Raw genomic sequence first — 56,299 nt, 5'->3', positions numbered from 1 at the left:
GTGGAGGAATAAGGAATACTGCCGAGTGGACTTTTGCGGCAGACGTAAATAACAGGCAGGCCCCCGGAAGGAATCGGGGGCCTGCCTGTTTGTGTTTGAAGGCGGGCATAGGTAGTGCAGCTGAGGGGGAGTGCCTGTTTGTGCTTATAGGCAGAGCGCAAATAGCGCGGCTGAAGCTGCAGGGGGTGGGGTGCTAGCTGCAGCCCCGACTAAAAGCAGAAGCGCTCGCGGCTGGACGCCTACTGCGTGCGGCCAGCCCTACGCCTCCTGTGCTTCGGTTAGGCGAAGCGGACTCCAGTGCGCTTATTTGGTCATTTGGGGTATCATATTGATCCATTTGTGAGGGATAGCGGAATCTCAGTCCGCAAGTCAACTAAAAACCCCCTTGCCGGAGAGAATAAGGTCCTCTCAGTCCGCAAGGGGGTACATAGTGGTTAGATAATGGCTAGATCGCCGGAACGTCGTTGGTGGAAGCAGCCTTAAGCAGTAAAGGGTGCGTTGGCTGCTGCGACTGTGGACGGTACCGGCTGCAAGCATTGAGACCACAGGCAGCCGCTTTTGCCGGCGCAGCCGTTAGCTTAACCGGCTGCGCCATGCTTCCCACAGCCGCAGCGGCACGAGCCCCGCCTAGCCGCTCGCGTGGCACGGCCCGGCTGCGCCCTGCGCGCCGGCCGCCGCCAGCGGCGAGAGCACGCGCAGTGCCCCCGGCTCGCAGCGCACGGCCAGCGGCGCGGTGCCGAGGGCCTCGCCGTCGCCGATGGCATGGCGCGGCTGCGCGAAGTGGACGGCTACGCTGCGTCCGCGCAGCATGGTGACGTAGGGCAACGCAACGTGCTTGCCCTTCACCACCGTCGGGAACAGCCGCAGCAACTGCCCGCGGCTGATCCCGTGGACAACGCAGACGTCGAGCAGGCCGTCGCCTGACTCCGCCTGCGGGCAGATCAGCAGCCCGCCGCCGTAGCTGGGCAGGTTGCAGACCGAGACCAGCCACGCCCGGTCGAAGGTCTGCTCCCTGCCGTCGCAGGTCACGCTGACCCGGCAGGACTTGAAGGTAATCAGCGTATGCAGAATGCCGATGATATAAGCCAGGCGGCCGGCGCCGATGGCATTGCACAGCCGTTTGTAGCGGCTGTTGTTCACATTGACGGCTACCTGGGCATCGAAGCCGCTGGCTACGGCGGTCAGGGTGAGCCCATCCGCGCCCGAGAGCAGATCAGCTTCGAGGCAGCGGTCCTGCAGCGCGTTATCCAGCGCGGCCTCCGGGGTGAGCGGGATGCCGAATCCCCGCGCGGTGTCGTTGCCGGAGCCCGCGGGGATTACGCCGAGCGGCACCCCTCTGCGCCGCAGTGCGCCTAGCACGCTGTGGATCGTGCCGTCTCCGCCGATAACGATGGCGGCGCGCCAGTCCTCGCGGCGGGCAAGGGCGTGCAGCACCTGATTCTCCGCGCTGTCTGCGCTTTGAGTGAACAGCGCTTCATGCGGAATGGCGCGCACCTTGAGCATGGCTTCAACGGTATGCCAAGTCCGCCGCCCCGCTCCGCCGCCCGAGCGGGAATTTATGATCAATAAATACATGGATGTTCCCCCAGCCTGTAATGTTTCCTGTATGTCCTGATTCCATTGTACGGAGAGGACAGGCAAAAGGGAATCTTTTTTACCGGTTACAGCTGCCGCAGCTGACTCTCGGCGATTGCTCCTGCCCAGGGCAGCCTATACCATCTTCCGCCCAGTGCGTGGTAGATCATCAGCAGCCATACGGCAAAGCCCAGCAGGGAGAGAAGGGCGGCCGCGACAGGACCGAGAAAAGGGATGAAGCCGCTCAGTACATGGGCTACCATCAGCGCTCCGAAGGCAATCAGGGATTGCAGCGAGTGGAACAGGACGAACCGGCTGCGCTTCTCCAGCGCGAGGAACACAATGGCACCAATGAACGGGAAGAAGTAACACAAGGCGGCGGCAATATTATCGGGCAATCCGGTGGAAGATCTGAAAGGGGACAAAGGGCTCACTCTCCTTGGTTTGGAGAAGAAAGGTACGGATAATCAACCTTCTTCCCTTCAAGCCTATGAAGAATCACGTTAAAGTATGAACTGCACTGGGGATATGTCCAATATTTTCTGCAGCATTGGGTAGACTAATATTAGGTTCCCGCTGCTGGCGGTAGACATACAATAAATTTTAGCCAGAGAGAGCGGGAGGCGCGGTTGAGGTCAGGTTAGGAGTAGTGGTTGTAGCGGAAAATGAGGATCTTACTTAACGTGGAAGCTAAAGAAGTATAAAAAATTTCCATTCGCATATTTTACAAGGAAAGGTGGAACTTGGACTGGAATATGATACAATATAACGATAAAGCCCGAAAGGAGTGATTCAGCAAGTGGCTCTTCGGGTAACTAAAGTGTCAAGGTGTCTTTACTCTGAGACATCCTTACTCTCAGCCCAAATCACGACGAACCTGCTTCACCGGCAAGGCGGATTTCCGGAATACCGGAAGGATGGTCAAGGCGGATAATGCAAGCCACGTATGTGTAATGGTTTCTTAACTTGCATTTCAAGGTTACGGCGGACTTTTCATCATGCATTCTCTACAACGGAGCATTCATTTTCAATGTTTTGGGAGGGAACTGATCATGGCAAGTAAAGGTCATAACGAAGTCAAGGAAAGTCTACGGGAAATGACACGCATTTTCCGGCCCAAAGATCCCAAGAAATTTGTGAAGGAGTACGTCCGGAAGTATCGGATCACGGGAGGCTATGAAGAAGAGCTGACCATGGTTGTGGAGCATGAACTGGTAAGAATGAATTCGTCCGTTTCTTAAACAACAGATAGAATTGTTCTGCTTCTGCTTTTTGATGACAACATTTTGCGCTATAACATCCATGAGGATTCTCATAAACCGTGCCCGGGCAGCCTGTTTGCCGCTGGAATCGGTTTTTTTTGTATGCCCGGTTTACCGGATACAGAGCCATATCATTAGTCAAATGAATTAATAGACACAAATACATATGAATGCGCTTTAAAAGTAGTTTAACAGTTTTCGACTTATTTTGAAAGCGCTTTTAAAATCAATAAAGACAAGCTTTTTTCTTTTTCGAAATGATTATGTGAAATTGTTGTGAACGATTGACAAAACAGTGGGGCGAACTTATATTAATAGTGATTGTTATAATTGACAGGAAAATACTCTAATCTACGAATTCGGGAAAAGCGGGGTAGATCAATGATGAAAACGTGGCAGGCTGGAAAGCGGCTTCTTCCCATGACCGCAGCGCTTGGACTCATTCTTGCCGGATGCGGGCGGGAAGACTTGTCGGTACTCAGACCGCAGGGACCCGCAGCAGAAAGCTCGTTTGCACTGATGAAGCTGTCGATCTCAATCATGATCGTGGTGCTTTTGGTCGTCTTCTCTATTGCAGCTTATGTATGGATCCGTTTCCGCCGGAAACCGGATCAGAACGAGATTCCCAAGCAGGTGGAAGGCAGCTTCAAGCTCGAAGTGCTGTGGACGGTCATCCCGCTTATTCTTGTAGTTGTACTGGCGGTTCCTACAGTGAAGGCGGTGTTCGCTGCCGGCAATGATCATTCGGATGATAAGGATGCCATTAAGGTCAAAGTGACCGGCCATCAATACTGGTGGGAGTTTGAATATACGGATTACGGGGTGACAACAGCACAGGATCTGGTGATTCCAGCCGGTAAGGATATCGCTTTTGAGCTAAGCACCAAGGATGTCCTGCACTCCTTCTGGGTACCTTCGCTCTCCGGAAAAATGGACACCAACCCCGACGGAACGGTCAACCGCTTCAGCTTCAGTGCGCCGAATGAAGGCGTTTACCGCGGCAAATGTGCGGAGCTATGCGGGCCTTCCCACGGCTTCATGGAGTTTAAGGTGAAATCAGTCAGTAGTACGGCCTTTGAGGAGTGGTTAGCTTCGATGAAGGCTCCTGATTCTGTGTTGCCGGATGATCCGGCGCTCGCGGAGACCTTCAAATCCCAGTGCCTCACCTGCCATGCGACTGGAAGTATGCAGGATCTTTCCCAGGCTCCCAATCTGACCGGAATTGGCTCCCGCGAATCGGTGGCCGGCATTCTGCTTAATGACGACACGCGCGTGGACGGGGCACCGGTAGAAGAGAATCTGAAGACGTGGCTGCATGATCCCCAGAGCGTGAAGCCGGGCAACAAGATGCCGGATCCCAAGGATCTGGGCTTAAGCGATGAAGAGATCGACGGAATTGCCGAGTTTCTGGCCGGTTACACGCTGGACTGAAGCCGGATAGCCTATAGCCCGAAGCGGAAGCAGCATATTTGAAAAAGGGGGTACGTACCTTGGCCGAAGCAGCGCAATCCTTGCATCCCTCCCAGCCCTTGAAGCATGGCCACAGCGTTAAACGGCATACCGGGCTAATGGACTGGATCACCACCGTCGATCATAAGAAGATCGCGATTCTCTACCTGTGGGCTGGAGGCATCTTCTTCGGCATCGGCGGATTGGAAGCGATTCTGATCCGTATTCAGCTGATTAAGCCGATGAATACCTTTCTCGATGCCCAGACCTTCAACGAACTGATTACCATGCATGGCACAACGATGATCTTTCTTGGCGTTATGCCTGTCATCTTCGCACTGATGAATGCAGTCATACCGCTGCAGATCGGTGCGCGTGACGTAGCCTTTCCTTTTCTCAATGCGCTCGGATTCTGGACCTTCCTGTTCGGCGGTATTCTGCTCAACCTCAGCTGGGTAATGGGCGGTGCGCCTGATGCGGGCTGGACCGCATATACCCCGCTCTCCAGCACGGGCTACAGCCCCACGCACGGGGTGGACTTTTATACCATCGGGCTGCAGATTGCGGGCCTTGGCACACTGATTGGCGGCATTAACTTCCTGGCCACCATCATCACGATGCGCGCACCGGGGATGTCCTTCATGCGGATGCCGATGTTCGCCTGGACTACTTTTATTACTTCAGCTATTATTCTATTCGCTTTCCCTGCTATTACTGTAGGCCTTGTCCTGCTAACTTTCGACCGGATACTGGATGCCAACTTCTTCAATGTGGCCGGAGGCGGCAATCCGGTGCTGTGGCAGCATATCTTCTGGATCTTCGGCCATCCCGAAGTATACATTCTGATTCTTCCGGCCTTCGGCGTCATCTCTGAGGTTATTCCGACCTTCTCGCGCAAGCGGCTGTTCGGGTACAGCTCTATGGTGTTCGCAACGATTCTGATCGCCTTCCTGGGCTTCATGGTCTGGGCGCATCATATGTTCACCACCGGCCTCGGTCCGGTAGCGAATGCGTTGTTCTCAGTCTCCACCATGCTGATCGCCGTTCCGACCGGGATCAAGATCTTCAACTGGCTGTTCACCATGTGGGGCGGACAGGTACGCTTCACCACCCCTAATCTGTTCGCAGCCGGCTTCATCCCGACCTTCACCATGGGCGGGGTAACGGGGGTCATGCTGGCCTCTGCGCCTGCGGACTTCCAGTTCCATGATACTTACTTCGTAGTGGCGCATTTCCACTATGTTATTGTCGGCGGTCTGGTGCTCGGTCTGTTTGCCGGACTTCACTACTGGTGGCCGAAGATGTTCGGGCGGATGCTCAGCGAGACGTTAGGCAAGTGGACCTTCTGGACGTTCATTATCGGCTTCCACCTGACGTTCTTCGTGCAGCATTTCCTGGGACTGATGGGCATGCAGCGCCGTGTATTCACCTATTTGCCGAATCAGCAGTTTGATCTGCTTAACCTGGTCAGTACTATTGGTGCGATGCTGATGGGGGTCGGCATGCTGATCTTCCTCACGAATATCTTCCTGACCTCGAGACGGCCGGCTGATGCAGCCGATGATCCGTGGGAAGACGGGCGGACACTTGAATGGACGATTCCTTCTCCGCCGCCGGAATATAACTTCAAGCAGACGCCGCTGGTGCGGGGCCTGGATGCCTTCTGGAAGGAAAAAATGGCCGGACACAAGGCGATGACCCCGTCCGAACCGGTGGGCTCGATTCATATGCCTTCGGCAACGATTCTGCCGTTCCTGATGTCGGTCGGTATTTTCATAGCGGGACTGGGCTTCATGTTCAGCCGTGATGAGTTCAGCAGCAGTATAATGAGCTTTCTGTTCAATAACTATATCGTTACGGCACTGGGACTGCTTATTACCTTCGGTTCCATGCTGATGCGGTCGCTGTTCGATGATCCGGGCTGGCATATTGAACCCGAAGAGCTGGAAGGAAGGTGAGCGGATATGACTACAGCACATGCTGAAGCAGCCAATGGAACTCTCCCGCATGAACCGGAAAAAGCAACCCTCGAAGGACGCAACAAGGTGCTGGCCTTCTGGCTGTTCCTTGGTGGGGAAGCGGTGCTTTTTGGCACCCTCTTCGCAACCTTCCTGGCGCTGCGCAATCAGACCAATGAAGGCCCGTCTGCGAATGAACTGTTTCATCTTCCGCTGGTCGCGGCAGCAACCTTTCTTCTGTTGGTCAGCAGTCTGACCAGTGTCTTCGCGATCCAGGCGATGCACCGGGGCCGCGTCACTATGCTGCGGAACTGGCTGCTGGTCACGGTCCTGCTCGGACTATGCTTCCTGGTCCTGGAGATTTACGAATTCAGCGTATACATCAGGCATGAGGAATTCGGAATGACCACCAGTGCATTCAGCTCGGCTTTTTATACTCTGGTCGGCTTTCACGGTGCCCATGTGGCCTTCGGTATTCTGTGGATATCAGTACTGATCGGCCAGTTATTGCATAAGGGGCTGACGGTGGTAACCGCACCGAAGATTTATGTGTCGGCGATGTACTGGCATTTCATCGATGTGGTATGGGTCTTTATCTTCACGGTAGTATACCTGCTCGGAAAGGTGGGATGAAGCCATGACGACGAAGCAGCATTCTCCGGAATCTCCGGTGAAGCACCGGCACCGCCCGGAAGGACCGCAGCGGCATATTGTAGTCTTTGTCTTCTCCATTGTACTGACGCTGATCGCCTTTGCCGCAGTGGCTGCCGGAGGGGTGAATGCCACCTTTGCCGTTATTCTGCTGCTGGTGATGGCTGTGCTGCAGGTGATCCTGCAGATGGGCTTCTGGATGCATCTGAAGGACAAAGGGCATATGATGCCGATTATCTTCATGCTGGGCGGATTTTTTATCGCGGGGACTTGCATTATAATGTCGCTCTACTGGGTATGGTGGGATTAATACTGTACGGGGGGAGGGCTTGCGATGATGCCGGGATTACAATACTTCAGCTTTACTGAACTGTGGAGTCCGCTGTTTCTGGCCCTGATGCTCCTGCTGACTGCCGGATATTTTGTGCTGATCGGTCCGCTGGCCTCCCGGTTTGAGGGCAGTACTGCAGTCCCCTTCTGGCGGAGGGGGCTGTTCTTATGCGGAATGCTGGCCCTCTATCTGGCGCAGGGGGGACCTGTCAGTCTGCTGGGGCATATCCTTTTTTCGTTCCATATGGTCAGTATGGCCTTGTCTTATCTTGTCGCAGTCCCGCTGATTATGCTGGGGATTCCTGACTGGTGCTGGCGTGCGCTGCTCCGGGTGAATCCGCTGCGCGGCCTTGCTTTTCTGGCTAAGCCCATCGTTGCCGCACTGCTCTTCAACGGATTATTCTCGCTCTACCATATCCCGGCGATTCATGATTATGTCATGCTGCATTTCGCGGTTCACCGTCTGTACTACGCCGTATTATTCCTGACTTCAGGGCTCATGTGGTGGAATCTGATCAATCCCCTGCCGGAATACCGCGCACTGGGCGGCCTCGGTCAGGTAGGGTTCATCTTTCTGAACATGGTCCTGCTGACACCGGCCTGCGGGCTGATTATTTTTGCCGGTTCTCCCCTGTATGCTACGTATAGTGACCCCAATACCTGGGCGATGGCCATGGGCTACTGTGTACCGCAGAGTCCGGCTGCTTTGCTGCAGGCTTTTGGCGGACCCGGCTTCTTCGGATCTCTGTCCCCCAAGGTAGATCAGCAGGTCGGCGGCATCGTGATGAAGTTCATTCAGGAATTTATTTTTGCCTCGATGCTTGCTTATGTGTTCTATCATTGGTATAAAAAAGAGAACGGACAAGAGGACACGGAGTTGTCCGCGCCTGCCTCTGATCTTGCGGAGGAGGGTCTGAACTATAAGGGCTGGTAAGTGCCGAGGGGGATAATCATGGATATTTTCACATTGTTTCCAACGATCAGTACATCGTTCATCGTCATTAGCGCGGTGCTGGTGGCTATCGGCTGGAGACAAATCATTCAGGGCAAACGCGAAGCGCACAAGAAGACTATGATTGCAGCTGCTGTGGCGGCAATTCTCTTTTTCCTGGTGTACTCGTCAAGAACGATATTCGTGGGGAATACGACCTGGGGCGGACCGGATGATCTGTCGACGCTGTATCATGTCTTCCTGATCTTCCACATTGTGCTGGCTACCGTAGCTGCTGTATTCGGCATCACTACGCTGACGCTGGGCTTCAAGGCCAAGTATGCCAAACACCGCAAGTGGGGAAGAGTGACGGCTATGATCTGGTTTGTCACCGCTATTACGGGTGTTGCCGTTTATGTGCTGCTGTACATCTTCTATCCAGGCGGACATACGCTGCCGGTCTGGAAAGTCATTATGGGCGGTTAGCTGTAATTGAAGACAAGCCTGTACATCTGCTGTTCCGCTTATGCGGGGCGGGTGCACGGGCTTTTTTTTGTTGTACTGAAGCCTGCGAGTGAAGCAGACTGAGAAGACGTTATATCTCCAATAAACCTTATAACGGGGATGAATCGGACTGAGAAGCGCTTATATGGTTCATTTGAGCTCCAAATGACGGATATCCGGACGCTTAACAGAATCTCAGTCCGATTGACCTGCCATTTCATCAGATTTGACCATATAGTATGCGAAAAACTGAACACCGACAATGTGCTGGCGCGAAGTCCATCGTACCAAATGTAAGCGAAAAACCGAATACAATGTGCTGGCGCGAAGTCCATCGTACCAAATGTAAGCGAAAAACCGAATACAATGTGCTGGCGCGAAGGCCACCAGGCCAAATGTAAGCGAAAAACCGAATACAATGTGCTGGCGCGAAGGCCACCGGGCTAAATGTAAGCGAAAAACCGAATACAATGTGCTGGCGCGAAGGCCATCGTGGCAAAAGTAAGCGAAAAACCGAATACAATGTGCTGGCGCGAAGGCCATCGTGGCAAATGTAAGCGAAAACAAACATGTCTTTCAAGGCACAACTCCAGCATGAAAATGAGCAGCGTGGCTAAAAAACAGAACATCGTCTTTTCATTTATTTAACATATTTTAACGGAAAACCGAACACAATTGGACTGGGTAAGCCACGTAAGCCAAATGTAATCGAAAAACCGAACACAATTGGACTGGGTGCACCGCGTAGGCCAAATGTAATCGAAAAACCGAACACAATTGGACTGGGTGCACCGCGTAGGCCAAATGTAATCGAAAAACCGAACACAATTGGACTGGGTGCGCCGCGTAGGCCAAATGTAATCGAAAAACCGAACACAATTGGACTGGGTGCGCCGCGTAGGCCAAATGTAATCGAAAAACCGAACACAATTGGACTGGGTGCGCCGCGTAGGCCGTGCGTTTATCGCAGTGCCAGACGTATTTTCACAGAAAAACTGAACACCGACAATGTGCTGGCGCGAAGTCCATCGTACCCGAACACAATGTGCTGGCGTGAAGACCACCGGGCTAAATGTAAGCGAAAAACCGAACACAATGTGCTGGCGTGAAGGCCACCAGGCCAAATGTAAGCGAAAAACCGAATACAATGTGCTGGCGCGAAGGCCATCGTGGCAAATATATTTTACAAACCTCAAACCGTGATTGATTCAGTGATTCGTTTATTGAACTGACGGAAATAGAAAAGCAAATTTGGGACAATGTGGTAAAATGATTTCGATAACATTTTTGTGCCAATTCTTACGTTCATAGGTATGATCCTTTTCGTATATGGGTTCCCCCAAAAATAGGATGAGATAAACTCATTCAACAGGAAACGATAGCTCACCTAAAGCGAGGTCAGCCTGTCTAGAGGGACGGCTACCTTCGTTGCGCTAAGGGGGCAGGAGAGTTGATATTTAGTGAACAGGGGGGCGATGTTGATGGAAATAAATCATTCAATTAAGAGTCCATCAAAAATCGGAACCATTATAGGGATGATAATTATGATATCGAGTCAATCTATTATTGTATTGAGAATGTGGGATCAGAGAGGTGTATTTTATGCTTCGGTTACAGCGATTCTTATTGGTTTAGTTGTACTGTTATTCGCATTGTATAGAACGTTTTTTAAGAAGCTAACCGAGTTATGCCTATCCGATGACCAAATTGTTCTTAATGGGAGAATAATCAACTCAAGCGATATTAAAGTGATAATGATCAGAGGCTACTTTAAACCTGTTGTCGGGATATTACCTTATAAGAGGAAGATCGTCCCATTGGATATGGCATATAGGTATTCAAAGGATGAAGATAAAGGTATCTCTGATCTAAAGAGTTGGGCAAAAATGAATAATGTAAGGATGGTCAATAAATCGTTTCAAACTTGGATATAAGACGAGGACGAATATAGCTGAGGATGGGTGAAAATGGACAACCACTATAAATACCTTCTGCTTGCCTTCGAAGAGGCGGAAAAAGCAAAAGAAGAAGGGACTTACCCTATTGGGGCAGTCATTATTGATTCTAACGGAACCGTTGTTAGCCGGGGTAGAAATAGAGTTTTTTCCAGCTGTGATACAACATCTCATGCAGAAATTGACGCTATAAGAAAGGCTGGACATAAAATAGTAGATGTTGAAAGCAAGAAATTTGTTGTGAATAACGGCCTTACGTTATATACGACGTGTGAGCCCTGCCGATGTGTACGGGGACTATAGTTCTCTCCAAGACTAAAAAGGTAGTGTGGGCAGCAAATGATGCTGATATCGGAGCATTTAAAAAATTCAAAGAAATGACCAGTCCGTTACCGATTTATAATGATTTATTCAATGACATTGAAATTGTGGCTGCTCCCTACTCTGATTTAGAAATTAGACAAAGACGAATGTTGGCTGAATGGAATAATGAATTGATATGTGACGCGGAGTGTTGATCGAAAATTACTAGAATCATATTAATCGACGCAATATACAGTAAAATGTAAGCAGGTTGTCTTGCAGGAGGGAATCAATATGCTGTATATATTTGGCGGGTTGCCGGGCACCGGCAAGTCTGCGTTATCATCTGCTTTAGCAAGTGAACTTCGGGCACCGTATCTTCGGGTTGATGTCGTAGAACAGGCTATGCGTGTTGCCGGGGTCAAGGTTGACGGACCTGAGGGTTACATCGTTTGTTACGAGATAGCGAGGCAGAATCTTATTTTAGGTCTGGATGTGATCGCAGACACGGTCAATCCCATTCACTATACACGCCAAGCTTGGCGTAATGTAGCAGAGTCTTTAGAAATTCCGTATGTCGAAATCGAAGTGGTCTGCTCAGACGAATGTGTACACAAGCATCGGGTCACTACTCGTACAACAGATATCCCCGGCTTTACTCTCCCCACTTGGGACGAGGTTAAGAACAGACATTACGAAGCTTGGGACCGCGACCACATCGTGATCGATACGGCTCATCAAACCGTGACGGAAAGCTGGATGTTATTACGTGAACAGCTAAGTCTGAAGAAATAATAAACTTGAGCTATGATTGTCGTAGACGATGCCTGCCTTACATTTGGATAGGGGAAGAAGCTAAATAAACAGCGACAGTCAAGGACTTGAATTTCTGTCCACAACTGCCGCTGTTTCACTTTCAAGGTCTGTCTAATGTTGCTGCTTGGAGCAAAGGTGAAGCTACAGGCGGAAGGAGGAGACAGTGCTCTGCAGCTCTTCGGCCAGGCTGGCCAGAGATTGGGCGGAAGAAGCGGTCTCTTCGCTGCTTGCAGCCGACTGCTGAGTGGTGGCGGAGATATTCTCTACAGCGGCCAGTACATTGGTCGATTGGGCCGCTTGTTCTTCACTGGCTGCGGCGATTTCGGAAATTTTCTGTCCGGCATTATTCACCATCGTAACGATTTTATGGAAAGAGACACCGGTTTTCTGTGACAACTCGGCACTTTCCTGAACGGCGCTCACACTGTCGCGCGTGTTCAGCTGCATCCCCTTGATGATCCCAGTTATCTGCTTGGTGGCTTCACCACTGCGTTCGGCAAGCTTTCGTACCTCATCGGCAACGACGGCGAAACCTCGTCCCTGTTCCCCGGCCCTTGCGGCTTCGATTGCGGCGTTCAAAGCGAGCAGATTGGTCTGGTCGGCGATATCTTCAATGACATCGATGATATCACCGACCTTCTGGGAGTCCTCCTCCAGCCGGGACATCTGCCCGCTGACGGCCAGCATGCTCTCCATAGATTCCTGAATGATGCTGTTGCCATTCTCGGCAATCGCCACGGTCTCATCGGAGATGACCGAAGCCTGTTCGGTGTTCTGGGCAACAGAGTGGATGGCGCTGGAGAGCTCTTTGAATAACTCGCTGATCGTCCCGGCATCATTCGCGGTAGAAGTGCTGCCGCTCGCTACCTCCTGTGTGCTGGCGGAAATTTCCTCGGCGGCGGCGGACAGGCTCTGAGAATGCAGCAGGATGGACCCTACGGTCCTGCGGAGATTGCTGACCATCTCATTAACCTTGGACGCCAGTACGCCGATTTCATCCTTAGTGTCGATCTCTACCTGGCTGCGTAAGTCGCCATCGGCCACCTTGGAGAGGATCTGTACCACCTTCGCCAGCGGATTTGAAATGATCCGGGAGATCATATAGCCGAGCAGGATGCACAGCAGCACGGCACCAGCAATGATAGCAAGTGTAATCGTCCGCGAGGAGCTGTACAGGGAAGCTCCGTCCTGTTTGGCATGATCCGCTTCCTTGATATTGATGCTGATCAGACCGTTGATGATTTGCTTGAGCTCATCCGCTTCATTGGCGAGAGCAGGGCTGCGGAGTATGCTCAGCAGTTCGTCGTCCCTCTGGGCAACGGCGGCGCTGATCAGGGAATCATAAGTGTTTACATAGGCGTTCCAGGCGGTTTCGAACGGTGCGATCGCTTGGACGGATTCCTCGCTGAGCTTTGTTTTACGGAAGGCTGCGATGCTGTCCAGTACATTCTGCTTTTCGGTTTCATAGTCTTCCACACGCTGCTTCCGTTCCGCGGCCGTTTCTTTAATATACAGGTCACGGGCAATGCCGCGCATCACGGAGAAGCTGTTCTGCGAACTTTGGAGTGAAGAGACAGGCACCAGATTGTTCGTGTACATATCATCCAGGCTGTTATTGATTGAACCCAGATTGTTTAGACCATAGAGACCCACGAAGGCTAAAATGACAGCGACCACCAAAAAGGATGAGATTAACTTCACGCTTGTTTTTAAATTATAAAACCATTTCATACCTGTTTCCCCCAGTAATCATGAATTTGTTAAACAAAAGCACCTGCTGTGACAAATAGGTTTGCCGTATCGATGATGAGCGCAATTTTGCCGTTCCCCAGAATGGTAGCTCCTGAAATGCTGTCTGTTTTGCCTATGTATGAGCCTAGCGATTTAATCACAATATCCTGGTTGCCGACAAGCGCGTCTACGGCCAGTGCCAGCCTTTTCTCTCCGCGTCCCAGAATGATCAGCGGAACTGAAGCTGAGCCTGCACCTGCTTCCGGTGGTATCCCCAGGCAATCCTGCAGCCAGACCACCGGGACGAGCTGATTGCGTGCGGTAATGACAGGCTGTCCGCGAACAGAGCGGATCTCACCGGGGGCTGTACGGATAATTTCGGCCACGCTGCTCATCGGAATAACGAAGGTGGCTGAGCCGACATGTACGAGTAGTCCGCGGATGATAGCGAGTGTCAAGGGCAGCCGGATAGTAAAGCGTGTGCCTTGCCCTTTGGTGGTCTCAATATCGATCATTCCATTGATCCGTTCAATGTCATTCCGGACGATATCCATTCCTACCCCGCGGCCGGAGATATCGCTGATCTGACTGGCTGTGGAGAAGCCGGGTCTGAAAATAAGGCGCAGGGCCTCATCGTCAGTCATGTTACGGGCCTCTTCAGCGGTAATGATGCCCTTCTTTAAGGCGGATTGGGCAATCGCTTCGGAATCAATACCGGCCCCGTCGTCTTCAATAACCAGAACGACCTGATTATCCTCATGTGAAGCGGCGATCCGTACGGTTCCTGTTTCGCTTTTGCCGGCGATGCGCCGGGCTTCCGGGGTTTCGATACCATGATCGACAGCATTCCGCAAAAGATGGATAAGCGGGTCACCAAGCTCTTCAATCAGTGTCCGGTCCAGCTCGGTCTCCTTGCCTTCAATGACCAGCTCAATCTGCTTGTTCAGGGAGCCGGACAAGTCTCGGACCATGCGCGGGAGACGGTTGAACAGCTGTTCCAGGGGCAGCATTCGTACCTTGATCATGCTCTCCTGCAGCTCACCAGTAATACTTGCCAGATGGTCAGCCAGCTGACCGAGCTCTGCGGTCAATTCATTCGCACCATATTGTTGGTGGAACCTGCGGTTCAGGAGATGAAACCGGGTTTGATCAATGACTAGTTCGCCCGCGAGGTTCATCAGCTTCTCCAGCCGCTCCACCTGAACGCGGATGGTTTGCGGCTTGGCGATCTGGGAGGCAGCCGGCAGTACTTCCGGCTCTTCCAGGAGATCCTGTCTCTCTGGCTCCGGGAGGGGTGGCTTCATGAATTCAGCGGGACGCAGGGAACTGTCTGGCAATTCTTCTATGTAGATACTCTCAACATCCATGATGGAGAGGACCTCCTGCCGGAGCTCATGGATATTGCCTTTGGGGGACAGCATCCAGGATGCCCCGTCAATCCCGTTGTCATGGGCCTGAATCTCCTCCAGCTCCGGCTTCATTCGCAGGACCGTGGAGAGGCTCCGCAGCTTGGCATCGATCAGGTGAAGCCGCGGCAGCTTCATTTCACAACCGGGAGAGAGCCAGACATGAAGCCAGAACGGCTGGAGAGGAATGCCGGCCCTGCTTGGCCGGACAGACGGTTTCTGTTCATGTCTCTGCCGTTCTTCCACTCCAAATGTGCTGAGCTTCTGAATAAGCCCGGATACATCTGTCGTCTCCTGATCATTAGCGGCGATCTCACTTTGCAGTGCGCGCATTCCGTCCAGCGCCTGGAAGAATAGGCGGATCAGCTCATTCGTAACTTGCCGTTCTCCGTTCCTCATCTGGTGAAGCAGATGCTCAAGATGATGTGTGACCTCCTTCAGCCTGTTATAGCCCATGGATGCAGAGGAGCCTTTCAGGGTATGGGCCGCCCGGAAGAATTGCTGTATTCCGGCTTCCGTTTCTCCGCTCTGTTCAAGCCGGAGTACTTCATCTTCGATCAGCTGTAGCTGATCCTCCAGTTCTTCAAGAAAAATCCCGCGGTATTCTGATAAGTCAACCATAATTCACCTTCTCTCCGTGTAGCCGCCGATTACTCACGCAGCAGTATCTCATCCAGCTTGAGGATTCCGACCAGTCCCGAAGATGAGAAGCCTACTCCGTTGAAGAAGGAAGGGCTGATTCCGGAGAAGCTGTCAGGTGGGGGCTGAATATCGTTAAATGTAGTCACTTTATTCACCTTGTCGACTATGATACCAACAGCGTCCTCCAGGTGATGGACGACCAGAATACGTGTATGCTTGGTATAGTCGAGCTCTGCCATATCCAGCAGCACCCTCAGGCTAAGCACAGGCACGATTTTTCCCCTCAAATTGATGATCCCTTTAACGTAATGGCGGCCGTTAGGAATATCCGTAATCTCCTGCATTCTAATAATTTCATGAACATCAGAAATGGGGATGGCGTAATGCTCATGATCCACCCCGAATTCAACATATTGCTTCTGTAAGGCAGACTCCATATTTTACCTCCGGCTTCTCTAATAATTGCTTGTACGCAGCTGCTCCTTGGGTACGGATTCCTACCCCCTTTTCTTCACAATCGATAATCCTGCTGCTCCTGCAGTGCCCGGTATTCAAGATCGCATGTCGTAAAAAGACAAATTACCGGAAAGATGTCGTACAATATCACTTATGCGACATTTTTATACATGGAGGAGCAGTGAAATGACAATAAAACAGGCAGAAATGAGCAGCGCCCAGTTAAGTTTGGTTTACTCGGGTGCGGGCAATATCAGTGATGATCAGATTGTTCAGATGTTTGTGGTAACCTGCTGCGCCAATACCAATACAGAACGTAATTACAGGAGGGCCATTGCTGACTTTCGTAAATATATAACGGGTACGCCCTTACGGGAAGTGACCTGGAGGGAGATAGAGGCGTATAAATTCTTTCTGACCCAGGGAGGCTACAGCTATCCGAAGCAACTGGCTCCGGCAAGTATTGCCGCATTTCTTGCGCCTTTGAAGTCATTTTATAAATGGGGTAGTGATCAGCATATCGGCATCTTTGCAGCCAATCCCACCTTAAGCGTGCGGATTCCCAAAATTTCAATAACAAGCCGGAAGAATTTCCTGACCAAAAGAGAAGTGGGGAATTTGCTGGGGGAGCTTCAGAAGCAGAGCCTGCGCAATTACCTGATCGGGCTAACACTGGTGATGCTGGGACTCCGCGTATCTGAGCTGACAGCGATGAAATGGGGCGATTTCCATACGGATCCTCTGGAGGCCTCTGTCTGGCTGACGGTCGCGAATGCCAAGGGCGGCAAGCGCAGAGAAATCAAAGTGCCGCCAATGCTTTGGCGTCTGTACTCTCAATTACCCGGTGCCCCTGATGTGAAGGGGAGTGCTGATGCGGAGCTTCGGATGTTTCCGTTATCCTCAAGACAGGTTGAGCGGATCATCAAGACAGCCGGAGAGTCAAGCTCCATTGAGAAAAAGGCTACTCCGCACTGGCTGCGCCATACCAGTGCCACACTGGCGTTGCTGCAAGGGGCCTCGCTTCAACAGGTACAGGAATCGCTGGGACATTCCCACATCAATACCACTCAGCGTTATCTCCACACGGTTCAGCAAATTCAAAAGGCCGCCCCGGATTTTGTGGAGGACAGCCTGCGGAATTTTATTCAATAAGACAAGGTTTGACAAAATGTGCAGGAACACGGGCAGGACTGAATTTTGTCCTTGAAGCCGTCCGTCAAAGCATAGAAGGTTTATTCTACGGAGAATTCAAGCGATTTGCAGGTGGAATCAACTTAAAAGCGGATCGGTTGGAGAGAGTTTTATCCGGGAAGTTTCTATACAGAAGTTAAGAAATGGCCTATAATTAACGCATTGCTGCTTCGTTATGCGTAAATGTGAAGGGTTATTCTTATTTTTGGTGAAAAATGTCGCATAAGTGATATTGTACGACACAATTCGTCAAGTCATACATAAATATTTAATGTATAATATGGTTAATAATGTGTATGATGGGTGAAAAAACTAAATTTATTCTACTGCATCCATGAAGCACATCCGTTTGTCCCACAGAATGAACACAGTGAATCTTTTCAAACGCCAACCCCCTATATGGGGGTTATTTGCTTGTGGGGAGCTTTCCTGACCTGGAGATGAAAAGTTCGAATTATCGATGTACTTTGGGTTGACACCGGAAATCACAGGTCATATACTGTGTATATAGATATATACAGTAAGCACAGAGAGAAGCACACTGAACCGTGTGAATCTGCTGCCGCCTGCCGCTGATGAACTCACAAAGCGAGGTTAGAGATTATGACAACATTAAAGAATGCCTGGTTCATCGTGCGCAGCGATTTCCGCGGTGACAGGCTGAAGCTGCTGTGGGCGCTGCTGTTCGCCGTCGTATTCATAGGGTATATGGCCGCACTGGCCGGAATGGTATTCGATGATGCGATTGGCCAGGGTGAAGGGAAGCTGCTAAGTGATGTTTTGCTGGTCACCATTCTTTCCATACTTGGGATCGCCTTCTCACGGAGAAACATGAAATATTTGGCGGATGATACCTATACCCGGATGCTGGCATATATGCGTACACTTCCGGTACCTGCTGAGGTCATTCTCTGCAAAAGAAAGCTGAATATGCTGTTCGCCTTTATCCTGAACAGTACGCTGTACTTCGGTTTAATCTATGTGCTCAGCCCCAATATACGCAGTGAGCTGCCGGTCGCAGCGTACCTCGCCTTTGTCTTCACCTGGATCGGCTTCGGTCTGGTCATTGCCGGGCTGTTCATTTTTATCGAGCTCCTGTTTAGCGGCAAAGCCTACTTCATATTCATGACCATCTTTATGTTTTTGGCCTTAGGTGCTGCCGGACTGGTGAAGCTGGCCGGAGGCAATCTGCTGCTTGCAAGTGTGGCTGTCTCCAAGGAGTGGGGGCTGTTGTCTCCGCTGATGTGGGTTTCACTGCTGCTCGGCATTGTATCGGTGCAGCTGTTCTCCCGGTGGACGATTCACCGGCTGAAGAGCCGTGATCTCGTATGAAACGGGACAAAGCGTTAGTCCGGCATGCCGGAGCTTGGAAGGCAGGTGCGTATGATGTGGATACCCATACAGATAAATGAGAACAGCGCAGAGCCGCTGTATCATCAGATTGAAACCCAGCTGAAATCGTTGATTATCTCTGGCACGATCACGGAGGGAACCCTGCTTCCTTCCATCCGTGAATTTGCAGGTGACTTGAAGTGCAGTGTGATTACCGTCCGGCGGGTCTATCAGGATCTGGAGAATGAAGGGCTGCTGCGTACAAGACAGGGAACGGGCACCTTCGTCTCCCATGTAGGCGACGGAACCATGGCAGGCTATAAGCAGGACGCCATCCGCAAAGCGCTGGAGAGTGCAGTGGATGTGGGGCTGTCCGTACATTGCAGTGAAGATGAGCTGGCACAGCTGTTCAAGGAAATTGTGCAGGACAAATACAGGAAACAGGAATGAAGGACGGGGATCTCATGGTACAGCAAGCCATAGAACTACGGAATGTGTGCAAGAAGCGGAGGGGCAAGACGGTAGGGCCGCTTAATGTTAATCTGCCGCAGGGATACATTACTGCGCTGGTGGGCCAGAATGGCTCCGGCAAAAGCACGCTGCTGCACATGATGCTGCAGCTGACTTTTCCAGAGGAAGGCGAGCTCCGCTGGTTTGAGGAAGCCTACCGTGACGGGCTGCCGCTGCAGCTCCGCCAGACTATCGCTTATGTACCGGAGATCTCGCAGAATGAAGAGAATCTCTGGACAGCCAGTGAGGCTGCCGGATTCCGCCGACACTGGTATCCTGCCTGGGACCAAGGCTATTACGAGGAGCTGCTCCTGAAGCTGGAGGTGCCGGAGAATGCCAGGCTGGGCAAGATGTCCAAGGGTGAACGCCGCAAATTCGAGATTTCCGCGGCCCTGGCTGCGAAGCCCCGGCTGCTGCTGCTGGATGAGCCGTCTTCCGGCCTTGACCCTTTTGCCTGGAAGATTATGATTGAGACTCTGCAGCGGTATATGGATGAGCATGAGGCCACTATCGTGATCTCGACCCATATTGTGGAAGAGGTGCGGCGGCTGGCGGATTACATTGTCCTGATGCATCAGGGGCAGCTGCTGGGAATGGCCGAGAAAGACAGCTTGTTCGGCTCCTGGAGTGAAGTATGGGTTCAGGCAGAAGGCGGACAGGCGCTGGAAGAACTGGCAGCAGAGCTGCCGCAGGCGCTGGAGCTTAAGCTGGAAACTCCGGGAGTGGCTTCATTTTTGACCCAGCAAATCTTTCAATATGAGAAACGCATTCATAATTTGGGCGTAAAGGTTATCAAGAGCCGCAGCCTTGAGCTGGATGAAATCCTAAGCTTGTGGACCCGGGGACATCGTCCGGTTCTGATCGACCAGAAGAGAGGGGAATAACGAATGGAAGCTTTGCATTTGGAGCAGGTAGTGAAGCAGTACGGTGATAAAACAGCAGTCAACGGAATCAGTCTGAAGGTGGAACAAGGCGAAATTTACGGTCTGCTGGGTGCAAACGGCGCCGGCAAAACGACGACTATGCGCATGGTGCTGGGGTTGATCTATCCAGATGAAGGCAGTATCCTCTATAACGGCAAGCCGTATAGTACGGAGCTTCAGCATCTGATGGGTTATCTTCCAGAGGAGCGGGGGCTCTACCCGAAGGTCAAAGTAAGTGATCAGATTATCTATCTGGCCCGGCTTCGCGGCATGCCGGCAAGTGAGGCGGATAAGAGCCTGCGCTACTGGCTGGACCGGTTCGATGTTCCGGAATACTACAATAAGAAGATTGAAGAATTGTCCAAGGGCAATCAGCAGAAGATGGGCTTCGTTGCTGCCGTCGTCCATAAGCCGAAGATTCTGATTCTGGATGAAGCCTTCAGCGGCCTCGATCCGGTGAATGTGGAGCTGCTGAAGGATACGGTCCGGGAGATGCGTGATCAGGGCACAAGTATTCTTTTCTCCACCCACCGGATGGAGCATGTAGAAGAGCTATGCCGCAATATTACGATTCTTGACCGCTCTAACACTGTAGTGCAGGGGGATATCCGTGAGATCAAGAAGGGGTATCCGCGCGAAGAAGTCTTACTGCGTACGGCTGGAGAAGTGAACGGTCTGGCTGAGCTTACTGGAGTTACTAGAGTGGAGCGGCAGGAACGAGGGTATCTGCTGTCCATCAGCGAGATTGGGGCTGCCCAGCGCATTCTGCAGCTGGCAATGGCTCAAGGCGAGGTAGAGCATTTCGAGATTAAGGAACCGACGCTAAACCAAATCTTTATCAGAGCGGTGGGTGAATCTAATGAATAAGATGGGGAGTATTATAGGCTTCACATTCAAGAATAAGGTAAGAACCAAGTCCTTCATGATTACAACATTAATTCTGGTGCTCCTGCTGAGTATCGGGATGAATATTCCTTATTTGATCAAGGTGTTTAACGGAGAAGACGGCGCCAAGGAAGCTACCCACATCGGCGTGGTTGCCGAGCAGGGCTTCCGGCCTGCCGAACTGCTTCTGGCGTATACACCACCGGCTGAAACAGATGCTCAAGTCGAATTCACAGCTTATACCTCCGCAGATGATGCAGCGCTGAAGCAAGGGCTGGAGGACGAGAAAGTTGAGGGGTATCTCACCTTTGCTTCAGAAGGCAGTGAGGGGGTACCGCCGGTAACGTATCATAGCAAAGACGGGGATATCAGCGACAAAGTGCAGAGTTATCTTCAAACTGCTTTGCAGCAGGTGAATACCGGACTTATTGTTGGCGATAAGCTGACGGAGAGCCAGGTAGCCGCGATATTCGCTCCGGTCTCCATTGGCACTGAACAGCTGAATGCCGATGCAGCAGCGTCCGGTGCAGAAGAAGGGGATGCCAAGCCGGTCATTAACTATGTTGTCGTCTACGTCCTGCTGATGCTGTTCTTCATGTCCGTGATGATGACAGGCAACATGATCGCCGCTGAGATTACCTCGGAGAAAAGCTCGCGTATCATGGAGATTCTGATCACCAGCGCATCACCCTTAACACAGATGTTCGGCAAGGTCATCGGGATCTTCCTCGTCGGCCTGCTGCAGATCGCCATTATATCTGCCAGCATCGCTGTCAACCTGATGCTTCCGCACAATTCCAGTATACTGACTGACTTTAATCTGGATCTGGGACAGCTGAATGCCGGCATTCTGGTGTATGGATTTATCCTGTATATCCTGGGTTACTTCCTGTATGCCCTGATGTATGCAGCTGTAGGTTCGATTGTCAGCCGGACAGAAGATCTGGGGCAGGCGATTATGCCTGTGCTGATGCTCGGCTTCGTCAGCTTCTACCTGCCGCTGTTCAGCATCTCGAACCCGGATACCCTGCTGGTTAAGGTAGCAAGCTTCGTTCCATTCACCTCTTCACTCAGCTTGCTGCTGCGGATCGGCGTTGGCCATGTGGCCGTTTGGGAGATCATAGTCTCGCTGGCCATCCTGCTGGCAACGACCTTCGTCTTCGGCTGGCTCGCCGCCAAGATTTATCGCACCGGCGTCCTGATGTACGGCAAGCGTCCTAGTATTAAGGAGATTAGAAAAGCGATGAAGGCTTATAAGATCTAAGGAGCGGGAACTAATGGATAAAAAACACCAACAAAACGCCGGATTACTATTTGCAGCTTCTTTTCTTTCCCTAACAGCGGCCCGAATGCTCGATTCTAACGGAAGTAACCTGATGGATTTCACGCAAGGGATGCTAACGGGTATAGGCATTGTGGGTATGGTGGTGACCATCATAGCCTTTGGCAGATATCAGAAGCGCAGCCAGTAAAAATAGATCAAGGCCCATTCGCCGGAGGAGGCGGGTGGGCTTTTTCTACGTATGCAGACAGTGAGCTTGGTGGGCTCTATCCTTCTTTTTTACATTTTACAATTAAGAAGTTTATGAAAGGTTTGTTTTTCATATTCTTACCGGGCTCATCTATTTCTGAACTCTCGACCAGGCCATAATTGGCAAAGTCCTGTTGAATGGAGTCAGCATCATAAAAAAACATTTTCACTCGGTCCATGATCTCGAAATAGTCTGTATCCAGTTGGACACCCTTACCGTACATTGGAGCTTTTTTGGATACCGTTGTAAAGACCATATATCCACCCGGCTTCAGCTGATTATAACAATCCTGAATGAACTTCTCCCGCTCACGCTGATCCAATAAGTGAATCAGGGCATAGCAGAATATACCGTCATAGAGCTTGTTATCAAATGGCATATCGGTTACCGAGCCGTGAAAAATATTCATATCCAGCCCGCTCTGCCTCGCCAGGTCAATCGCTGTTTGCGAAATTTCAATACCAGTAACTTCTATTCCATTGTCCATAAAAACCTTTGCATTTCTGCCATATCCAATGCCGGGAACCAGGATGTCTTTAACATTCTTTTCAAGGAAAAAATCCTTGGTTAGGATGGCCGAGTCAGAAGGTTCAAATCCCCACATCGTTTGTTTTTCTATGAAGCTTGCTTCCCAAAACTCCGTCATAAGCCGATCTCCTTAATTCACAAAATGGTTATTACAGATACATTATATCTATAATAAAACTAATTTACAATGTTATTGTTAATCCTCGTATCTAAACAGATAGACTTATGTGAAGCGGGCGGATATTATAGATAACTCGGAAACTAAGGCGATAGATGAAATGAAGGATCTGTAAATAAACACTGATGAATATGAAGTGATGGTGGACAGGTCCTGGGATAACGGGAGTGATGATTCCGCTGTCTATTCAATAATTAAAATGGATGGGGTATGGAAGGTGGATGACCGGTATTGATGAGGAGAAGCAAGAAGACAAATAAGGCGATGCGTTATTTACTTGAAAATGTGCCACCTTCAATCCATGTAGCCTTGGAGAGAGCGAGTCCTAATTTTACGGAATGGGATCATTGTATTTTGATAGATACCACGGAACTTGGAACTTTAAAAACAGTCAAAGAAACAATATACCTAGACAGAACTGAATTAGAAGCATCTATTAACCATGTGCATCTAAGTGATTTTGCAAGTGGCATGAAAATAATGGATCAGTGGACACGGAAACTGCAAGAGGACTATAGCGGCAAGCAATTTATTATCATACTGAGCTGTCAGCCCGACGGAGGAGATGTGGTTGTAAGATTCTATCAGTATAGAAAAGATGACCCGGAATGGGTGGCGCTAGATAATCTTGAAGGCTATAAGGAAGAAGCAATACTTGTTATCGGGCTTATGAATAATGCTGTTCTATAGAGTGATCACAAATCACCCCAAACTGGTTAAACCCCCGCAGATAGTGTACCTTAGTAATATTAGTAACTCAACTTTCGCACCTGGAATATTGTCATAAACCGTTGAGGGCGTAAGAAGGATTCAATATATTGGTCTCTATTGACAAAAAACACCTTCTTGTTTGGTATCATGGAAGTGTCGAATCAACCATGCCAACAAGAAAGGTGCGTAACACTATGGTACAACAACATTCCCTGTCTGAACAGTCTCGCTTTTCCAAACTTTTTGCTTCGCTCCACATCGGGAAAGCCTTACGGCACGCAGGCATTTCCAAATCCTTTGGTCTTTCGAGTCTAGCGGTTTTTCAAATCGTTTTCTCTTTGGTCTTCGAAGGAAAGAACTGGTTTCGACTTCTGGAAAGTGACCGTAGAGCAGATCTTCCCGGCAAAGATGTCATCTATCGATTTTTGAATCAAGCTTCTTTTGCGTGGCGGCGCTTTTTGCAAACCTTAAGTCTTCGCACCGTGCAGGGTTTCGAATCGCTTATTTCATCTACGCGTGTACGAGTGTTCATCATCGACGATTCCGTTTTGAGCCGAAACCGGAGCAAAAAAGCAGAGTTACTGGCACGAGTCTTTGACCATTCCACGGGCAAATTTACCAAAGGTTACACCATGCTAACCCTGGGCTGGTCGGACGGTTTTAGCTTCGCTCCGCTTGACTTTGCCATGCTGTCTTCAGCTAAACTGGCCAATTGGTTGTGCGAAATGGCTTCGAATCTCTCGAAACGCAGCAACGGGTACAAACGTCGAATGGAGGCCTTTTCTCGGAAGCCGGATGCCGTTGTTGCCTTGCTGGAACGGGCTTTACGTGCAGGATTCACCGCCGATTACGTACTCATGGATAGCTGGTTTACGCAAGCTCCACTGCTTCGTCAGCTCACAGGCAAAGGCTTCGCTGTGATTGGTATGGTCAAGGAAATGAAACAGCGCTATCTGGTTCAAGGCAAGCGAATGACGCTAAGTGAAGTTTTTCAAAGCCTTCCGAAGTCCAATTCAAAAGACATCAAAGGCTCCGTCATCGTACACACGACCTGTGATCTGCCCGTGAAGCTTGTTTTTGTCCGTAACCGGAATAAAAAACGGGAATGGCTGGCGATTTTAAGTACAGACGTAACGTTGGATGCTGCTGAAATTGTACGAATCTACGGTATGCGCTGGAGTATAGAGACCTTTTTCAAAGTCACCAAAAGCTATTTGAAACTGGGTACCGAATTTCAAGGCCGTTCCTTCGACCAATTGATCAGTCACACAACGATTGTGTTCAGCCGTTATTTGGCAATGGAATACGAACGGCGTCAATCGAGTGATGACCGGACACTGGGAGGACTCTTTTTCCTCTTTGCAGATGAAGTTCGCGATCTGGACTTCCAGACCGCGCTTCAGCAACTCATGAGTTTATTTCTCGAAATGTCAGAGGCCAAAACCAAGAAGAACAAAACAGCTGTTTTTTGTCAACTACAAGATTGGATCTCTAGTTTACCCAGCTATATCAAGGGTTTGTTTGGAGATTTGGGCTGCGAAAGTTGAGTTAATTATTATTTTTCTTCTTTAAAATGAATAAGATGGGGAGAAATACAATAATGCCAGAGATGAATAAAATTAATGGAAGGTTATTAGAGGTGTCCTCAGATTTAGTGAAACCAACTTGACTTGACCCCATCTGAATTACTCCTTCTTCATTAGGTGTAGCAGCCCGTTCTTCTTTAATATTTTTTATTTTTTCATCAAAAGTTGATTTTGATATAGTATTATTTTCAGTGGATTTTTGAAAATTAGAGTTATCACTATTTAAATCTAATATACGCTCCCCTGTTTCTCCCTCAATATATAAAGCATCTATACCATATCTAGTGTCACTAACAAGTTTAACATTTTCTCCTTTTATAAGAGCAGATTCAGCCGCTATTAAAGATTGCTCAAAATTCACTTTATTAGTGATATTAAAGATCTGCCACGAACCTGAATCATTATTTGAATAAATTGTTCCAGCATCTCGATCATTTATTTTTATTGAAAATAAATAGCCTGCAAATACTAAATCACTTTTATTCGCATCATCAGATATTTTGTAGTAAGCAACCCCCGAACTTAATTGTGCGTTTTCAAAATTTTCTTCCTCTTGAAGCCCATATTCTGATTTCACTGAATTTAAAGAATCGAGATACTTTTGTTTGAATTCATTTTCTATACTAGCTTTAATTTCATTATTGGGAGTCATTTCAAAAGAGTCAGCAAATATGAAGTTATTTAAGTTAAATAGCAAAAGATTGAAGATAATATAAAAAGAAAAAACCATTTTCTTTTTCATTAATTAAACCTCCTTGATTTTATTTAATTACATTCTTTTGTAGAAAGACTCAACTGGTAATGAATTTATTATAGAGTATTCTAAATGCATAAAAATAAGAACGAAATGGATGTTTTGTTGTTTTGAGAAGAATTAAGAATTTAATTTATATAAACTGCAGTTAAAGTATTACCCCAATACCAATTGCTATTATATGAAAAACTACTATAGGACATGGTATTATAAGATCCATTAAAAGGATCAATGTAATATACTGTTTGTGTTGAATTACTCGTATCTTGGTAATATCCTCTGATGAGTAATGCATGTCCACCTCCACCATGATAGCCAATTGCAGCGTTCATATTCATATTTCTATCAATATTGTAAATAATATCTCCAAAAGAAATTGTTGTGAGCAATGCAGTCGAAGATACATTCCAGTTGGCTAATGCATTTTTCATATCGGTAACAGTACCTGTCTGGTCAACTGGAGATCCATAAATGTAGGTAACAATTTGCGATTGTGTCGGTGTAGCACCAAGATAATTACCAAGCATACTTGAAACTGCTGCCCAGCACCATAAAGTTTTTTGTTGAACTTGTGCTGTCACAGAGTTGTATCTGTAATTAATATAAGCAGAAGCGCTAGATGCAAATAACGAGAGAGAAAGTAATAAACACGGCAAGACTAATAATAGTTTTCTTTTACGAGACATTTTTTCCCCACCTTTATTTTAGTGTAAAAATATAGCTATATAAAATGATCTAAAGAAATACCCAAATTAACCTTCATGTCCAAAATCGGGTAATAAAAAGTAAGACGATTTGAAAAGGACGTGAAGGAAATGCAAGTTCAGACAGAAATTGAAGCAGTGGAACAAGCGATGAAACAGACAACAGATAAGCGAATGTACGAGCGTTTTCTTGCAGTTCGCCTTCGATTGGAAGGACAGACCCTTGAACAAATATCAAAGACTCTTCATCGTACGCGAAAAACTATAGGTGGCTATCTGCATAAATATCGGGATGGTGGACTGGATGCATTGGCGATGGAGCATTCACCGGGTAAACCTCCAAAACTGACGAAAACACAGACGGACCAACTCACCAAAGTGCTTACCAACAAACGTCCGGCTGACGTTGGATTTGATGCGAAATACACATGGACCTTGAAACTTGTTATTGGCTATATTGAGCGTGAATTCGATCAAACTTTTAGCGAGCGTGGTCTATCTTTGCTTTTGCATCGACTTGGATTCAGTTACACGAAAGCAACGTATACCTTGACGGCTGCGAATCCAGAAGAGCAACAAAGGTTTCGGGAGAAGACCGCAATCACTTTAAAAAAAAGCTCATGGACGGACAAATCGCCCATTTGCTCTTTGAAGATGAATCCATGATTCGAGCCTACCAATCCCTGCAGTACAATTGGTTTCCTCGGGGGCAACAACGAAAGATTAAAACCTATGGCAAGCATGAGGGCGCGAAGCTCTTTGGAACACTGGATTATGCAACGGGTAAAGTGTTTTACCAAGAAAGCGAATCATACGATGCAAAGGCGTTCGAACACTTCTTGAACTCACTTCTCACCGAATATCCTACCGGGCAAATCGTTATGGTACTGGACAATGGTCGTATTCATAAAGCAGCTTCCATTGAACGTTTTCTACAGGATGAACAATGGCTAGAGTTTGTGTTTTTGCCCAAATATTCTCCTAATCTCAATCCCATTGAGGGACTCTGGAAATGGTTAAAAAGTGATGTCATCCACAACGTTTTTTACGATAAAACATACAAAATTCGAACCGCTGTCAGCAGTTTTATGAAACGCATAAACCAGAATCCAATGGAAGTGATTGATCGATTGTGTATAAATGTGTAATTCTTTAATTCAATTTATATAGTTAGATTTGATGGAGTTAGTTGGGAGGAAATTGAACAAGATACACTTCAATTCCCTCATTACGAGGATAGCAACGGACAGATTTTTTTAGATAGGTTATTTGAGCGTCATTTAAAGTCAATAAACCGTGAAATTGCTGCTATCAAATGGCTTGATAATCAAGTGATTAGCGAAGCGTTACTTATTAAATTAATATCAAAAATCGGTTTGAATAAACTGAAGATCCGAGATTTAATAAGTGACAATGGAATAAATGGATTAAAAGTCCATGATTTAATATATCAATGCATTTCTCTAAAAGCTAGTCATATAGATTATTCGGATTATTTTGAATCACAGTTTATTGCTTTTTTTAAAGAGCATTTAATAAAAAAAGATTACTTTTATTTTAGAACATTGCATCTTCATAAAGAAAAATTAATTAATATGACCAAAAAATATCCGGATGAGTTTGCCTTAATTTATGTTTCACTTGAACATTTAGAATTAGAAGCTCTAGTAGAAACACTTGAAAAAATCAATATTCACAAGTTTCTTGGTTCAGAATACAATTTCAATCAAGAGGATTACTTTCAAATATTAGCTTTTATTGATTGCATTGAATATATTCATAGGCTTAGAAAATGGAGAAGTACTGATGAAGGTATTAAATTTGCTGAAGAACAGTTACCTTTCCTAGAACAATTGATGGGAATTAAAGGGTTGAGTAATGAAGTTAAATATGAACTAATGCACCATAGAGGAAAGTTTTATGTTTTTGTCAAAGATACTGATAAAGCAGAGGAATATTTTCGTCAAGTAATTGAAAATGTCCCCAAACCATTTCATAGTAAATTGCAATTGTTAAAAATAACTTATACTACAAAGACTGAAGAAGCAAAAGAACATTTAATAGACATCTTTAAATCCTTTGATGAAAATCGTCAGCAGGTAAGTATATCCATTGTACTTGCGGCTTTTAATGAACTTAAAAAAACTGAGTTTAAAGAAGTTATTGACGAATATTTATTTAACGGAACTCTTTTTGAAGAAGCGATATCTATGTCTTCTATTTGGGGATTCACGCAACCGTATCAAGTTATCACTGAGATTGGCAAGACAATATCTTACCATGATCCGACAAGATTTATTAAGATTATGGAGATGATACCAGAACCTTCTGAAGAGTCATCTACTGATTATATGTTGTTTTTATCAGGCCAATTATACAAGGAGCTTGGCAAATGTTATAGGCAAGTCGAAGGTTTGAATTCTGAGAAAGGCCAAAGTGCGTTTGAATCATCAAAAATATTCTTTGAAAAAATGTTCAAAACAAATAGCTTTCAAAAGACCCAGATTTGCGAGTTGTACCAATTATTAGCGTTACCTTCACTTGCAATAAGTAAATTAGAAGAGGTACCAATTAAAGATAGAGACAATAGCTTTTGGCACCATCGATACTCTCTGTCATTATATGATCTATCTGATTTAGGTAATGCTCTATTAGAGATTAATACTGCAATTGATATAATTAAAAAATCTGAAGAACGGTTCAGAACTACTTTTCTTAATCACAAAGCTCAAGTATTAACTGCACTTGGTGATCAAACTAATGCACTAGCGATTTATCAAGAAGCGTTAAAATTCTGTACAAGTGATAAGTTTAGAAATTCAATTGAAACAGCTATAGGAAACTTATCTGGAACTCCAGAAAAATAATTAACTTCAACTTCTATGTAGATTGAACTTGAAAATATACAAAAAGGGAAAAGTGGTGTAAGGGGATTTTGGAACTGTAGGAGCGGAAGCGTCCGCCTTTGTCTGCGGATTTCCACCGCGAACAGCGGTACGAATAAAAGAAATCTGTAGATAACAGCGGCCGGAAGTCCAAACATTCTCTGGAGTCACGGCCCATCCCTAAATAGTGAAATCACAAGTTCAATCTATATAGTTGACTATTTTAACGAATTGACCAATTAGTGTTGAAATACAAAAAAATATATCGCAGTATGAGGAAATTATAGTTAAGGTCGGTGTATATAATGGAAATTAACCAAGAAATTGACTTGCATTCACCCTATGTCTATATAGACTGGAATGTAGTCAAGTATATAAAAAATCCGAGAGCAAACAAGCTAGCTTTAGATATGGAGTTCGGAGAGATTGTTCGTAAAATAAGTAAAAAAAAATATAGGCTCCCTTTTAGCCTCGCGCATATTAATGATAGAATAAACCGATTTAAACCTGAATATGAAATGGAAGTTCAAGGAGATTTGGAGTTTCTCGAGAAAATTACTGACGGTTGGGTGATTGGTTGGAGCGAAGAGTTAAGCCGCATAATACTTTCAAAGATATCACCAGTCAGATTATTTAAACAAGAAATACTTAAACAAGCAGATAACAATGAGAAGAACACTCTAAACCAATTACTCACTAATTTTTTTTCATCTGTAGATTCATACAAAAATCTACGTGATAGGGTAATGGAATTTGTTAAAGAAAGCACAGATCGGAATAATATGGAGTATAGTTACCTGCTTAAATATATGTCGCCTATTCTTGATTTATTAGATGTTTCTGATATAGAAAAATTGAAAGCAGGATGGAAGGATGCTGTTATTCAATGGTCTAAAATGAATTCAAAGGAACCGTTACCTATTGGATTGTTGCTCAGCAATGGCTACATGCTGCTAGACTTTCACCCTTTGTTTAAAGAAGGCATTACTGAAAAAAATACATTAGATAACATTCTTCGAGATGAGAATCATGCATTCTGGGGTATGGGTGCAGAATATTTTATTTCTGAAGATAAAAAAACATTGAAAAAAATTAAGTTCTTATATGATGCATTTGAAATTAAAACAAAGGTTTTATCTATGAGCCAATTCGTCGCAGTTTTTAGTTAGTGGATTGAAAATGAATTAAGATGTCTAACATATTGATTTAATGGTGTAAGATGCTTATTTTAAGCATAGAATAATGCCTTCTGAATAAATCTGATTTATACATGATAAAAACACGCCTTATCTGATTTCAAGTTGTCGATAGTCTGATTTGGGTATTAAAAAAGCATCCTTTTCGGCGTCTTTTTGTCCGATCTATAATGGCTGCTCACAGTCCAAAGATAAACAAAGTACTACTTACCTTTTGGGGAGTGTTTAGAATGGATAAAAAGAAACAGGAATTCGTGATGATGGTATTCTCGGGTCTGATGCTCATTATGCTAAGTCTGATAACCCCGTCTAACGGATCTGAAGTGCGTATATATTTTAAGGGATTCATGACAGGGGGCGGGATCATCGTATTGGCGCTGGCCGTCTCGATGTTCCTTAAGAATAAGGGATTTAAGAGCATGAAATAATTTGTGGATATAGGCAAGGCTGCTTGCTTTCGCTCAGGAGCTGATCTCGTCGCTGGGCGGAATCCTCAAGCTGAATGTAACGATTATGGTCTCCGGTCAGGCCGGAGCACTCAGCCAAGTGCCCGAACTGCTGGAGCAGGCAAGGCAGGCGATGCGGTACCGGAATCTATCCGAGGCGCATCAGGTCTCGTTTGTTTTTCTATGAAGCTTGTTTCCCAAAACTCCGTCATAGCCCGGTCTCCTTTAATTTCACTAAATAGTTATTACAGACATATTATATCCACGATAAAACTGATTTGCAATGTTATTGTTAATCCTCGTATCTAAACAGATAGACTTATGTGAAGCGGGGGATAGGATGTTATTAATTAGTTGCATGTAAGTGATTTAGCGAATCAACCGGATTGGGCTTATGAATAATGCTGTTCTATAGAGTGATCACAACCCCCCCCAAACTGGTTAAAACCCCGCAGATAGTGTACCTTAGTAATATTAGTAATTAGGAGTGGTGATTTTTCGTGAAAAAAAGTAGACAAACCCCCGTGCTGGTCGCGGTCTCCATCCTGCTGATCATTATCAGCAGTCTGATCCCGTCGGACAAATCAACCTGGCTGGGAGCACTGCAGACCATCTTGCTGGGCGTCGGGCTGCTCGGATGCTGCATGGCTTTTTGGCGGTTCGCTAAGGGCGGCAAGGGCAAGCGCTGATTTCTGGAATGGAGCAGACAGCATAGGCAAGAACAGGGTATGGGTTGGTTAGTGAATTCAATACAAGTGTTAGTGTTTTAAGCGCTGGCACGAGAGCAAATAGAGAGCCGTGGCGGAAGCTGCGGCTTTTCGTTATTGTCAGGCAAATGTACATTGCCAAAGGCGTGCATGTGTATAAGTTGGGAGCTTCAGTGAGCGTAACCTGGAGCCTTAAGGGAATGAGAACTTATTAGCTTGCCGTCAGCGGAATTCTCCCATACGTAGTGCTACGCGGACTGAGAGGACCTTATTTTGTGAAAAAGCCTGCTTTTTTGCTCGTTGCGGACTCAGGAGCGCTTATATTGTTCGATGGAGCTCAAAATGAGGCGAAACGGGTTAGTTAAGGTCCTCTGAGTCCGCATGGATCGCTGAATGGCCTGACCGGACGAAATAACGGATCTACAGTCCGCATAGATCGCAGCAGCCTGCCTGAGTCTATTGGTGCAGGCCCCAGCAGCTTTCCCTATCCCGCCGACGGACGCGGGACAGCTGGCCGCGCAGCAGCCATATGTTCGCGAATCTCTCTGAGCTGCGCTTTCAGCTCAGGAACGCTTCGCTGCAGGATGAGGCTGATCTCGGGCAGCGGCAGCTGGATGCCGTACCATAAGGCGCTGGCAATCTGATCCTCCCAGGTGAGCAAGGCAGAAGAGCAGCGGCCGCGGTCTTGAGCAACCAGCGAGCATTGCCGGATGCATTCCCTGTAGGCGGCAAGGGAGAAGTCCGATTGGATGCTACCCTTTAGCCAAGGCTCAAAGAGTGCCGCGAATGTGGCAGTTGTGGCTTGATCGGCGCGGGTGCCCTTCTCCAGCAGAAGACAGCTAAGTGCATATACGGTTCCGCTGTATTGCTCAATATAGCCGGTGAATCCGGCAGCGGCAGCTGCCTTGGTCGATAATGGGTCTGGCATGTGGACACGTTCCTTCCTGAATGTGGGCGATTTTATTGTTTGGATATATAGCTGATTGGTTTGCCGAAATGCTGATCCGCCGGAATAAGTGCGCAAAAAACCGCAGACAGAGGAGGACCTCTGCTGCGGTTTTGTTACAGGCGTAAGAAGCCTGGGGCAAAATCGTGGCGGATCAAGATCTCTCTCTTTACGCTTACGGGGTTAGCTGTCGGATTCGGACGGTGAGAGTCGCCCTACCTTTTGAGACTGCGCAATTGAAGTCTCCTTCGGATTCACCCCAAGTAGGCCTGCGGCCTGATGGTTCCCCCGTTTTCCGCTTGGCGGAAATTCAGCGTGCATTCACATTATCGCTGTTAACTTTCAACACGAATCATACCCTTTTAGGATTGTCTTTGTAAAAATGGAAAAGAGTGCTTCTGCGCCGGATTTGCAATAAATTGCTGCTTCGCAAGGAATATTGGAGACTAAAACCATATATGTGGCCGGTTATCATCCGTTTATCTCGCTCAATCGCCGTTTTTTATTTTTGGGAGGCAGTGGCAGGGGAACTCCGGAAATATTAATGCGTTAGACGGAAATACCGTCGATAATGGATTTTTGAAAAATGGTGTATTAGTGAGTAATCGGGAGATAACGGGAGATAAATGTTATTGTATGCGTTACCCGTCAGGCAAATAGATTCGTGATTGTGTTATTAGGGTAATTATGGCGGTTTACAAATTGTCCCTGAATTAGAGTCTGATTTTACGAAAATGCTTCCGTTCTAGCCCTGCAAACGATACATCCCGGAGGGCCTAATTCCCGCTTTCCGAATGCTTGACTTGGACCATACTCCAGGGATTATCATTTGATTCTGTAAGGGCAGACTGTCAATAAAGAGGCGCTGGATCTGCTGGAACCGTCATCGGTGGATGCCTTCGCCCGGCGGTGTGGAAACGGAGTGAAGCTATGACGGAGTTTTTTCCCGGCAGAATAATTTTGAACCCTAAAAAGGTGCCGGCCCTGCTGGGAGGGCGGCACCCTTTTGCATACGGGTAAGCTTATTAACGACCAGCTGCTTCAATAAGCTCCTGAAGCTCAGGAAGATTGAAGCCCTTGACAGCCCGGTCTCCGGATACGGTGACTGGAACACCCATGAAGCCCAGCTTCTCGACTTCTTCCTGATAGACAGTACTGGTCATCACATCTCTGACTTCGAAGGGAATGCCCTTGCTCTCAAGCAGCTGCTTCACCTGATTGCAGTCGCTGCAGCCGGATGTGGAATAGATGATTACGTTCTGGCTCATTGCTCCACAGCTTCCTTGATGGCGCCACGGGTGATTTTCCAGTGGGAAGTGTTCCAGCGGACCTCACCATCCTCCAGCAGGAAAATCTGCGGCGATTCATGCTTAATCCCGAAATCCTCGGCAATCTGATTGGAAACCGGACGGTCTTCGATAACATGTACAATGGCGGCAGGCGTGTCGGAATTCTGTGTATAGGCCTGGAACTCCTCATTTGCTTTGGCGCTGATCGGGCAGGTGGTGCTGTGCTTGAAGAGCAATTTTTTGCCGGGTTGCCCTACGTATTGTTGCAGTTCATCCAGTGTATGGATTTGTTGAATAGACATCAGAGGATCACCTTTCTGGAATAGAATTTTGAAAGCATCTTGTCAACAATTGTGTTGTTAACAACTATTATTCTTGATTGTAACATAGTTCAAAATTAAAGCAAAAGAATGTTCAGCAGGCTTATCCCCCCCTCCCTTGGGGGATGTTGTTAAAGGCTAAATGCCATGCTAATGTGTGAGAGATGCAGTAACGCTCTGCGCATAAATAAGCAGGTATGAGGGGTGTGCAATTCATGAAAAGGGTCGCTTTTGTTACCGGTGCTGACCGCGGGCTCGGGTTTTACATGGTACGCTTTCTTCTGGAGAATAAGTACACAGTTTTTGCTGGCCAGTATTTAGCAGAATCGGAGGCTTTGGGAGTTTTGCAAGCGCAATACCAGGACATGCTGATGCTGGTCCCTCTTGATATCGGCAGCGCAGAGAGTGTGAAGGAAGCAGCACGGAGTATTGCCGGCAGTACGGGCCATATCGATATTATTATCAACAATGCCGGTATTATCCACCGCGCAGACAAAGCAACAATACTCGTGGATATGGATGATGAGGCCATGGCGCAGCTCTATAATGTGAACACACTCGGTGCGCTCAGAGTGAGCAATGCGCTCATGGGATTGCTGCTGCAGAGCAAACAGCGTCTGATTATTAACATCTCCTCAGAGGCCGGCAGTATCAGCCGGAATAAAAGGATTAATATGTACGGCTATTGCATGTCGAAGGCGGCGCTGAATATGCAGTCCTCGCTGATGCACAACCATCTGCGTATGCTGGGCGGACAGGTCATGGTCTTCCATCCCGGGTGGCTGCAGTCTTGCATATACGGAGAGAAGGATTTGAAAGCGGTGACAACTCCCGAGGAGTCGGCCTATAAGATCATGAATATTGTTCAGGAGCATAAGAAGTATCTGGGCGAGGAACCGGTTTACATCGATCTGGACGGCAATCACTGGCCCTGGTAACAGCAGCGCTATATATGAAATAATGGACTAATAAATTATAGATTAACTTTGTAACAAGAGAGGTGTGAATGCAATGACTTCCTTCAAAGCACTTGCGTTTGGCAGCTATACCGAGGTTAAGTACCATCCGTTCGACGGAGTTGACCGCGAGATTGAGCAACTGCTGGAACCGGAATTTCAGGTGGCTTCGACTGAGGATTACGGGCTGATGAACAAGGAACAATTGTCGGACTGCAAGCTGGTGGTCTCCTATACTGAATTCTCTGATGAGAAATTATCCGCTGCGCAGAGCGGTGCCCTGCTGTCTTATGTGGCTGGCGGCGGGGGGCTGCTCGTAGTGCACAACGGAATCTCCCTGCAGCGCAATCAGGAGCTCGGCGTAATGCTGGGCGCCCATTTCACCCATCATCCGGACTATACCGCGCTTCATATGACGATTCCCAACCGGGAGCATCCGATTATGCAGGGTATCAATGACTTTGTGATTGAGGATGAGCCGTACTATTTTGAGCAGGTGCCATACTTCGAATCAACCATTCTCGCAGAATATCCCCATGGAGGGGCGATGCGGCAGGCGGCCTGGTGCCATGAATTCGGACAAGGGCGGGTAGTCTACCTGATGCCCGGCCATCATCTGCCTTCCTTCTCGGTAGAGCCGTTCCGCCTGATGATCCGCAGAGGCGGGTTATGGGCAGCCGGACTGCTGTAAGATAATGTGGCGACCAGCTTAAGTTATGCTTAGGCTGGTTTCTTTTGTTTATTCTAAAAAAACACCTTGACCCTGACACTAGTGTCAGGGTTTATACTGAGGGCAGACCATTTCTCATGAACCCCGGGGAGAATACCATGAAAATAGGTGAATTAGCCACACTTACGGGCGTAAGCGTCCGTTCATTGCGATATTATGAGCGTCAGGGACTGATCAAACCGCTGCGCCAGGACAACGGGTACCGTGAATACTCTCCGCTTGCCGTGGATACGGTGGAGACGATTAAGCTGTATTTGAATCTTGGCTTGTCGACAGAAGAGATTGCCGGATTCCTGCACTGTGTTCTGAAGAATAAAGAGGCGTTCTGTGCAGAAGTGATGCCGCTGTACCGCAGCAAGCTGGAAGAGATTGAACGTCAGCTGATTGAGCTGAATCAGATCAAGCTGAACCTGCAGGAGCGGATGGCTTCAATTCTGCAAGAGCAGCAGAATGAAGCGGAATAAGGCGGATCGATTGAAGTTGTTTCTGTGAATATTGAATGTTAAATTTTGTGGGAGGGCTTAAGATGGCTATGATAATTGCCGATAACGCCGGAGCTGTACGTGAACAGCTGAAGGCCGGCGGAACCGTGCTGGTGGATTACGGTGCGTCCTGGTGTCCGCCCTGCAGAACCCTGCTGCCGATTCTGGAAGAGCTGAATGCCGAATACGGGGATGACGTAAGTATGATTAAGGTGGACTGTGATGAACTGCCGGAGCTTGCATCGGAAGCCGGGGTGATGAGCATGCCGACAGTGATCGTATACAGCGGAGGTCAACCTGTGGAGAAGCTGGTCGGCCTGCGGCCAAAATCCGTATATCAGGGTGTGTTGAACAAAGTTGCCGGAGCGGTGCGCGGTACTCTTTAAGGTATTGTAACGGGGAGGGGCGGTAGCGCCGCTTTGCCGCCGATATGGTGGAGCACAGGCCCGCGATTCTTCCCAGGCAGCGTTTCCTGGCACCCGCAGCCCAAGAATTAAGGCAGGATGCCGCATGAGGATCATGCAGCGTTCTGCCTTTGTATTTACCGGAAATATATATAATGCCGCTATTTCGTGCTCTCTGCTGCAGGAACAACAGGGACAACCTCATTCTGGTGCAATGCTTCCAGTACCTCTGCGCGCAGACTTTCGGTGAATGCCGCCCATGTTTTTTTGCCGACATCCAGCTCTTCACGTCCAATGGAATTCAGTGTTTCGAGCCACACCCGCTTATCATTAATCACCCCGAGCTGCTCCTGAATATCCTTGTAGATGGCCTCGTGGGCATGGAATTTCTGATTCAGCGCAAAAGCGGCCGCGTTAGCGGTATAGCGCAGATGCTTGGCGGCAATCCGCAGCTCATGAAGAGCTTCGAAGGCTTCCTTCGATTCAGCCTCAGGCCCCTTGAACAGGGTCTTGCAGGCTTTTTTCTTCTGCTCAAAAGCGACCTCAAGCTCGCGCATGACCACATTGGCATCTTTTTTGGCGGCGAGCGGCTCCAGCTGTGTATCGATAAAAGGGGTCCACTGCGCATCAAGAGCTTTGCCGGACAGCTTCGGGAGCCCTTCCTCCAGCTTCTTGCGGAATATCTTCCGCTTGGCCTTCTGGTGTTCGATTACTGCTGTGAGCAGTTCGGCGGTTTTGACATCGCCCGCCTCTTTGGCGGCCTTGCGCCGTTCCTTGAACGATGCGATCAGTACATCTGCGTCCCGTACCTTGCCGAGCTTCTTCTGTGCCTGCTTGAAGGTGCTGTACAACTCTTCCGTAGCCGAATGGCCCGGATCAAGAATGGACAGGAGCGTCAGAAGCTTGCGGCTGTTGACTCTGGCCTGATGAATATCTTCATCTCCGAAGCCCTTCAGCACATCTTGGCTGTAGTCCCGGAAGTTGATATACAGCTTGTTCATTGCCTGCTCCCATTGTCTGGCCTTGCTTACTTGCCTGTCCTTTGTCAGTTGTTCGGTTGTCATGCGGCATCACTCCTAAGGGTTGTGTATAGCATGAGCTTCAACACGATTCTTATGGCTGGGATTATCTTCTTACCCTCTAAGGATAACGGGTTCCAGCCGCCATTTCAAATACAGAGTCTATATTACGGGGGCTTCGCGGCCAGGACGCAGATCGGTTACAATAGGATTAATTAAGAAAGTGTAATTACAACACAGCGGAATACGCAGCGTAACTTGCGGGATCAGGGCGGTGTCCGGCCTGCCGTATCCGGGAAAGAGGTAGTCAGTGGGACTCGCAGGCAATCCGAATGAGAAGTGAACCTTATAATGTGCTGGAAAATGGAGTGGCGGGCAGGCTGCCTGAAGAGATGGTGCTCTTCACGCATTTGAGCGGGGAAACGGAGGAAACGGAATCCGGGCAGGAAATGCTGGTTCCGTTTGCCTTCGAGGAAATGCTGTGCCGGGATGTCGGAGCCGGACAGGTTCCGCCGGTACTGCATCTTTGGAGCCACCCGGGCGGTGTGGCGCTGGGGCTGCGGGACAGCAGGCTGCCCCGTGCAGGAGCGGCGATGCAGGCGCTTGAGGCGCAGGGAATTCGCACGGCGGTCCGGCATTCAGGCGGCGCTGCGGTGCCGCTGGATGCTGGGATCGTGAGCGTGTCCCTGCTGCTGCCCAAACGTCCGGGCAAGCTGGACTTTCACGATGATTTCCGGCTGCTGGCTTCGCTGATTGCCGAAGCCGTAGCTGTGAGCCATCCGCAGGCGGCGGCTCTGATCCGTGCCGAAGAAGTCACCGGGTCGTATTGCCCCGGTGACTTCGACCTGGCTATCGGCGGCCGCAAGTTCTGCGGCATTGCCCAGCGGAGACAGAGCAATGCGTACTTCGTCCACGCGTTTGTTGTCGTGTCCGGCTCCGGGCAAGCGCGCGGAGAACTCATCCGCAGCTTCTATGCACAGGCAGCGGACGGGGACGAATCGCTGGAATATCCCCGCGTGCAGCCGGAGACGATCGCCGCGCTCGGGGAGCTTGGCGGCCCGGATTCGGCCGCAGTCTTCACCGCAGGCATCCGGCAGGCGGTTGCCCGCCGGGGCACGCTGCTGAAGCCTGCGGATCGCCTGCAGCAGGAGACCGGCTACAGCCTTCAGTACGGCGATCCGCGGGTACTGCAGGCGGCGCATGTGCTGCGGGAGCGATACGCGCGCTGAAGCAAGTAGGCAATGTAACGGGAGTCCTTGGGAGCGTGGAGAGCGGCGAGCGGGCGGCCATTGAAGAGTGCAGACAGGTGCACACGAGAAGGGTGCAGGCAAATGAAGACGAGTGCAGGCGAGCTAAATTCGCCTGCGCTTTTTGCTGCTTGGGGAGGAGGAGGGGGAAATCCCTTTAAGTTGGTTGGTGGGAGGGTATTTGGCTGAAATGAGGGGCAGAAGTGCCCCTGAATCCGAGGGAAGTGGGCACTTGGCGGAAATGAGGGGCAGAAGTGCCCCTGAATCCGAGGGAAGCAGTCACTTGGCGGAAATGAGGGGCAGAAGTGCCCCTGAATCTGAGGGAAGCAGTCACTTGGCGGAAATGAGGGGCAGAAGTGCCCCTGAATCCGAGGGAAGCGGGCACTTGGCGGAAATGAGGGGCAGAAGTGCCCCTGAATCTGATGGAAGTGGTCACTTGGCTGAAATGAGGGGCAGAAGTGCCCCTGAATCCCGGGAGAGGGCGTCTTACCCGCCCTACAGATACAGCTCCGGCCGCCGGTCGGAGAAGACCGGGATGTGCCCGCGCACTTCCTGCACCCTGGCGAGGTTGATCTCGCCGCTGAGAATCTCTTCGCTGCCGGAAGCCTCGCTCACAATCTCTCCCCAAGGGTCAATAATCATGGAATGGCCGCCAAAAATGTTGGCCGGATCAGAACCGGAGCGGTTGCAGGCCACCACGTAGCACTGGTTCTCAATAGCCCGGCTGATCAGCAGCGCCCGCCAGTGGGATAAGCGGGGCAGCGGCCATTCTGCACTGACGAATAGCACTTCTGCGCCCTCTGACATATGAACACGGACCCATTCCGGAAAACGGATGTCATAGCAGATTAATCCGGCGCATAAGGTGCCGTCCAGCTTGAACAGTCCTTTGGCAGAGCCGGGCTGGAGGTAGAGATGCTCATCCATCAGCTTGAACAGATGCAGCTTGCTGTACTGCCCGGCGAGTGCTCCGGTACGGTCAAAGACGAACATGCTATTGGTGACTCCGGTATCCTGTCTCACGGCGACTGAGCCGGCGATGATATTAATCCCATATTCCAGGGCTAGACTGGAAATCAGTGCCCCGGCAGCCTGGCCCCCGTGATCAGCGATCTCATCCAGCCGGGTCAGATCGTAGCCGGTCGTCCACAATTCGGGAAGGATTATGCAGTCCGGGTTGCCGGCGGCGGCTTCGCGAATTTTTCGTTCTGCCGCAGCATAATTCACCTCCGGATTGCCGAATGCTATATCGAGCTGAATCAGGGCTATTTTCATAAGGCGGTCTCCTCTGTTTTTTAATTAGTTGACGGGTCAATGATTTCGGTGTAAAGTAATCTTTGTCAAAAAGATTTTGCACAATATATTTGCGTAAGGGGGTTAATTTTGACAGAACATCTGCCCGATGAAGATACGATCTTTGAGCTGCTGCAGGCGCTGCATAAGGGAATCAGCCCGAAATTCGAGCGCTGTGCTGGCATTACACCCACCCGGTTCCGCCTTCTCCAGGAATTGTTTCGAGTCTCCGAGATCAGCCAGATTTCGCTGCAAAAGACACTCGATATCGATGCCGCAGCGGTCACCCGCCACTTGAGAGGACTTGAAGACAGCGGAATGATTGCCCGCCGGAATAATCCTGCCGATAACAGGGTCACCCTCGTCTCCCTGACCGATCACGGCCGGGAACATATTAATTCCTACCGGGAAGAGAAGACCCGCTTCATCAGCGAACTGCTTACCGGGTTCAATGAACAGGAACGTACCGTACTCGCAGAGATGCTTACCCGGCTGCAATATAATATTAATCTACTGTAGCCGTCACCTATAATCAAACCATAAAGGAGTTAATTATTCATGAACGCAACCAGAAACAATGATTTCACAAGCATTATTACAGGACGCCGCTCAATCCGCAAATACGATACCTCCGTCAAAATCAGCAAAGAGGAAATGACAGAAATCCTTACTGAAGCGACTCTGGCCCCTTCCTCCGTGAATATGCAGCCTTGGCGTTTCCTTATCATCGAAAGCCCGGAAGCCAAAGCCAAGCTGGCCACCATTGCCAAATTCAATCAGCTTCAGGTAGAAACCTCCGCAGCAATGATTGCCGTATTCGGTGATCTGAACAACTTCGATTATGCTGAAGAAATCTACGGGACTGCGGTAGAACGCGGGCTGATGCCTGCTGAGGTAAAAGAAAGACAGCTGGCTGCCCTGGGTGCCCACTTCGCGAAGCTGCCTGCGGACGTGAACAGAGAAACGGTAATGATTGATGCGGGTCTGGTCTCGATGCAATTGATGCTGGCAGCCCGCGCCCACGGCTATGACACGAACGCGATCGGCGGCTTCGAGAAGGATCAGATTGCGGAATTGTTTGATATGGACAAAGAACGTTATATTCCAGTTATGCTGATTTCGGTCGGGAAAGCGGTTGAAGAAGGCTATGCATCCGTCCGTCTACCGGTTAACACCGTTGCCCAGTGGAAATAAACATTGGATAGTGCTGGCCGTGTAAGCTAATATTCAAGAAACTTAGGAGGAATACTAGATGATTATTACCCATGCATTGCTTCAGGTAAATCCCGCACGGGAGCAGGAGTTCCTTGAAGTCGCGAAGACCCTGGTTGCCGCAACCCACGAAGAAGAAGGCAACATCTCTTATGAATTGTATAAGCATACAGCTGGCGGAAATACCTACATTATGGTCGAGATCTGGCGTGACCAGGCGGCTGTAGCCGCCCATAATACAAGCCCGCACTTCACCGGCTTCGCCGCCAAAGCAGGAGAATTCCTGACTGCACCGCTCGATGTTAAGCTGTATAACGCTGAAGAATTGAGCAAATAATTCCGGCTTGAAGAGGGGGAGCATGCCCTCCGGGCTATAGTTCTGTAGCTCTCCTAAGCTAGCTAATATCCCCCCTGGGAAACCCCGGCAGTCCTAACGGCTGCCGGGGTTTCCCATTTTGCATCCGCAGCAGGATTTGGAAGAAAACATTGCTAAGAAGCAGAACGTTTATAAAACAGGCGTGCCGGGTAACTAAGCTTACCCTTACACGCGCTGTAACGCGCAGGCAGGACCTGAAGAGAGTGGGGGATGAAAGGGATGAGGGGATCGAATGGGAAATATACATAGGAACAAGCAACTGCCGCAATTACCTGCAGCGCAGTGGGATGAACGGCTTCGGCAGGATCTCGCGGATTACGTGAATTACCGGATATCCGGCGGCTCATTAAGAACTATCGCTAAGAACACGGACGCCGCCGATTCTATTATTGAGCCTATTCTGGACAGTGCGGTTGTCCGCGCTTACCGGCAGGCACAGCATGGGGGTGTGATCACCGATGTCCGGCAGCTGGAGGAGCTTCCCGGATTCAGCCCGGAGCTGCTTGAACAGCTCGCATCAGCCGTGTCCGGCCTCGATTCCGGCAAGCTTAGAGCGCTGGCGCCGCAGACTACCCGGCATAACCGGGTAGATCCTTATGTGAACGGGCCGCAGTGCCTGGAGATGCTGCTGGAAGAGATTCGCAATGCACAGCGCTATATCCATCTGTCCGTGATGCTGTTCTTCAATGACCATTCGGGAAATCTGATCGCTTCGGAGCTGCTTTATGCGCTTCAGCGGGGAGTAGAAGTCCGGATGCTGGTGAATTACACCGTCACCGCCATGGGATACGGAAGTAATCTTGAAGTAGGAAGTTTCTCTGAGATTGCAGAAGTTCTTGAGCAGGCAGGAGCCCGGCTGAAAGATACATTTCATTCCTGCTACGCTGCTGCGGAATGGGCAGTGAAGCGTGAGGAACTGAAGTCTCAGGGCGTCCCTGAAAGTATCCTCTTTCTGCAGGACAAGGTACAGGAGGATGTGATAATTACCGGGCTGAATGTGATCGACCACCGTAAATTTATGGTCATTGACGGGATAACCTCCGTTATAGGCAGTCTGAATATCGGTGACCAATATACTTTTGCGACGCCTATCCAGGAATCGGCAACTGAACAGATAGACGGACGACCGCTTGGGATTCCCTCCAGGGAAGAGGAGTGGCATGACGGCTGTTTCCGGATTCAAGGGGAGGCTGCCCGGCCGCTGAATGAGGCTTTTCACGCCAGGTGGCTTCTGCTTGGAGGAGATCACTTTGAGGTGGAAGCGCCGTTCTACCACCCTGCAGGAAACTATGAATTCGGCGGGGAAGAATGCACGCTCTTTCTAAGTTTTCCCGGAAATCCGGTGAATCTAATTCAGCAGTATTATCTGGATTTGCTTACGTATGCCGCCGAAGAGACAATTATTGTGAATCCTTACCTAATCGACCAAGATTTCTGGGACCGGCTCGGTGAAGTTGGACCGGAGTGTTCCTGCCATATCTCGATATGCAATTCGCTTGAGGTCAATGATCATCCTACGAACAAGGCAGCTGTGCGCAGCAATATGTACATTCCTTTCTGCAATGGGGTGTCCTTCTATGACTACAGCTTTACAGAACGCTTCTCCCACTGGAAAATCACTTATGACCACAGAGCGCGGGCTGTATTTCACGGCTCCTATAATATCAACGAACGAAGTGCCTGCCACGATTTTGAAATGGGAATGCTGGTTAAGAGTGAGCCGTTCGCAGACAAGGTGAAACGGATGATAGATTATGATCTTGGGGTATCCCGTAAAATCAGCGACAAGCACGAATTCTTCAAGTACCCCTGGCTGCATCCCAGCACGTATCTGAACAAGGCGACGCATAATTACACCTGATATGCCTGCTGGTCCATGTCATGTATAATGAGCGGTATAACATATGAAGATGGAGCTAAAGAGGATGAACATTAACATACTTGGGACAAGCCTGAAGAAGGATGAGGTACTCTTCGCGTCCGAATTCGGCGAGGGCAGAGGAACCTGGCGCGGTGCCGCTGTGGCTGCCGGGGAGGCCTGCGAGGCTGAATTTGAGCTGCCCTCGCTGTTCATGCGCTGGGTGGATATTGTGCCGGCGCACGGAGGCCGCTTTGAGATACGTATGGACGGGAAGGTTGTCATATTGACGGGTATACTGGAGAATATTGAGGAGGACGGCACCGGGTATCTGCGGCTTGGCCGCGATGTAATCATGTTCGATTGCCTGGGTGAACCGATGGCGCTGGGCGGATTCGTGGAGATCAGAACCGGGGAGCTCATGCTGTACCCTGTCAATCTTTGAGCCTGCGGGGCGGATACCGGACTAACTATTTCCTGTCCGGCATAGCCACCTTCAGCTAAATGAGCTAAGATAATATACATTAGAAAGTATAGCAAGAGGAGCAGAAGTCCCATGAACAGCGATATTCAACAATTTAAGACGGAATTCTTCAAGGCGCTGGCTCATCCGATGCGGATTCGCATTCTGGAGCTGCTCAGTGAAGGCGAGAAGAATGTGAATGAGCTGCAGGCGATCCTCGGCTCGGAAGGCTCTGCCGTATCCCAGCAGTTGGCCGTACTCCGTGCCAAGAACGTAGTGGCCAGTGTCAAGGAAGGAACCACCGTAATTTATGCCCTCAGAGATCCTCTCATCAAAGACCTTCTGGCTGTAGCCAAACAAATATTCGACAATCATCTTGTAAACACCATCTCCCTGCTTGAAGGCATCCGCAGCGAATGACCCCGGCTTCCCGGGGGGCTGATTACCCCGTTGACAAGAACGGCAGGCAGGAGTAATGTGAGTCTTATATTCAAATAATCAGATATTCAAAGAAAAGAAGGTTAAATGATGACAGGGTGGGGCCGTTTTAAAGGCTATAATATTGCTTCTCTGCGTAAGGATATTATTTCAGGGACGATTGTCGGCGTGATTGCCATCCCCTTGGGGATGGCATTTGCTATTGCCTCCGGTGTCAAACCGGAGTACGGAATTTATACGACCATAGTAGCCGGTATTCTCATTTCCTTATTCGGCGGTACAAAGTTTCAGATTGGCGGGCCTACGGGTGCGTTTATTCCTATTTTATTCGCTATTGCCATGCAGTATGGATACGAGAATCTGCTGATTGCCGGAATGATGGCTGGGGTCATTCTCGTGGTGATGGGCGTTCTGCGGCTCGGGGTGCTGATCAAGTTCATTCCGAAGCCGGTGACAATCGGGTTCACGGCAGGAATTGCCGTTATTATCTTCAGCGGGCAGATTGCCAACTTTCTGGGTCTTAGGGATATGGAGCGGCATGAGAGCTTCCTGGACAATATGAAAGAGATCGGCGCCCATATCTCGACAATCAATCTGTACAGTATCCTGACAGCAGCGATTTGTCTGGCTGTCGTAGTGCTGGGGATGCGCTTCGCGCCGAAGGTGCCCGGTTCTCTGATCGGGCTATTGTGCGCTACGATTATTGCTGCTCTATTCTTCAGCGGCAAGGTGACTACGATCGGTTCAGCTTACGGGGATATCCCCAATACACTGCCGAGCTTTCATTTCCCTGTCATTACCTGGGAGAAGATCAGACTGCTTATCCGCCCGGCCTTCATCATTGCGATGCTGGGCGCCATTGAGTCGCTGCTGTCCGCAGTAGTCGCCGATGGCATGTCAGGCAGCCGCCATGACAGCAACCGCGAGCTGGTCGGCCAAGGGATCGCCAACATTGCTGCGCCGTTGTTCGGCGGAATACCAGCGACCGGAGCGATCGCCAGAACGGCCACCAATATCCGCAGCGGTGCGGCTTCGCCGCTCTCCGGTATCATTCACGGCGTTGTTGTGTTTCTGATTCTGCTGTTATTCGCACCCTATGCTTCCAGCATTCCGCTGGCCGCGATGGCCCCGATCCTGATGGTCGTGGCCTGGAACATGAGTGAACGTAAGGAATTCCTTCACCTGCTTAAGCTGAAGACGGGGGATTCACTGGTGCTGTTCATTACCTTCCTGCTGACTGTGTTTGCGGATCTGACGCTGGCGGTAGAGGTGGGGCTGGTGCTTGCGGTGATACTCTTCGTGAAGCGTATGGGAGAAGTACACATGGTCTCCAAAGTGCTGCCGGACCCTTCCTCCGTGAAGGTTGAGGCACATATGGTGACGGACAGCCACGATTGTCCGCAGATCGGAATCTATAATGTCGAAGGACCGCTGTTCTTCGGAGCCGCCTACCGCTTCGACAGTACCATGCCGGGACTTGGGCCGGATCAGCCGAAGGTCATTCTGCTTCGCATGGGGAAGGTGCCGCTAATGGACACCACCGGTGAAGCCAATCTGGCCGGTCTGGTGAAGCAGCTGCACGCGGATGGCGGAAGACTGATGATCTCCGGTATCCAGAGCCAGCCGCTGGATCTGCTGAAGAAGACAGGTCTGTATGACAGAATCGGGGCTGCCCAGTTCTATGATCATACAGGGGAAGCGATCAATGAAGCGCTGGGAAGCATTGATTACAGCCGTTGCCTGGGCTGCAAGCATGCTGCCTTCAGAGAATGCAGTGCATTCTCAGGGCTTGATGAGGCCTACCCGCGCAGCGCAGCCTTCAAAGGGCGTACTCCGGCTGTCGCCAGGAAGCTGAGCGGCGGGGTGTAGATAACGGAACCCGTTTCCTGCTGATACAGACTTAACATTAATAACATCAATAGCAACAGCTCCAGCCCGGACATTTACGCGTCCGGGCTGTTTGTATAGCTGCCGCATACAATGTTGGACTAAGCGGTTCCATATTTGTACAATTAGAAGAGTGAAAAGACAATTGAAGTGTGTACATAGCTGAACTATATAACAAGGTAAGGAGATTATCCTCTCATGAAGGAACTGAATTATTCGAAGGTATTTATACTACTGGTTGGAATGACGGCAGCGACACTTGCCGTATATCGCGTAGTTTCGCTGCGGACGGATACGTTCTATGCTTTTCTGCTCTGGAATCTGTTTCTGGCTTGGGTGCCGTTCTTCTTCTCCATGGCCGCGCATGAGCTGGATAAGCGGAAGATCGGGGGGCTGCTGATTCTGCCGCTCGGTATAGCCTGGATGCTCTTTTTCCCGAATGCGCCCTATATTATGACTGACCTCGTGCATTTAACCATCCGCAAAAGCAAATACATCGTCGGCGGGACGATCCAGAACCGGTACTGGTACGATCTGACCACCCTGCTCTTGTTCACCTGGAGCGGCTGGCTGACCGGATTCTTCTCCCTGTACCAGTTCCAGCATGTGATCTACCGCAAGACCAATGGGGTGCTGTCCTGGATCTTCGTGCTGTTTGCCTGCGTAATGGGCGGTTATGGCGTTCTACTGGGCAGAGTCTACCGCTTGAACAGCTGGGATGTGCTGACAGACCGCCATCAGCTGTATCAGCTGGTGATCACCAGTCTGAACCAGCAGTCTGTATTCTTCAGCTTGTTCGTAGCCTTTGTGCTGCTGGTGATTTATGCTACGCTATATTGTCTGCTGAACGGTCTTGCCAGCGGGAGCGGCAAAGCTTATTCGAAGGGCGGCAGAAGATGATCTTCAGCGTAAAGGTTGGAATCTTGCTCCGGATCTAGTTCCAGTTCCAGCCCGGGTCCTGGGTGATACTGATAACGTGCAAGGTCAATCACTCCTCGCTCGTCAATAACAATCCCTTCACCCAGCAGATACAGCTGCTGCAGTGAGCCGGATTCGTCTTCGGTAAGCGAGATCATTCCTTTGGAATTGATGACCCTATGCCACGGCAGCTTATACTTCCTGCTCATGGAGTGCAGAATGCGCACTACCTGCCTGGCTCCCCGGGGACTTCCGGCCGCGCGGGCGATTCCACCGTAGGTCATGACGGCTCCTTCCGGAATGGACTGAATAATGGTGATCACTCTTTTGGTGAATGGTGTCATGTACAGGCTCCTTTGTCTGTAATAGAACTATCCGCTGTATGTACTTAGGACAACCATAACATAAAGCGCTGCATAGAGCATCTGCCGGGATGGAGCAGTTGCGATAGCCTGATAATAGTTCTCCCGGTCCTGCCCTGCCAAGCCTCTGTCTGCACAGACAGGGGCTTTTTGCTGTTCGTTGCCTAAGCCTGAGTTCTTCCTCTACAGCATAATTATGGCGAATAGGAGTTAGAGAGACGGGGGATAATCAGAGCAATAGAAATGCGACAGGGGTGACTGCTGTGAAGAGTAAGGATGCTGCAATGAATAATGAATCTGCCGGCAAAATATCTTCTTACCAGCCGCTGAGTCCTTCGCTGGATGATACGATAGCGCTGTTCCGGAGGATATTTAACAACGACGGCACCCTGAGGGTCCGGGTCATTGAGAATAAACACGGCGTACCGGTCCGCTGCGGTTTAATCTACGTGGAGGGAATGATTGACCGGGATCTTATTCAGAATGGGATTACTAAGCCGGTGATGAACTATGAATTCTCAGAGAAAGAGAGTGGAAATCCTGCCGAGCTGATGGAGAAAATCCGTATGGAAGTTATCAATATCAGTGACATTATGGTCTCTACGGAGCTGGAAGAACTGGTCGGTGCAGTAGTGAGCGGGAAGACCGTATTTCTCTTAGACGGCTATGCCGGGGCGCTCAATATCAATGCCCAAGGGTGGGAGACACGCTCAATAGCAGAGCCTGAGACGGAAAAAGCGGTGCGAGGTCCCAGAGAAGGCTTTACCGAATCGCTGCTCGTTAATCTTACCCTTATCCGCCGCAGAGTGCAGAACTCTGATTTGAAATTTGTCTTCACCAATATCGGAACACGCAGCAAGACACAGACCTGCATCTGCTACATGGAAAGTTTGGCCTCCCCCGACATTCTTAAGGAGCTCTATACACGTCTGGAGCGTGTGGAGATTGACCATTTATTGGATACAGGCTATCTTGCCGAGCTTATCCGCGACGAACCCTATTCACCCTTCGAGCTGATCGGCAGTACTGAACGGCCGGACTCTGTAGTTGGCAAGATTATGGAGGGAAGAATTGCTCTTCTCATTGAGGGGACTTCCTTTGTATTAACACTGCCGTATGTGTTTGTGGAGAATTTTCAGGCCAGCGAGGATTATTATATTAATTATTATTTTGCCTCCTTTAACCGGCTGCTTAGAGTACTTGGAGCCTTCATGTCGGTCAGCATACCCGCCGGGTATGTTGCACTGGTTACCTATGCTCAGGAGATGGTTCCGACGCAGCTGCTGTTAAGCATTGCCAATGCCAGGATGTCAGTGCCTTTCCCTACGATAGTTGAGGCGATAATTATGCTTACAATCTTCGAGGTACTGCGGGAAGCGGGAGCCCGTATTCCAACCTCCATTGGCCAGGCTGTCAGTATCGTAGGAGCACTGGTTCTGGGTCAGGCTGCTGTTGATGCGCGAATTGTCAGTGCACCGATGGTTATTGTCGTGGGATTAACGGGAATCACGACACTGCTCAATCCGCGGCTGACCGGACCGCTAATTATTGTCAGGCTGGGACTGCTTCTGGTGACCTTTTTCCTGGGGATATACGGATATTACTTCGGCCTGCTCGGCCTGGTGATTCACCTGATGAGCATGCGCTCCTTCGGGGTTCCCTACATGCTCGGAGTAGGCTCCATCCGTCCGCAGGATATTAAGGATACAGCCATTCGGGCGCCATGGTGGGATATGTACCTGCGTCCCGCAATGATTGGAGCGCGCAATATGAGGCGGCAGCCATCCAAGAAGCCGGCAAAGCGGTCATGAGGATTTTGCGCAGAATGCTGTCTGTTCAGATCTCGCTGCTGCTGCTGCTGAGCATCACCGGGTGCTGGAATTATACTGAGGTTGATGATATGGCCATTGTAGCTGGAGTAGCGATTGACAAGAACAAGGAGGACGGGAAGCTGCAGCTTACAGCAGAGATAGTTGATACCACTGGCGGAAAGGACAGGAATCAGTCCGGATTCAGGATGTTAAGTCTCAGCGGTGATACCATGTTCGAAATTGTCCGCAATATGATTTCCTTGACTGGCAAGAAGCTATTCTGGAGCCATTCGAAGAGCATTATCGTCAGTAAAGAGATTGCCCGAGACGGCCTAATTAAAGCGTTGGACTGGTACAGCAGAGATACGGAAACCCGGTCAGATGTATTCATATTTGTCTCGGGCGAGAAAACAGCACATGAGGTGCTGGATTTGAATAAAGCGACGCAGACCGTGCTGTCGTTTGAATTGGCCCAGATGATGCGGGACGAGAAGCATGTCGGCTCAGCACCCGTTGTAGAAATATGGGATTTCATTGATAAGTTAGAGACAGTGGGCAAAAGCGCCATAGCTCCCATTATCAGCATTCATGATGAGAACGGGAAGAAGACCGAACGCGTGGACGGCACCGCCATATTCAAGAAGGATAGAATGGTAGGAAGTCTGAACGGTGATGAGACGAAGAGCGCACTGTTTGTAAAGAATAAGATACAAGGAGGAGTGCTGGAGGTGGGTAATAAAGACGGAATCCCTTCGTACTCTCTGGAGATCTTAGGAAGCCGGACCAAGCTGAAGCCTAGAATCGTCGAGGGTAAGGTGCTGATGCAAATTCATACAGATACCCAAGTGGGGCTGGATGAAGTGATGACACATGAAGGCTTCCAGAAGGATGAGACGACCCAGGATATTGAAGCGAGGGCTAGTGAGCAGCTTCAGACGAATATCCTCGCTGTAATCCACAAGGTGCAGCAGGAGTACGGGGCCGATATCTTTGGCTTTGGTGAAGTGATACATGCGTATCATCCCAAATTATGGGCTGAGATTAAGGGGCAATGGCCGGAAGAGTTCGTCCAGGTGGATGTGACAGTCCGTTCAAAAGTTACCATAGAGAGCAGTGCCAAAACCAAGCGGGCCATCAAGCGGGGGGATTAGCCATGGCTATCTACCTTATAGTCATCTATTCGGTTATTGCTGTACTTGACCCTTACGGGCTGCTAAAGCGGGGGATGAAACGTGATTTCTACGTATGCTCCGTGCTGTGCCTGATATCCTTCTCTCTGGCCTTCGCGCTCGCGATGCATTGGGAGATCCCCAGTCCATCACCGGTTATCGTAAATCTGATAAAAAAACTGTACTGAAGCACGCTCCAGAAGGAGGAGATCACATGAGCAAAGAGATCATACCAGCGGGCCAGGCCATTAGCATAACCGTACAGTTTATTATGGGTAGTTCATTATTCATGGGCGTGGCCGGGCAGTCCGGCAGCAGCAGCTGGATTGCCCTGATTATAGCCATAATACTGGCTGTGCCGCTCATGCTCATCTACGCGAGGCTTCATGTCCTGTTTCCGGGTAAGAATCTGTTTGATATGCTGATCGAAGTATTCGGTCCTATTGTTGGCCGGCTGGGTTCCTGCCTGTACATCTTCTACGCGCTGCATCTGGGGGCGCTTGTGCTGCGGAATTTCGGGGAATTCAGCAAGACGGTTGCCTTAACCTCAACGCCGATGATCGCTCCTATGCTAATGATCGGACTGCTATGCGTCTGGGTAGTCATTGCAGGAATAGAGGTGATCGGCAGAAGCGCTAAATTCCTGCTGCTGTTTAGTTACATGGTGATTATACTGATCCAGTTCCTTTCGGTTCCTAAATTTGAGTTCCATCATCTTTTGCCGCTGCTGGACCGCGGATGGAGGCCTGTCTTTGGAGATGCAGCAGGAGCATTTACGTTTCCATTTGCCGAGATTGTGGTCTTTCTGGGCGCCTTCAATGTGCTGCCTGCCAAAGGCTCCGCCAGACGGGTGCTTGTAAGCGGAACACTGATTGCGGGAATAACTATAATTATAATTACTTTCCGTAATTTACTGGTGCTGGGTCCTGATATTATGTCAAGTCTGTATTTTCCCTCGTATGTGGCTATCAGCAGAATTAACATTGGCGATTTCCTGACCAGAATTGAGGGCTCGGGGGCCATAGTATTTGTAACCACGATGTTCATTAAAGTCAGTCTTTGCCTGTACGTCACCTGTATTGGCTTGGCCAGAGTTTTCAAATTGAAGAGCTACCGGTCGGTGGTGCTGCAGATGGGACTTATCATGGTCTATCTATCCGATTTCATTTACACGGATATTATGGATATGCAGTATTTTGCGTATCATATCTATAAGATATACGCACTCCCGTTCCAGGTAGTTATTCCTGTAATTCTATGGATTACTGCGGAGATTCTCTCCCGGGGAAAGGGGCGCAGGCTTGCGGCTTCCCGGCAGCAGTAGCCCGCAAGCGCTGAAGAACAACGTTTAACACGTTTTGAGATAAGATACTTAACTTAGGCGTTATTACCCTTAGTCCCACATTGTGGGGCTATTTAATGTCCAATGATTTAGAATTTAGCTATAATGAGAGGCAGAGACTAACGTTTGAGAATCAGAGGGGGATTTTGGAACTGCAGGAGCGGAAGCGACCGCCTCTATACAACAGGTTAACGAAAGGCGTGAGAATAGATGAGTGTGTCCAGCATCGTAATGTCCTCGCATTGGGGCAGGGAGGTCAGACATAAGTATGTTGTGCAAGGCTCCAAAGCGCTGGTCGTGGTATTTCCGGGACAGAATTATTCTGCCGAGCGGCCCCTGCTGGAATATGCAGGCAAGCTGGCCCGTGAATACGGCTGTGATCTGCTGCTGCTGGAATATGGATACCAAAGTGCACGGATGGCCTTCAAACGTGAAGAGATCGATATTGTCGCAGAAGAATGCAAGGTGGCACTTGCTTCGCTTCCGGAGTATGAGCAGCTGCTGTTCATCAGCAAGAGCATGGGGACCGTTATCGCCGGTAAGGTGGCTTCAGAGACGGGAATGGGGGAGAAGATATCCCAGCTGTTCCTTACTCCGGTAGCTGAAAGTATCCCTTACATTAAGCAGAGCCGGGGCAGCGTTATTTACGGCGGGAGTGACCCGATGTTCACCGAGCAGCATTCCACCGAGCTCAGCGGCTTGAAGCAGGTACGGGTGTACAGAATTGATGACGCTAACCATTCTCTGGAAGTGGGCAGTGTCAATGAATCGCTGGCCGTACTGCTGGTCATTATTAATTTCTATCATGAGTTTTTCCGCGATTCACTTTAAGGGAGAGATAAAAACATGATTACAGAAGCGGCAATGCTGCAGGTGAAGCCGGGACTGACCCGGCAGTTTGAACAGAGCTTCAAGGAGGCCTCTCCGCTGATTGCCTCGATTGATGGTTATTTGGGGCATGAGCTCCAGCACTGTATGGAGGATGACCATAAATATCTGCTGATTGTCAGATGGCGCAGCCTGGAGGATCACACGGTGGGATTCAGAGAATCGGCCCAGTATCAGGAGTGGAAAGCGCTGCTGCATCATTACTACAGCCCTTTCCCGGTAGTGGAGCATTATACCCGGATCAATCTGGACTAGAGGAAAGGAAGAGCGGGATGCTGGGGAAAATAATTGGAAAAGGCCGGACTGCGGAAGTCATGGAGTATGGCGAAGGAAGGATTCTTAAGCTCTACCTGGATGAGGTTCCGGAGCATCATGTGGACTGGGAATACGACATCAGTACATATGTCTTTGAACAGGGAGTGCGTACCCCGCAGCCGGTTGAGCTTGTTGCGGAAGAGGGCAGGAAGGGAATTGTGTTCCAGCAGATCCATGGTCCTTCGCTGCTGAAGCTGATGGGTGCCAAACCAAGGCTAATCTCCAGCTACGCGAGGCAGATGGCGGCTCTTCATTACAGCCTCCATCAGCTTGCAGGCCCGGGTGAAGCTGGAGAACAGAAACAGCGGCTGAAGCAGAATGTTATTGCTGCACCTATGCTTAATATGGAAGAGAAGGCACCTATTCTATCTCAGCTGGAGCTGCTTCCGGACGGGAACAAGCTTTGTCATGGGGATTTCCATCCGGACAATGTGCTGATGGACGGGCAGCTGTGGGTCATTGACTGGATGACTGCCGTTTCGGGAAATCCTGCGGCAGATGCTGCGCGGTCCGTAGTCATGTTCAGTATAGGTGCCATGCCTAAACATGCCTCTTTGTTCACCAAAATGTTCTTAGGCTTCGCCAGAAAGCGGATGACGAGTCAATATACCCGTGAATATGTGAGACTATCAGGGCTATCCCTGGCAGACATTGAAGCTTGGATACTGCCGGTAGCGGCCGCACGGCTGGTAGAGTGGCTTCCGGTACCTGAGAAGGAGCAGCTGGTCCGCGAAATCCGCAAACGCCTGAGAGCACTGCCGCCCGCCCAATAATCTTCAACAGAAAGCAGGTACGCTTATGAGTACATACATTGCACTGCTGCGCGGGATTAATGTCGGCGGCAACAAGTTGATCAAAATGCAGGAGCTTAAGGCAATGTTCGCAGAGCTCCAGTATGAGAATGTACGGACTTATATCCAGAGCGGAAATGTTGTATTTGAGAGTGAAGAGTCTTCCGCCATCCGGCTCTCTGAGGTGATCAGCCAGCGCATTCAGGAGACCTTCGGATTCGGGGTGCCCGTGATCATCCGTTCCCTGGAGGAACTGGAAGCGGTCATTGCCGGCAATCCGTTCCCGCTGACGGAGCCGGAGGAATTCAAACGTCTGTACGTTTCGTTTCTGGACGCTGAGCCTTCGGCTGAGGCGCTGGAGATGATTCGTCCCTATGAGGATGGAGCGGACAGGGTGCGGGTGGTCGGTAAAGAAATGTACACCTACTATGAGGTGAGTGTAAGTGAATCGCCGCTCTTCAAAGTACAGTTCGACAGACTGCTGGGCACAACCCTCACCGCACGCAACTGGAATACCCTTGGTAAGGTGACAGCATTGGCCCGCAAGCCGTAGCTTGAGGATTTCGCACTTTGTGCTTTATTTTATAACCCCGCTTCCGTTATTACGGTGCCGCTCCTGAAGCATGGACGGCGAAGCGGGGCTGTTTGCCGTTCATTTGTATTAGGCCAGTGTTTCAGCAAACATTCAGCCTGATTTCATTATGAGTTAAGGTAAGGATGCAATAATACACCTATACAAAGATAAGGCCGGTCAACAAGGCGTCTTACCGGATGTCAAGAAGAACGGATGGGAGTGGATGAATCAATGAAATTACTGAAAAGGCTGGGTTCAGACGTTGTATTGCTGGGTATTCTGCTGCTGGCGGCGGTTCTGTACGGGTATGGAATCTGGAATGATCAATATGTCAATACGTACTACACTACCGCAGTAGGGAGCATGCTGCAGAGCTTCCATAATTTCTTCTTCGCCTCCCTTGACTCGGCAGGGTCAGTGACTGTCGATAAGCCGCCGGTAACGTTCTGGCTGCAGACATTAAGCGCGCTGATCTTTGGCCTGCATGGCTGGAGTGTCATACTGCCGCAGGCACTGGGCGGTGTAGGCTCTGTATTCATTGTCTATCTGCTTGTGAAGCCTACCTTCGGCCGGGCAGCGGCACGGCTCGCGGCGCTGGCTATGGCGGCTACACCGGTAGCAGCGGCGGTAAGCCGCACGAACAATATTGACGCGCTGCTGGTGTTTACTTTGCTGCTGGGGGCATGGTTTCTGTTCAGAGGCATCAGAATGCACAGGATGGGCAGCTTGCTCGCTGCATTCGGGCTGATTGGTGTAGCCTTCAATGAGAAGATGCTGCAGGCTTATATGGTCGTTCCGGCATTCTATCTGTTCTATATCTTGGCGGCCAAGGTCAACTGGAAGAAGAAAACAGGCACTTTGGCAGCCTGCACCGCAGTGCTGCTGGCCGTTTCGCTCTCATGGGCAGTAGTCGTAGATTCCATTCCTGCGGACAAACGTCCTTATATCGGAAGCAGCGGAACCAACTCTGTACTCAATCTGGCCTTTGGATATAACGGTGTTTCCCGTTTGACCGGTGACCGAGGGACTGGCGGTGGCGGAATGCCAGCAATGAATGGGGAGATGCCTGGATTTGGCGGTGAAATGCCGGCAATGAATGGAGCCGGCGGTTCGTGGGCTGCTGCCGGGCAAGAACAGGTGCAGAGCCAGGATTCTGCGGCCGGGGATGATCA

62 protein-coding genes and 1 riboswitch (2 of these 63 cut by a window edge) are annotated in these 56,299 nt (G+C 49.4%); of the genes, 47 read left to right on the top strand and 15 right to left on the bottom strand.

Annotated features, from left to right (window positions below):
- Positions 1-12, top strand: the final stretch of a protein-coding gene (locus tag MKZ24_RS01955) for a xanthine phosphoribosyltransferase (RefSeq protein WP_042232198.1). 564 nt of this gene lie to the left of the window's left edge; the window shows 12 of its 576 coding nt (coding positions 565-576); its start codon lies beyond the left edge, outside the window; it ends in the stop codon at positions 10-12.
- 615 nt (positions 13-627) lie between these two features.
- Here the strand turns inward: MKZ24_RS01955 and MKZ24_RS01950 are convergent.
- Both MKZ24_RS01950 and MKZ24_RS01945 read right to left on the bottom strand, forming a co-directional pair.
- On the bottom strand, positions 628-1,575 hold the full coding sequence (locus MKZ24_RS01950; protein ID WP_042232200.1) for a diacylglycerol/lipid kinase family protein: 948 nt from the start codon (positions 1,573-1,575) through the stop codon (positions 628-630).
- An 86-nt stretch (positions 1,576-1,661) separates the two neighbouring features.
- A complete protein-coding gene (locus MKZ24_RS01945) occupies positions 1,662-2,000 on the bottom strand; it encodes a DUF4870 domain-containing protein (RefSeq protein WP_042232203.1) in 339 nt (112 codons plus the stop codon).
- A gap of 627 nt (positions 2,001-2,627) precedes the next feature.
- Between MKZ24_RS01945 and MKZ24_RS01940 the strand changes: the two genes are divergently transcribed.
- The 7 genes from MKZ24_RS01940 to MKZ24_RS01910 all read left to right on the top strand — a co-directional run bounded on the left by MKZ24_RS01940 (position 2,628) and on the right by MKZ24_RS01910 (position 8,642).
- Positions 2,628-2,816, top strand: coding sequence for a hypothetical protein (locus tag MKZ24_RS01940; protein ID WP_019913840.1), 189 nt, complete (start codon positions 2,628-2,630; stop codon positions 2,814-2,816).
- Positions 2,817-3,218: 402 nt separating this feature from the next.
- Complete coding sequence (gene coxB, locus MKZ24_RS01935; protein WP_039306711.1) at positions 3,219-4,268, top strand: cytochrome c oxidase subunit II; 1,050 nt, start codon at positions 3,219-3,221, stop codon at positions 4,266-4,268.
- 137 nt (positions 4,269-4,405) lie between these two features.
- Entirely contained in the window at positions 4,406-6,244 is a 1,839-nt protein-coding gene (gene ctaD / locus MKZ24_RS01930) for a cytochrome c oxidase subunit I (RefSeq protein ID WP_042241416.1), read from the top strand.
- A gap of 6 nt (positions 6,245-6,250) precedes the next feature.
- Positions 6,251-6,877, top strand: a complete 627-nt coding sequence (locus MKZ24_RS01925) for a cytochrome (ubi)quinol oxidase subunit III (RefSeq protein WP_042232206.1) — start codon at positions 6,251-6,253, stop codon at positions 6,875-6,877.
- Positions 6,878-6,881: 4 nt separating this feature from the next.
- A complete protein-coding gene (locus MKZ24_RS01920) occupies positions 6,882-7,205 on the top strand; it encodes a cytochrome C oxidase subunit IV family protein (RefSeq protein WP_042232209.1) in 324 nt (107 codons plus the stop codon).
- Positions 7,206-7,232: 27 nt separating this feature from the next.
- Positions 7,233-8,159, top strand: a complete 927-nt coding sequence (gene ctaG, locus MKZ24_RS01915; RefSeq protein ID WP_042241419.1) for a cytochrome c oxidase assembly factor CtaG — start codon at positions 7,233-7,235, stop codon at positions 8,157-8,159.
- Positions 8,160-8,177: 18 nt separating this feature from the next.
- On the top strand, positions 8,178-8,642 hold the full coding sequence (locus MKZ24_RS01910; RefSeq protein ID WP_042133229.1) for a DUF420 domain-containing protein: 465 nt from the start codon (positions 8,178-8,180) through the stop codon (positions 8,640-8,642).
- Between the two features lie 658 nt (positions 8,643-9,300).
- Here the strand turns inward: MKZ24_RS01910 and MKZ24_RS01905 are convergent.
- A complete protein-coding gene (locus tag MKZ24_RS01905) occupies positions 9,301-9,588 on the bottom strand; it encodes a hypothetical protein (RefSeq protein WP_340781134.1) in 288 nt (95 codons plus the stop codon).
- A gap of 553 nt (positions 9,589-10,141) precedes the next feature.
- Between MKZ24_RS01905 and MKZ24_RS01900 the strand changes: the two genes are divergently transcribed.
- The 3 genes from MKZ24_RS01900 to MKZ24_RS01890 all read left to right on the top strand — a co-directional run bounded on the left by MKZ24_RS01900 (position 10,142) and on the right by MKZ24_RS01890 (position 11,713).
- The gene (locus tag MKZ24_RS01900; protein ID WP_340781133.1) at positions 10,142-10,594 is read left to right on the top strand and encodes a hypothetical protein; all 453 of its coding nucleotides are present in this window, start codon (positions 10,142-10,144) and stop codon (positions 10,592-10,594) included.
- A 33-nt stretch (positions 10,595-10,627) separates the two neighbouring features.
- Complete coding sequence (locus MKZ24_RS01895; protein ID WP_340781132.1) at positions 10,628-10,918, top strand: nucleoside deaminase; 291 nt, start codon at positions 10,628-10,630, stop codon at positions 10,916-10,918.
- Between the two features lie 294 nt (positions 10,919-11,212).
- Entirely contained in the window at positions 11,213-11,713 is a 501-nt protein-coding gene (locus MKZ24_RS01890) for an AAA family ATPase (RefSeq protein WP_042232218.1), read from the top strand.
- A 162-nt stretch (positions 11,714-11,875) separates the two neighbouring features.
- Here the strand turns inward: MKZ24_RS01890 and MKZ24_RS01885 are convergent, their stop codons facing one another.
- The 3 genes from MKZ24_RS01885 to MKZ24_RS01875 are packed head-to-tail and all read right to left on the bottom strand — an operon-like array spanning position 11,876 to position 15,950.
- Positions 11,876-13,465: a methyl-accepting chemotaxis protein gene (locus MKZ24_RS01885; protein ID WP_340781131.1), complete on the bottom strand. Its 1,590-nt coding sequence runs from the start codon at positions 13,463-13,465 to the stop codon at positions 11,876-11,878.
- Positions 13,466-13,494: 29 nt separating this feature from the next.
- Positions 13,495-15,492 (bottom strand): chemotaxis protein CheA, encoded by a 1,998-nt coding sequence (locus MKZ24_RS01880; RefSeq protein WP_340781130.1) that lies wholly within the window; start codon positions 15,490-15,492, stop codon positions 13,495-13,497.
- Positions 15,493-15,521: 29 nt separating this feature from the next.
- Positions 15,522-15,950, bottom strand: coding sequence for a chemotaxis protein CheW (locus MKZ24_RS01875; RefSeq protein WP_042232224.1), 429 nt, complete (start codon positions 15,948-15,950; stop codon positions 15,522-15,524).
- Positions 15,951-16,155: 205 nt separating this feature from the next.
- Between MKZ24_RS01875 and MKZ24_RS01870 the strand changes: the two genes are divergently transcribed.
- From MKZ24_RS01870 to MKZ24_RS01840, 7 genes are all read left to right on the top strand, one after another.
- Positions 16,156-17,121 (top strand): tyrosine-type recombinase/integrase, encoded by a 966-nt coding sequence (locus tag MKZ24_RS01870; RefSeq protein ID WP_042232226.1) that lies wholly within the window; start codon positions 16,156-16,158, stop codon positions 17,119-17,121.
- A gap of 642 nt (positions 17,122-17,763) precedes the next feature.
- Positions 17,764-18,492 (top strand): hypothetical protein, encoded by a 729-nt coding sequence (locus MKZ24_RS01865; protein ID WP_340781129.1) that lies wholly within the window; start codon positions 17,764-17,766, stop codon positions 18,490-18,492.
- 54 nt (positions 18,493-18,546) lie between these two features.
- Positions 18,547-18,942 (top strand): GntR family transcriptional regulator, encoded by a 396-nt coding sequence (locus tag MKZ24_RS01860; protein WP_340790028.1) that lies wholly within the window; start codon positions 18,547-18,549, stop codon positions 18,940-18,942.
- A gap of 14 nt (positions 18,943-18,956) precedes the next feature.
- Positions 18,957-19,886 (top strand): ABC transporter ATP-binding protein, encoded by a 930-nt coding sequence (locus MKZ24_RS01855; protein ID WP_340781128.1) that lies wholly within the window; start codon positions 18,957-18,959, stop codon positions 19,884-19,886.
- 3 nt (positions 19,887-19,889) lie between these two features.
- On the top strand, positions 19,890-20,792 hold the full coding sequence (locus MKZ24_RS01850; RefSeq protein ID WP_340781127.1) for an ABC transporter ATP-binding protein: 903 nt from the start codon (positions 19,890-19,892) through the stop codon (positions 20,790-20,792).
- Complete coding sequence (locus tag MKZ24_RS01845; protein ID WP_340781125.1) at positions 20,785-22,074, top strand: ABC transporter permease; 1,290 nt, start codon at positions 20,785-20,787, stop codon at positions 22,072-22,074. The genes MKZ24_RS01850 and MKZ24_RS01845 overlap by 8 nt, the downstream gene beginning before the upstream one ends.
- A 13-nt stretch (positions 22,075-22,087) precedes the next feature.
- A complete protein-coding gene (locus MKZ24_RS01840) occupies positions 22,088-22,282 on the top strand; it encodes a hypothetical protein (protein ID WP_042232235.1) in 195 nt (64 codons plus the stop codon).
- Between the two features lie 76 nt (positions 22,283-22,358).
- Here the strand turns inward: MKZ24_RS01840 and MKZ24_RS01835 are convergent, their stop codons facing one another.
- Complete coding sequence (locus MKZ24_RS01835; RefSeq protein ID WP_042232237.1) at positions 22,359-22,988, bottom strand: class I SAM-dependent methyltransferase; 630 nt, start codon at positions 22,986-22,988, stop codon at positions 22,359-22,361.
- Between the two features lie 294 nt (positions 22,989-23,282).
- Here MKZ24_RS01835 and MKZ24_RS01830 point away from each other — a divergent pair, with 294 nt between their 5' ends.
- Positions 23,283-23,738 carry a hypothetical protein gene (locus MKZ24_RS01830; RefSeq protein WP_197073027.1) on the top strand — a complete coding sequence of 152 codons (456 nt, stop codon included), beginning with the start codon at positions 23,283-23,285 and terminating at the stop codon, positions 23,736-23,738.
- Positions 23,739-23,953: 215 nt separating this feature from the next.
- Positions 23,954-25,306 (top strand): IS4 family transposase, encoded by a 1,353-nt coding sequence (locus tag MKZ24_RS01825; protein WP_042241427.1) that lies wholly within the window; start codon positions 23,954-23,956, stop codon positions 25,304-25,306.
- 1 nt (position 25,307) lies between these two features.
- Here MKZ24_RS01825 and MKZ24_RS01820 read toward each other — a convergent pair whose 3' ends face one another.
- Both MKZ24_RS01820 and MKZ24_RS01815 read right to left on the bottom strand, forming a co-directional pair.
- Positions 25,308-26,087, bottom strand: coding sequence for a hypothetical protein (locus tag MKZ24_RS01820; RefSeq protein ID WP_042232241.1), 780 nt, complete (start codon positions 26,085-26,087; stop codon positions 25,308-25,310).
- 140 nt (positions 26,088-26,227) lie between these two features.
- Positions 26,228-26,785: a papain-like cysteine protease family protein gene (locus MKZ24_RS01815; RefSeq protein WP_081956353.1), complete on the bottom strand. Its 558-nt coding sequence runs from the start codon at positions 26,783-26,785 to the stop codon at positions 26,228-26,230.
- A 129-nt stretch (positions 26,786-26,914) separates the two neighbouring features.
- On the opposite strand from MKZ24_RS01815, the gene MKZ24_RS01810 reads away from it, so the two are divergent.
- The 5 genes from MKZ24_RS01810 (at position 26,915) to MKZ24_RS01790 (ending at position 32,019) form a co-directional block, all read left to right on the top strand.
- Positions 26,915-27,951 (top strand): IS630 family transposase gene (locus MKZ24_RS01810; RefSeq protein ID WP_340781123.1). Its coding sequence is split into 2 segments (ribosomal slippage): positions 26,915-27,412 and positions 27,415-27,951, totalling 1,035 coding nucleotides; the frame shifts between segments, so codons are not numbered across the junction.
- A gap of 183 nt (positions 27,952-28,134) precedes the next feature.
- Positions 28,135-29,670 carry a tetratricopeptide repeat protein gene (locus MKZ24_RS01805; protein ID WP_042232247.1) on the top strand — a complete coding sequence of 512 codons (1,536 nt, stop codon included), beginning with the start codon at positions 28,135-28,137 and terminating at the stop codon, positions 29,668-29,670.
- A gap of 323 nt (positions 29,671-29,993) precedes the next feature.
- The gene (locus MKZ24_RS01800) at positions 29,994-30,857 is read left to right on the top strand and encodes a hypothetical protein (RefSeq protein ID WP_042232251.1); all 864 of its coding nucleotides are present in this window, start codon (positions 29,994-29,996) and stop codon (positions 30,855-30,857) included.
- Positions 30,858-31,114: 257 nt separating this feature from the next.
- Entirely contained in the window at positions 31,115-31,312 is a 198-nt protein-coding gene (locus tag MKZ24_RS01795) for a hypothetical protein (RefSeq protein ID WP_042232253.1), read from the top strand.
- A gap of 518 nt (positions 31,313-31,830) precedes the next feature.
- Positions 31,831-32,019, top strand: coding sequence for a hypothetical protein (locus MKZ24_RS01790; RefSeq protein ID WP_042210345.1), 189 nt, complete (start codon positions 31,831-31,833; stop codon positions 32,017-32,019).
- Between the two features lie 502 nt (positions 32,020-32,521).
- Here the strand turns inward: MKZ24_RS01790 and MKZ24_RS01785 are convergent.
- The 3 genes from MKZ24_RS01785 to ytxJ form a co-directional block, all read right to left on the bottom strand.
- Positions 32,522-32,965 carry a hypothetical protein gene (locus MKZ24_RS01785; RefSeq protein ID WP_042232257.1) on the bottom strand — a complete coding sequence of 148 codons (444 nt, stop codon included), beginning with the start codon at positions 32,963-32,965 and terminating at the stop codon, positions 32,522-32,524.
- Positions 32,966-33,141: 176 nt separating this feature from the next.
- A riboswitch (cyclic di-AMP (ydaO/yuaA leader) is annotated at positions 33,142-33,309 on the bottom strand.
- Between the two features lie 699 nt (positions 33,310-34,008).
- Positions 34,009-34,251: a glutaredoxin family protein gene (locus tag MKZ24_RS01780; protein WP_340781121.1), complete on the bottom strand. Its 243-nt coding sequence runs from the start codon at positions 34,249-34,251 to the stop codon at positions 34,009-34,011.
- Positions 34,248-34,574: a bacillithiol system redox-active protein YtxJ gene (gene ytxJ / locus MKZ24_RS01775; protein WP_039306673.1), complete on the bottom strand. Its 327-nt coding sequence runs from the start codon at positions 34,572-34,574 to the stop codon at positions 34,248-34,250. Before ytxJ ends, MKZ24_RS01780 begins: the two co-directional genes overlap by 4 nt.
- 233 nt (positions 34,575-34,807) lie before the next feature.
- Between ytxJ and MKZ24_RS01770 the strand changes: the two genes are divergently transcribed.
- The 4 genes from MKZ24_RS01770 to MKZ24_RS01755 all read left to right on the top strand — a co-directional run bounded on the left by MKZ24_RS01770 (position 34,808) and on the right by MKZ24_RS01755 (position 37,146).
- Positions 34,808-35,530: an SDR family NAD(P)-dependent oxidoreductase gene (locus MKZ24_RS01770; RefSeq protein ID WP_042232263.1), complete on the top strand. Its 723-nt coding sequence runs from the start codon at positions 34,808-34,810 to the stop codon at positions 35,528-35,530.
- 73 nt (positions 35,531-35,603) lie between these two features.
- Positions 35,604-36,239: a ThuA domain-containing protein gene (locus tag MKZ24_RS01765; protein WP_340781120.1), complete on the top strand. Its 636-nt coding sequence runs from the start codon at positions 35,604-35,606 to the stop codon at positions 36,237-36,239.
- A 137-nt stretch (positions 36,240-36,376) separates the two neighbouring features.
- Positions 36,377-36,742 (top strand): MerR family transcriptional regulator, encoded by a 366-nt coding sequence (locus tag MKZ24_RS01760; RefSeq protein WP_042232267.1) that lies wholly within the window; start codon positions 36,377-36,379, stop codon positions 36,740-36,742.
- 62 nt (positions 36,743-36,804) lie between these two features.
- Positions 36,805-37,146: a thioredoxin family protein gene (locus MKZ24_RS01755; protein ID WP_171719683.1), complete on the top strand. Its 342-nt coding sequence runs from the start codon at positions 36,805-36,807 to the stop codon at positions 37,144-37,146.
- Between the two features lie 179 nt (positions 37,147-37,325).
- Here MKZ24_RS01755 and MKZ24_RS01750 read toward each other — a convergent pair whose 3' ends face one another.
- Positions 37,326-38,228: a CHAD domain-containing protein gene (locus MKZ24_RS01750; protein WP_042232273.1), complete on the bottom strand. Its 903-nt coding sequence runs from the start codon at positions 38,226-38,228 to the stop codon at positions 37,326-37,328.
- 287 nt (positions 38,229-38,515) lie between these two features.
- Between MKZ24_RS01750 and MKZ24_RS01745 the strand changes: the two genes are divergently transcribed.
- The gene (locus MKZ24_RS01745) at positions 38,516-39,412 is read left to right on the top strand and encodes a lipoate--protein ligase family protein (RefSeq protein ID WP_340781119.1); all 897 of its coding nucleotides are present in this window, start codon (positions 38,516-38,518) and stop codon (positions 39,410-39,412) included.
- Positions 39,413-39,925: 513 nt separating this feature from the next.
- On the opposite strand, the gene MKZ24_RS01740 is transcribed toward MKZ24_RS01745, so the two are convergent.
- Positions 39,926-40,705, bottom strand: coding sequence for a carbon-nitrogen family hydrolase (locus MKZ24_RS01740; RefSeq protein WP_042232276.1), 780 nt, complete (start codon positions 40,703-40,705; stop codon positions 39,926-39,928).
- A 108-nt stretch (positions 40,706-40,813) separates the two neighbouring features.
- Between MKZ24_RS01740 and MKZ24_RS01735 the strand changes: the two genes are divergently transcribed.
- From MKZ24_RS01735 to MKZ24_RS01700, 8 genes are all read left to right on the top strand, one after another.
- Positions 40,814-41,242, top strand: coding sequence for a MarR family winged helix-turn-helix transcriptional regulator (locus tag MKZ24_RS01735; RefSeq protein ID WP_042133283.1), 429 nt, complete (start codon positions 40,814-40,816; stop codon positions 41,240-41,242).
- 39 nt (positions 41,243-41,281) lie between these two features.
- Positions 41,282-41,917 carry a nitroreductase family protein gene (locus MKZ24_RS01730; RefSeq protein WP_042232279.1) on the top strand — a complete coding sequence of 212 codons (636 nt, stop codon included), beginning with the start codon at positions 41,282-41,284 and terminating at the stop codon, positions 41,915-41,917.
- Positions 41,918-41,975: 58 nt separating this feature from the next.
- Positions 41,976-42,272, top strand: a complete 297-nt coding sequence (locus MKZ24_RS01725) for a putative quinol monooxygenase (protein WP_042232281.1) — start codon at positions 41,976-41,978, stop codon at positions 42,270-42,272.
- Positions 42,273-42,543: 271 nt separating this feature from the next.
- The gene (locus tag MKZ24_RS01720; protein WP_052415942.1) at positions 42,544-44,172 is read left to right on the top strand and encodes a phospholipase D-like domain-containing protein; all 1,629 of its coding nucleotides are present in this window, start codon (positions 42,544-42,546) and stop codon (positions 44,170-44,172) included.
- Between the two features lie 64 nt (positions 44,173-44,236).
- Positions 44,237-44,614: a hypothetical protein gene (locus MKZ24_RS01715; RefSeq protein ID WP_042232283.1), complete on the top strand. Its 378-nt coding sequence runs from the start codon at positions 44,237-44,239 to the stop codon at positions 44,612-44,614.
- 111 nt (positions 44,615-44,725) lie between these two features.
- Entirely contained in the window at positions 44,726-45,052 is a 327-nt protein-coding gene (locus MKZ24_RS01710; RefSeq protein ID WP_039306638.1) for an ArsR/SmtB family transcription factor, read from the top strand.
- A 108-nt stretch (positions 45,053-45,160) separates the two neighbouring features.
- Positions 45,161-46,939 (top strand): SulP family inorganic anion transporter, encoded by a 1,779-nt coding sequence (locus tag MKZ24_RS01705; protein ID WP_042232285.1) that lies wholly within the window; start codon positions 45,161-45,163, stop codon positions 46,937-46,939.
- A 216-nt stretch (positions 46,940-47,155) separates the two neighbouring features.
- Complete coding sequence (locus MKZ24_RS01700; protein WP_042232287.1) at positions 47,156-47,857, top strand: DUF1361 domain-containing protein; 702 nt, start codon at positions 47,156-47,158, stop codon at positions 47,855-47,857.
- Here the strand turns inward: MKZ24_RS01700 and MKZ24_RS01695 are convergent.
- Positions 47,833-48,219 carry an MGMT family protein gene (locus MKZ24_RS01695; protein ID WP_081956354.1) on the bottom strand — a complete coding sequence of 129 codons (387 nt, stop codon included), beginning with the start codon at positions 48,217-48,219 and terminating at the stop codon, positions 47,833-47,835. The genes MKZ24_RS01700 and MKZ24_RS01695 overlap by 25 nt on opposite strands.
- A 281-nt stretch (positions 48,220-48,500) precedes the next feature.
- Here MKZ24_RS01695 and MKZ24_RS01690 point away from each other — a divergent pair, with 281 nt between their 5' ends.
- The 9 genes from MKZ24_RS01690 to MKZ24_RS01650 all read left to right on the top strand — a co-directional run.
- Positions 48,501-50,048 carry a spore germination protein gene (locus MKZ24_RS01690; protein WP_197073028.1) on the top strand — a complete coding sequence of 516 codons (1,548 nt, stop codon included), beginning with the start codon at positions 48,501-48,503 and terminating at the stop codon, positions 50,046-50,048.
- A gap of 14 nt (positions 50,049-50,062) precedes the next feature.
- On the top strand, positions 50,063-51,199 hold the full coding sequence (locus MKZ24_RS01685; protein ID WP_042232289.1) for a Ger(x)C family spore germination protein: 1,137 nt from the start codon (positions 50,063-50,065) through the stop codon (positions 51,197-51,199).
- 2 nt (positions 51,200-51,201) lie between these two features.
- Positions 51,202-51,405, top strand: a complete 204-nt coding sequence (locus MKZ24_RS01680; protein ID WP_042232292.1) for a hypothetical protein — start codon at positions 51,202-51,204, stop codon at positions 51,403-51,405.
- Positions 51,406-51,431: 26 nt separating this feature from the next.
- The gene (locus tag MKZ24_RS01675) at positions 51,432-52,541 is read left to right on the top strand and encodes a GerAB/ArcD/ProY family transporter (RefSeq protein WP_042232294.1); all 1,110 of its coding nucleotides are present in this window, start codon (positions 51,432-51,434) and stop codon (positions 52,539-52,541) included.
- Between the two features lie 228 nt (positions 52,542-52,769).
- On the top strand, positions 52,770-53,390 hold the full coding sequence (locus tag MKZ24_RS01670; RefSeq protein WP_042232296.1) for an alpha/beta hydrolase: 621 nt from the start codon (positions 52,770-52,772) through the stop codon (positions 53,388-53,390).
- 15 nt (positions 53,391-53,405) lie between these two features.
- A complete protein-coding gene (locus MKZ24_RS01665; protein ID WP_042232297.1) occupies positions 53,406-53,702 on the top strand; it encodes an antibiotic biosynthesis monooxygenase family protein in 297 nt (98 codons plus the stop codon).
- A 17-nt stretch (positions 53,703-53,719) separates the two neighbouring features.
- Positions 53,720-54,535, top strand: a complete 816-nt coding sequence (locus MKZ24_RS01660) for a phosphotransferase family protein (protein WP_340781112.1) — start codon at positions 53,720-53,722, stop codon at positions 54,533-54,535.
- 25 nt (positions 54,536-54,560) lie between these two features.
- A complete protein-coding gene (locus MKZ24_RS01655) occupies positions 54,561-55,106 on the top strand; it encodes a DUF1697 domain-containing protein (RefSeq protein WP_042232302.1) in 546 nt (181 codons plus the stop codon).
- Positions 55,107-55,358: 252 nt separating this feature from the next.
- Positions 55,359-56,299 carry the beginning of an ArnT family glycosyltransferase gene (locus MKZ24_RS01650; protein WP_340781111.1) on the top strand. 1,210 nt of this gene lie beyond the right edge of the window, so only the first 941 of its 2,151 coding nucleotides appear in the window; it begins with the start codon at positions 55,359-55,361; its stop codon lies off the right edge, out of view.

It is taken from the genome of Paenibacillus sp. FSL R7-0297 (assembly GCF_038009025.1).
GTDB lineage: Bacteria > Bacillota > Bacilli > Paenibacillales > Paenibacillaceae > Paenibacillus_AQ.
The sequence above is the reverse complement of the archived record's forward strand: the minus strand, read 5'-3'. Positions and strand labels throughout refer to the sequence as shown.

Coding starts and splice junctions, on each gene's coding strand:
- MKZ24_RS01950 (WP_042232200.1), bottom strand. CDS start 1,575: ATGTATTTATTGATCATAAATTCCCGCTCGGGCGGCGGAGCGGGGCGG.
- MKZ24_RS01940 (WP_019913840.1), top strand. CDS start 2,628: ATGGCAAGTAAAGGTCATAACGAAGTCAAGGAAAGTCTACGGGAAATG.
- coxB (WP_039306711.1), top strand. CDS start 3,219: ATGATGAAAACGTGGCAGGCTGGAAAGCGGCTTCTTCCCATGACCGCA.
- ctaD (WP_042241416.1), top strand. CDS start 4,406: ATGGACTGGATCACCACCGTCGATCATAAGAAGATCGCGATTCTCTAC.
- MKZ24_RS01925 (WP_042232206.1), top strand. CDS start 6,251: ATGACTACAGCACATGCTGAAGCAGCCAATGGAACTCTCCCGCATGAA.
- MKZ24_RS01920 (WP_042232209.1), top strand. CDS start 6,882: ATGACGACGAAGCAGCATTCTCCGGAATCTCCGGTGAAGCACCGGCAC.
- ctaG (WP_042241419.1), top strand. CDS start 7,233: ATGCCGGGATTACAATACTTCAGCTTTACTGAACTGTGGAGTCCGCTG.
- MKZ24_RS01910 (WP_042133229.1), top strand. CDS start 8,178: ATGGATATTTTCACATTGTTTCCAACGATCAGTACATCGTTCATCGTC.
- MKZ24_RS01900 (WP_340781133.1), top strand. CDS start 10,142: ATGGAAATAAATCATTCAATTAAGAGTCCATCAAAAATCGGAACCATT.
- MKZ24_RS01895 (WP_340781132.1), top strand. CDS start 10,628: ATGGACAACCACTATAAATACCTTCTGCTTGCCTTCGAAGAGGCGGAA.
- MKZ24_RS01890 (WP_042232218.1), top strand. CDS start 11,213: ATGCTGTATATATTTGGCGGGTTGCCGGGCACCGGCAAGTCTGCGTTA.
- MKZ24_RS01885 (WP_340781131.1), bottom strand. CDS start 13,465: ATGAAATGGTTTTATAATTTAAAAACAAGCGTGAAGTTAATCTCATCC.
- MKZ24_RS01880 (WP_340781130.1), bottom strand. CDS start 15,492: ATGGTTGACTTATCAGAATACCGCGGGATTTTTCTTGAAGAACTGGAG.
- MKZ24_RS01875 (WP_042232224.1), bottom strand. CDS start 15,950: ATGGAGTCTGCCTTACAGAAGCAATATGTTGAATTCGGGGTGGATCAT.
- MKZ24_RS01870 (WP_042232226.1), top strand. CDS start 16,156: ATGACAATAAAACAGGCAGAAATGAGCAGCGCCCAGTTAAGTTTGGTT.
- MKZ24_RS01865 (WP_340781129.1), top strand. CDS start 17,764: ATGACAACATTAAAGAATGCCTGGTTCATCGTGCGCAGCGATTTCCGC.
- MKZ24_RS01860 (WP_340790028.1), top strand. CDS start 18,547: ATGTGGATACCCATACAGATAAATGAGAACAGCGCAGAGCCGCTGTAT.
- MKZ24_RS01855 (WP_340781128.1), top strand. CDS start 18,957: ATGGTACAGCAAGCCATAGAACTACGGAATGTGTGCAAGAAGCGGAGG.
- MKZ24_RS01850 (WP_340781127.1), top strand. CDS start 19,890: ATGGAAGCTTTGCATTTGGAGCAGGTAGTGAAGCAGTACGGTGATAAA.
- MKZ24_RS01845 (WP_340781125.1), top strand. CDS start 20,785: ATGAATAAGATGGGGAGTATTATAGGCTTCACATTCAAGAATAAGGTA.
- MKZ24_RS01840 (WP_042232235.1), top strand. CDS start 22,088: ATGGATAAAAAACACCAACAAAACGCCGGATTACTATTTGCAGCTTCT.
- MKZ24_RS01835 (WP_042232237.1), bottom strand. CDS start 22,988: ATGACGGAGTTTTGGGAAGCAAGCTTCATAGAAAAACAAACGATGTGG.
- MKZ24_RS01830 (WP_197073027.1), top strand. CDS start 23,283: ATGAGGAGAAGCAAGAAGACAAATAAGGCGATGCGTTATTTACTTGAA.
- MKZ24_RS01825 (WP_042241427.1), top strand. CDS start 23,954: ATGGTACAACAACATTCCCTGTCTGAACAGTCTCGCTTTTCCAAACTT.
- MKZ24_RS01820 (WP_042232241.1), bottom strand. CDS start 26,087: ATGAAAAAGAAAATGGTTTTTTCTTTTTATATTATCTTCAATCTTTTG.
- MKZ24_RS01815 (WP_081956353.1), bottom strand. CDS start 26,785: ATGTCTCGTAAAAGAAAACTATTATTAGTCTTGCCGTGTTTATTACTT.
- MKZ24_RS01800 (WP_042232251.1), top strand. CDS start 29,994: ATGGAAATTAACCAAGAAATTGACTTGCATTCACCCTATGTCTATATA.
- MKZ24_RS01795 (WP_042232253.1), top strand. CDS start 31,115: ATGGATAAAAAGAAACAGGAATTCGTGATGATGGTATTCTCGGGTCTG.
- MKZ24_RS01785 (WP_042232257.1), bottom strand. CDS start 32,965: ATGCCAGACCCATTATCGACCAAGGCAGCTGCCGCTGCCGGATTCACC.
- MKZ24_RS01780 (WP_340781121.1), bottom strand. CDS start 34,251: ATGAGCCAGAACGTAATCATCTATTCCACATCCGGCTGCAGCGACTGC.
- ytxJ (WP_039306673.1), bottom strand. CDS start 34,574: ATGTCTATTCAACAAATCCATACACTGGATGAACTGCAACAATACGTA.
- MKZ24_RS01770 (WP_042232263.1), top strand. CDS start 34,808: ATGAAAAGGGTCGCTTTTGTTACCGGTGCTGACCGCGGGCTCGGGTTT.
- MKZ24_RS01765 (WP_340781120.1), top strand. CDS start 35,604: ATGACTTCCTTCAAAGCACTTGCGTTTGGCAGCTATACCGAGGTTAAG.
- MKZ24_RS01760 (WP_042232267.1), top strand. CDS start 36,377: ATGAAAATAGGTGAATTAGCCACACTTACGGGCGTAAGCGTCCGTTCA.
- MKZ24_RS01755 (WP_171719683.1), top strand. CDS start 36,805: ATGGCTATGATAATTGCCGATAACGCCGGAGCTGTACGTGAACAGCTG.
- MKZ24_RS01750 (WP_042232273.1), bottom strand. CDS start 38,228: ATGACAACCGAACAACTGACAAAGGACAGGCAAGTAAGCAAGGCCAGA.
- MKZ24_RS01745 (WP_340781119.1), top strand. CDS start 38,516: ATGAGAAGTGAACCTTATAATGTGCTGGAAAATGGAGTGGCGGGCAGG.
- MKZ24_RS01740 (WP_042232276.1), bottom strand. CDS start 40,705: ATGAAAATAGCCCTGATTCAGCTCGATATAGCATTCGGCAATCCGGAG.
- MKZ24_RS01730 (WP_042232279.1), top strand. CDS start 41,282: ATGAACGCAACCAGAAACAATGATTTCACAAGCATTATTACAGGACGC.
- MKZ24_RS01725 (WP_042232281.1), top strand. CDS start 41,976: ATGATTATTACCCATGCATTGCTTCAGGTAAATCCCGCACGGGAGCAG.
- MKZ24_RS01720 (WP_052415942.1), top strand. CDS start 42,544: ATGGGAAATATACATAGGAACAAGCAACTGCCGCAATTACCTGCAGCG.
- MKZ24_RS01715 (WP_042232283.1), top strand. CDS start 44,237: ATGAACATTAACATACTTGGGACAAGCCTGAAGAAGGATGAGGTACTC.
- MKZ24_RS01710 (WP_039306638.1), top strand. CDS start 44,726: ATGAACAGCGATATTCAACAATTTAAGACGGAATTCTTCAAGGCGCTG.
- MKZ24_RS01705 (WP_042232285.1), top strand. CDS start 45,161: ATGACAGGGTGGGGCCGTTTTAAAGGCTATAATATTGCTTCTCTGCGT.
- MKZ24_RS01700 (WP_042232287.1), top strand. CDS start 47,156: ATGAAGGAACTGAATTATTCGAAGGTATTTATACTACTGGTTGGAATG.
- MKZ24_RS01695 (WP_081956354.1), bottom strand. CDS start 48,219: ATGACACCATTCACCAAAAGAGTGATCACCATTATTCAGTCCATTCCG.
- MKZ24_RS01685 (WP_042232289.1), top strand. CDS start 50,063: ATGCTGTCTGTTCAGATCTCGCTGCTGCTGCTGCTGAGCATCACCGGG.
- MKZ24_RS01680 (WP_042232292.1), top strand. CDS start 51,202: ATGGCTATCTACCTTATAGTCATCTATTCGGTTATTGCTGTACTTGAC.
- MKZ24_RS01675 (WP_042232294.1), top strand. CDS start 51,432: ATGAGCAAAGAGATCATACCAGCGGGCCAGGCCATTAGCATAACCGTA.
- MKZ24_RS01670 (WP_042232296.1), top strand. CDS start 52,770: ATGAGTGTGTCCAGCATCGTAATGTCCTCGCATTGGGGCAGGGAGGTC.
- MKZ24_RS01665 (WP_042232297.1), top strand. CDS start 53,406: ATGATTACAGAAGCGGCAATGCTGCAGGTGAAGCCGGGACTGACCCGG.
- MKZ24_RS01660 (WP_340781112.1), top strand. CDS start 53,720: ATGCTGGGGAAAATAATTGGAAAAGGCCGGACTGCGGAAGTCATGGAG.
- MKZ24_RS01655 (WP_042232302.1), top strand. CDS start 54,561: ATGAGTACATACATTGCACTGCTGCGCGGGATTAATGTCGGCGGCAAC.